66 protein-coding genes and 1 pseudogene (1 of these 67 cut by a window edge) are annotated in these 57,671 nt (G+C 29.6%); 60 read left to right on the top strand and 7 right to left on the bottom strand.

Features of this window, described 5'->3' with window-relative positions:
* Positions 1–251 precede the first annotated feature (251 nt).
* Positions 252–785 carry a dihydrofolate reductase family protein gene (locus BN2409_RS15265; RefSeq protein ID WP_053957463.1) on the bottom strand — a complete coding sequence of 178 codons (534 nt, stop codon included), beginning with the start codon at positions 783–785 and terminating at the stop codon, positions 252–254.
* 235 nt (positions 786–1,020) lie between these two features.
* Positions 1,021–1,317: a hypothetical protein gene (locus tag BN2409_RS15260; RefSeq protein ID WP_053957462.1), complete on the bottom strand. Its 297-nt coding sequence runs from the start codon at positions 1,315–1,317 to the stop codon at positions 1,021–1,023.
* A 272-nt stretch (positions 1,318–1,589) separates the two neighbouring features.
* Between BN2409_RS15260 and BN2409_RS15255 the strand changes: the two genes are divergently transcribed.
* From BN2409_RS15255 to BN2409_RS15225, 7 genes and pseudogenes are all read left to right on the top strand, one after another.
* The gene (locus tag BN2409_RS15255; protein WP_053957461.1) at positions 1,590–1,778 is read left to right on the top strand and encodes a hypothetical protein; all 189 of its coding nucleotides are present in this window, start codon (positions 1,590–1,592) and stop codon (positions 1,776–1,778) included.
* Positions 1,779–1,785: 7 nt separating this feature from the next.
* Positions 1,786–2,604 (top strand): nSTAND3 domain-containing NTPase, encoded by an 819-nt coding sequence (locus BN2409_RS15250; protein WP_199873063.1) that lies wholly within the window; start codon positions 1,786–1,788, stop codon positions 2,602–2,604.
* 60 nt (positions 2,605–2,664) lie between these two features.
* Positions 2,665–3,684: a hypothetical protein gene (locus tag BN2409_RS15245; protein ID WP_053957459.1), complete on the top strand. Its 1,020-nt coding sequence runs from the start codon at positions 2,665–2,667 to the stop codon at positions 3,682–3,684.
* 296 nt (positions 3,685–3,980) lie between these two features.
* On the top strand, positions 3,981–5,216 hold the full coding sequence (locus BN2409_RS15240) for a hypothetical protein (RefSeq protein WP_053957458.1): 1,236 nt from the start codon (positions 3,981–3,983) through the stop codon (positions 5,214–5,216).
* Positions 5,217–5,371: 155 nt separating this feature from the next.
* On the top strand, positions 5,372–6,541 hold the full coding sequence (locus BN2409_RS15235) for an ABC-three component system protein (RefSeq protein ID WP_207642572.1): 1,170 nt from the start codon (positions 5,372–5,374) through the stop codon (positions 6,539–6,541).
* A pseudogene (locus BN2409_RS17740) lies at positions 6,529–7,050 on the top strand (ABC-three component system middle component 2). The gene BN2409_RS15235 and the pseudogene BN2409_RS17740 overlap by 13 nt, the downstream one beginning before the upstream one ends.
* Positions 7,028–8,851, top strand: coding sequence for an ATP-binding protein (locus tag BN2409_RS15225; RefSeq protein WP_053957455.1), 1,824 nt, complete (start codon positions 7,028–7,030; stop codon positions 8,849–8,851). Before BN2409_RS17740 ends, BN2409_RS15225 begins: the two are co-directional and overlap by 23 nt.
* Before the next feature lie 257 nt (positions 8,852–9,108).
* Here the strand turns inward: BN2409_RS15225 and BN2409_RS15220 are convergent, their stop codons facing one another.
* The 4 genes from BN2409_RS15220 to BN2409_RS17005 form a co-directional block, all read right to left on the bottom strand.
* Entirely contained in the window at positions 9,109–9,810 is a 702-nt protein-coding gene (locus tag BN2409_RS15220; RefSeq protein WP_053957454.1) for a hypothetical protein, read from the bottom strand.
* A gap of 184 nt (positions 9,811–9,994) precedes the next feature.
* On the bottom strand, positions 9,995–10,909 hold the full coding sequence (locus BN2409_RS15215) for a hypothetical protein (protein ID WP_053957453.1): 915 nt from the start codon (positions 10,907–10,909) through the stop codon (positions 9,995–9,997).
* 186 nt (positions 10,910–11,095) lie between these two features.
* Positions 11,096–11,419: a hypothetical protein gene (locus BN2409_RS15210; RefSeq protein ID WP_242847975.1), complete on the bottom strand. Its 324-nt coding sequence runs from the start codon at positions 11,417–11,419 to the stop codon at positions 11,096–11,098.
* Positions 11,420–11,462: 43 nt separating this feature from the next.
* Positions 11,463–12,143, bottom strand: coding sequence for a helix-turn-helix domain-containing protein (locus BN2409_RS17005; RefSeq protein ID WP_199873061.1), 681 nt, complete (start codon positions 12,141–12,143; stop codon positions 11,463–11,465).
* 203 nt (positions 12,144–12,346) lie between these two features.
* Here BN2409_RS17005 and BN2409_RS15200 point away from each other — a divergent pair, with 203 nt between their 5' ends.
* The 3 genes from BN2409_RS15200 to BN2409_RS17860 all read left to right on the top strand — a co-directional run bounded on the left by BN2409_RS15200 (position 12,347) and on the right by BN2409_RS17860 (position 13,004).
* Positions 12,347–12,580: a helix-turn-helix transcriptional regulator gene (locus BN2409_RS15200; RefSeq protein WP_053957452.1), complete on the top strand. Its 234-nt coding sequence runs from the start codon at positions 12,347–12,349 to the stop codon at positions 12,578–12,580.
* Positions 12,581–12,625: 45 nt separating this feature from the next.
* Complete coding sequence (locus BN2409_RS17370) at positions 12,626–12,784, top strand: hypothetical protein (protein WP_199873060.1); 159 nt, start codon at positions 12,626–12,628, stop codon at positions 12,782–12,784.
* A gap of 67 nt (positions 12,785–12,851) precedes the next feature.
* Positions 12,852–13,004: a helix-turn-helix domain-containing protein gene (locus tag BN2409_RS17860; protein ID WP_199873097.1), complete on the top strand. Its 153-nt coding sequence runs from the start codon at positions 12,852–12,854 to the stop codon at positions 13,002–13,004.
* Positions 13,005–13,137: 133 nt separating this feature from the next.
* On the opposite strand, the gene BN2409_RS15195 is transcribed toward BN2409_RS17860, so the two are convergent.
* Complete coding sequence (locus BN2409_RS15195; RefSeq protein ID WP_053957451.1) at positions 13,138–13,716, bottom strand: hypothetical protein; 579 nt, start codon at positions 13,714–13,716, stop codon at positions 13,138–13,140.
* Between the two features lie 516 nt (positions 13,717–14,232).
* On the opposite strand from BN2409_RS15195, the gene BN2409_RS17690 reads away from it, so the two are divergent.
* The 50 genes from BN2409_RS17690 to frr all read left to right on the top strand — a co-directional run.
* Positions 14,233–14,355 carry a hypothetical protein gene (locus BN2409_RS17690; protein ID WP_278320232.1) on the top strand — a complete coding sequence of 41 codons (123 nt, stop codon included), beginning with the start codon at positions 14,233–14,235 and terminating at the stop codon, positions 14,353–14,355.
* 171 nt (positions 14,356–14,526) lie between these two features.
* Positions 14,527–15,351: a CsxC family protein gene (locus tag BN2409_RS15190; RefSeq protein ID WP_053957450.1), complete on the top strand. Its 825-nt coding sequence runs from the start codon at positions 14,527–14,529 to the stop codon at positions 15,349–15,351.
* A gap of 233 nt (positions 15,352–15,584) precedes the next feature.
* Positions 15,585–15,938, top strand: coding sequence for a YraN family protein (locus BN2409_RS15185; RefSeq protein ID WP_053957449.1), 354 nt, complete (start codon positions 15,585–15,587; stop codon positions 15,936–15,938).
* A 50-nt stretch (positions 15,939–15,988) separates the two neighbouring features.
* Positions 15,989–17,518 carry a YifB family Mg chelatase-like AAA ATPase gene (locus tag BN2409_RS15180; RefSeq protein ID WP_053957448.1) on the top strand — a complete coding sequence of 510 codons (1,530 nt, stop codon included), beginning with the start codon at positions 15,989–15,991 and terminating at the stop codon, positions 17,516–17,518.
* A gap of 3 nt (positions 17,519–17,521) precedes the next feature.
* On the top strand, positions 17,522–18,601 hold the full coding sequence (gene dprA, locus BN2409_RS15175; RefSeq protein ID WP_053957447.1) for a DNA-processing protein DprA: 1,080 nt from the start codon (positions 17,522–17,524) through the stop codon (positions 18,599–18,601).
* 76 nt (positions 18,602–18,677) lie between these two features.
* Positions 18,678–20,753 (top strand): type I DNA topoisomerase, encoded by a 2,076-nt coding sequence (gene topA / locus BN2409_RS15170; protein WP_053957446.1) that lies wholly within the window; start codon positions 18,678–18,680, stop codon positions 20,751–20,753.
* 432 nt (positions 20,754–21,185) lie between these two features.
* Positions 21,186–21,965, top strand: coding sequence for a GTP-sensing pleiotropic transcriptional regulator CodY (gene codY, locus BN2409_RS15165; protein WP_053957445.1), 780 nt, complete (start codon positions 21,186–21,188; stop codon positions 21,963–21,965).
* A 307-nt stretch (positions 21,966–22,272) separates the two neighbouring features.
* Entirely contained in the window at positions 22,273–22,686 is a 414-nt protein-coding gene (gene flgB, locus BN2409_RS15160) for a flagellar basal body rod protein FlgB (protein ID WP_053957444.1), read from the top strand.
* Positions 22,687–22,692: 6 nt separating this feature from the next.
* Positions 22,693–23,130, top strand: coding sequence for a flagellar basal body rod protein FlgC (gene flgC, locus BN2409_RS15155; protein WP_053957443.1), 438 nt, complete (start codon positions 22,693–22,695; stop codon positions 23,128–23,130).
* Positions 23,131–23,150: 20 nt separating this feature from the next.
* Positions 23,151–23,441, top strand: a complete 291-nt coding sequence (gene fliE, locus BN2409_RS15150; RefSeq protein ID WP_053957442.1) for a flagellar hook-basal body complex protein FliE — start codon at positions 23,151–23,153, stop codon at positions 23,439–23,441.
* Between the two features lie 34 nt (positions 23,442–23,475).
* Entirely contained in the window at positions 23,476–25,017 is a 1,542-nt protein-coding gene (gene fliF / locus BN2409_RS15145; RefSeq protein WP_053957441.1) for a flagellar basal-body MS-ring/collar protein FliF, read from the top strand.
* A gap of 11 nt (positions 25,018–25,028) precedes the next feature.
* Entirely contained in the window at positions 25,029–26,039 is a 1,011-nt protein-coding gene (fliG, locus tag BN2409_RS15140) for a flagellar motor switch protein FliG (RefSeq protein ID WP_053957440.1), read from the top strand.
* Complete coding sequence (locus BN2409_RS15135; protein WP_199873059.1) at positions 26,032–26,793, top strand: FliH/SctL family protein; 762 nt, start codon at positions 26,032–26,034, stop codon at positions 26,791–26,793. The genes fliG and BN2409_RS15135 overlap by 8 nt, the downstream gene beginning before the upstream one ends.
* Positions 26,794–26,801: 8 nt before the next feature.
* Positions 26,802–28,109, top strand: coding sequence for a flagellar protein export ATPase FliI (gene fliI, locus BN2409_RS15130; protein WP_053957774.1), 1,308 nt, complete (start codon positions 26,802–26,804; stop codon positions 28,107–28,109).
* A 12-nt stretch (positions 28,110–28,121) separates the two neighbouring features.
* Positions 28,122–28,565, top strand: a complete 444-nt coding sequence (gene fliJ / locus BN2409_RS15125; RefSeq protein ID WP_053957438.1) for a flagellar export protein FliJ — start codon at positions 28,122–28,124, stop codon at positions 28,563–28,565.
* A 9-nt stretch (positions 28,566–28,574) separates the two neighbouring features.
* The gene (locus BN2409_RS15120) at positions 28,575–29,825 is read left to right on the top strand and encodes a hypothetical protein (RefSeq protein WP_053957437.1); all 1,251 of its coding nucleotides are present in this window, start codon (positions 28,575–28,577) and stop codon (positions 29,823–29,825) included.
* Positions 29,826–29,852: 27 nt separating this feature from the next.
* Positions 29,853–31,226, top strand: coding sequence for a flagellar hook-length control protein FliK (locus BN2409_RS15115; RefSeq protein WP_053957436.1), 1,374 nt, complete (start codon positions 29,853–29,855; stop codon positions 31,224–31,226).
* A gap of 11 nt (positions 31,227–31,237) precedes the next feature.
* On the top strand, positions 31,238–31,696 hold the full coding sequence (locus tag BN2409_RS17580) for a flagellar hook capping FlgD N-terminal domain-containing protein (protein ID WP_053957435.1): 459 nt from the start codon (positions 31,238–31,240) through the stop codon (positions 31,694–31,696).
* 2 nt (positions 31,697–31,698) lie between these two features.
* Complete coding sequence (locus BN2409_RS15105; RefSeq protein WP_110943169.1) at positions 31,699–32,061, top strand: TIGR02530 family flagellar biosynthesis protein; 363 nt, start codon at positions 31,699–31,701, stop codon at positions 32,059–32,061.
* A gap of 74 nt (positions 32,062–32,135) precedes the next feature.
* The gene (locus tag BN2409_RS15100; RefSeq protein WP_053957434.1) at positions 32,136–33,665 is read left to right on the top strand and encodes a flagellar hook protein FlgE; all 1,530 of its coding nucleotides are present in this window, start codon (positions 32,136–32,138) and stop codon (positions 33,663–33,665) included.
* Positions 33,666–33,708: 43 nt separating this feature from the next.
* Positions 33,709–33,930, top strand: coding sequence for a flagellar FlbD family protein (locus BN2409_RS15095; protein WP_053957433.1), 222 nt, complete (start codon positions 33,709–33,711; stop codon positions 33,928–33,930).
* Between the two features lie 3 nt (positions 33,931–33,933).
* Positions 33,934–34,716 (top strand): motility protein A, encoded by a 783-nt coding sequence (locus BN2409_RS15090; RefSeq protein ID WP_053957432.1) that lies wholly within the window; start codon positions 33,934–33,936, stop codon positions 34,714–34,716.
* The gene (locus tag BN2409_RS15085) at positions 34,717–35,460 is read left to right on the top strand and encodes an OmpA/MotB family protein (RefSeq protein ID WP_053957431.1); all 744 of its coding nucleotides are present in this window, start codon (positions 34,717–34,719) and stop codon (positions 35,458–35,460) included.
* A 24-nt stretch (positions 35,461–35,484) separates the two neighbouring features.
* On the top strand, positions 35,485–35,907 hold the full coding sequence (locus tag BN2409_RS15080; RefSeq protein ID WP_053957430.1) for a flagellar basal body-associated FliL family protein: 423 nt from the start codon (positions 35,485–35,487) through the stop codon (positions 35,905–35,907).
* A 15-nt stretch (positions 35,908–35,922) separates the two neighbouring features.
* The gene (gene fliM / locus BN2409_RS15075) at positions 35,923–36,909 is read left to right on the top strand and encodes a flagellar motor switch protein FliM (protein ID WP_053957429.1); all 987 of its coding nucleotides are present in this window, start codon (positions 35,923–35,925) and stop codon (positions 36,907–36,909) included.
* A gap of 1 nt (position 36,910) precedes the next feature.
* Positions 36,911–38,068, top strand: a complete 1,158-nt coding sequence (gene fliY / locus BN2409_RS15070; protein ID WP_053957428.1) for a flagellar motor switch phosphatase FliY — start codon at positions 36,911–36,913, stop codon at positions 38,066–38,068.
* Between the two features lie 15 nt (positions 38,069–38,083).
* Positions 38,084–38,446 carry a response regulator gene (locus BN2409_RS15065; protein ID WP_053957427.1) on the top strand — a complete coding sequence of 121 codons (363 nt, stop codon included), beginning with the start codon at positions 38,084–38,086 and terminating at the stop codon, positions 38,444–38,446.
* Between the two features lie 18 nt (positions 38,447–38,464).
* On the top strand, positions 38,465–38,908 hold the full coding sequence (locus BN2409_RS15060; RefSeq protein ID WP_053957426.1) for a flagellar biosynthetic protein FliO: 444 nt from the start codon (positions 38,465–38,467) through the stop codon (positions 38,906–38,908).
* Between the two features lie 2 nt (positions 38,909–38,910).
* Positions 38,911–39,684, top strand: coding sequence for a flagellar type III secretion system pore protein FliP (fliP, locus tag BN2409_RS15055; protein WP_053957425.1), 774 nt, complete (start codon positions 38,911–38,913; stop codon positions 39,682–39,684).
* A gap of 38 nt (positions 39,685–39,722) precedes the next feature.
* Positions 39,723–39,965 (top strand): flagellar biosynthesis protein FliQ, encoded by a 243-nt coding sequence (fliQ, locus tag BN2409_RS15050; protein WP_479691180.1) that lies wholly within the window; start codon positions 39,723–39,725, stop codon positions 39,963–39,965.
* Positions 39,966–40,001: 36 nt separating this feature from the next.
* A complete protein-coding gene (gene fliR / locus BN2409_RS15045) occupies positions 40,002–40,766 on the top strand; it encodes a flagellar biosynthetic protein FliR (protein ID WP_207642571.1) in 765 nt (254 codons plus the stop codon).
* A 4-nt stretch (positions 40,767–40,770) separates the two neighbouring features.
* Positions 40,771–41,856 carry a flagellar biosynthesis protein FlhB gene (gene flhB / locus BN2409_RS15040; RefSeq protein ID WP_053957422.1) on the top strand — a complete coding sequence of 362 codons (1,086 nt, stop codon included), beginning with the start codon at positions 40,771–40,773 and terminating at the stop codon, positions 41,854–41,856.
* 15 nt (positions 41,857–41,871) lie between these two features.
* A complete protein-coding gene (gene flhA / locus BN2409_RS15035; protein WP_053957421.1) occupies positions 41,872–43,899 on the top strand; it encodes a flagellar biosynthesis protein FlhA in 2,028 nt (675 codons plus the stop codon).
* A 1-nt stretch (position 43,900) separates the two neighbouring features.
* Positions 43,901–45,031 carry a flagellar biosynthesis GTPase FlhF gene (gene flhF / locus BN2409_RS15030; protein ID WP_053957420.1) on the top strand — a complete coding sequence of 377 codons (1,131 nt, stop codon included), beginning with the start codon at positions 43,901–43,903 and terminating at the stop codon, positions 45,029–45,031.
* On the top strand, positions 45,024–45,935 hold the full coding sequence (locus BN2409_RS15025) for a MinD/ParA family protein (RefSeq protein WP_053957419.1): 912 nt from the start codon (positions 45,024–45,026) through the stop codon (positions 45,933–45,935). Before flhF ends, BN2409_RS15025 begins: the two co-directional genes overlap by 8 nt.
* Positions 45,936–45,955: 20 nt before the next feature.
* A complete protein-coding gene (locus BN2409_RS15020) occupies positions 45,956–46,618 on the top strand; it encodes a flagellar brake protein (protein ID WP_053957418.1) in 663 nt (220 codons plus the stop codon).
* Positions 46,619–47,671 (top strand): protein-glutamate methylesterase/protein-glutamine glutaminase, encoded by a 1,053-nt coding sequence (locus BN2409_RS15015; RefSeq protein ID WP_053957417.1) that lies wholly within the window; start codon positions 46,619–46,621, stop codon positions 47,669–47,671. It begins immediately after the preceding gene.
* A 3-nt stretch (positions 47,672–47,674) separates the two neighbouring features.
* A complete protein-coding gene (locus tag BN2409_RS15010; RefSeq protein WP_053957416.1) occupies positions 47,675–49,681 on the top strand; it encodes a chemotaxis protein CheA in 2,007 nt (668 codons plus the stop codon).
* 55 nt (positions 49,682–49,736) lie between these two features.
* On the top strand, positions 49,737–50,189 hold the full coding sequence (locus tag BN2409_RS15005; protein ID WP_053957415.1) for a chemotaxis protein CheW: 453 nt from the start codon (positions 49,737–49,739) through the stop codon (positions 50,187–50,189).
* A 30-nt stretch (positions 50,190–50,219) separates the two neighbouring features.
* Complete coding sequence (locus BN2409_RS15000; protein ID WP_053957414.1) at positions 50,220–50,837, top strand: chemotaxis protein CheC; 618 nt, start codon at positions 50,220–50,222, stop codon at positions 50,835–50,837.
* Complete coding sequence (locus tag BN2409_RS14995; protein WP_053957413.1) at positions 50,837–51,322, top strand: chemotaxis protein CheD; 486 nt, start codon at positions 50,837–50,839, stop codon at positions 51,320–51,322. The genes BN2409_RS15000 and BN2409_RS14995 overlap by 1 nt, the downstream gene beginning before the upstream one ends.
* A complete protein-coding gene (locus tag BN2409_RS14990; protein ID WP_053957412.1) occupies positions 51,319–51,666 on the top strand; it encodes a hypothetical protein in 348 nt (115 codons plus the stop codon). Before BN2409_RS14995 ends, BN2409_RS14990 begins: the two co-directional genes overlap by 4 nt.
* 13 nt (positions 51,667–51,679) lie before the next feature.
* Positions 51,680–52,414, top strand: a complete 735-nt coding sequence (locus BN2409_RS14985) for a FliA/WhiG family RNA polymerase sigma factor (RefSeq protein ID WP_053957411.1) — start codon at positions 51,680–51,682, stop codon at positions 52,412–52,414.
* Between the two features lie 23 nt (positions 52,415–52,437).
* On the top strand, positions 52,438–53,925 hold the full coding sequence (locus BN2409_RS14980) for a DUF342 domain-containing protein (RefSeq protein ID WP_053957410.1): 1,488 nt from the start codon (positions 52,438–52,440) through the stop codon (positions 53,923–53,925).
* A 4-nt stretch (positions 53,926–53,929) separates the two neighbouring features.
* Complete coding sequence (locus BN2409_RS14975) at positions 53,930–54,253, top strand: hypothetical protein (RefSeq protein WP_053957409.1); 324 nt, start codon at positions 53,930–53,932, stop codon at positions 54,251–54,253.
* Between the two features lie 17 nt (positions 54,254–54,270).
* A complete protein-coding gene (locus tag BN2409_RS14970) occupies positions 54,271–54,720 on the top strand; it encodes a DUF6115 domain-containing protein (RefSeq protein ID WP_053957408.1) in 450 nt (149 codons plus the stop codon).
* A gap of 413 nt (positions 54,721–55,133) precedes the next feature.
* Entirely contained in the window at positions 55,134–55,832 is a 699-nt protein-coding gene (gene rpsB / locus BN2409_RS14965; RefSeq protein WP_053957407.1) for a 30S ribosomal protein S2, read from the top strand.
* Positions 55,833–55,921: 89 nt separating this feature from the next.
* Positions 55,922–56,569, top strand: a complete 648-nt coding sequence (gene tsf, locus BN2409_RS14960) for a translation elongation factor Ts (protein ID WP_053957406.1) — start codon at positions 55,922–55,924, stop codon at positions 56,567–56,569.
* A 115-nt stretch (positions 56,570–56,684) separates the two neighbouring features.
* The gene (gene pyrH, locus BN2409_RS14955; RefSeq protein WP_053957405.1) at positions 56,685–57,395 is read left to right on the top strand and encodes a UMP kinase; all 711 of its coding nucleotides are present in this window, start codon (positions 56,685–56,687) and stop codon (positions 57,393–57,395) included.
* A 2-nt stretch (positions 57,396–57,397) separates the two neighbouring features.
* Positions 57,398–57,671 carry the beginning of a ribosome recycling factor gene (frr, locus tag BN2409_RS14950; RefSeq protein WP_053957404.1) on the top strand. It continues 284 nt past the right edge of the window, so only the first 274 of its 558 coding nucleotides appear in the window; its start codon is at positions 57,398–57,400; its stop codon lies off the right edge, out of view.

Here is a 57,671-nt window from a genome sequence, read left to right as displayed (position 1 = left end):
AAAGCTAAAATTATGTTATTTTAACTCTATAAATTGGAATTTATTTCTTCTTACATTTTTTATTGTTAGCCACAAAAACACATAAAAAAGTAGCACCTATTGCAATCCAAAGGGCAATATTCATATAAATTTCTCCTCTCAAATTACTATTTGTCTGTGCATTATCTAAATAATCTTTACTTCACAGTTTGCTATTACTGTGTAACATAAGAAAAGCAGATCAAAGCTATTAAACACTATGTTAGAAGAAATTATCTTCTAACATAGCTGAGTTCAACCATACCATCAACCATTTTTGTTTCAATAAGTCTAAGTTTAATTTCTGGATTTTCCTTTAAAAATAGGGGAAGTCCATCACCTAGGATAATTGGTACCATTGTTATAATGTACTTATCTATAAGGTCTTGCTTAATAAATTGGTCGATTAACTTTCCACCACCAACGAGCCAAATATCTTTACCTTGTTGTTTTTTTAAGTTTCTAACAAATCCAGTAATATCATTTGATATAAACTCTACTTTGTTATGTATTTCACTTTTTCTTGTGGTGGCCACGTAACATTTTTTTCCTTCATAAACCCAAATATTAGGGGATAGTACATTAATAATCTGTTCATATGTAGTTCTTCCCATTATAATGGTATCTATTGTACTATAAAAAGCATCGTATCCATTATCAGCATTAGGGTTCTCGCCATTACCACTTAGCCAATCAACTGCTCCGTTATTCCTTGCTATATATCCATCTAAACTTGTTGCGATATAAAGTATTATGCTTCTGCTCATTAGTTTATCTCCTTTATTTTTTATGCTAAAAAACTTTTTCCATTAATCATAGGATAAATTCTATGAGATAAATTTTACCCTATGCTATTCATTTTTATCTCAAATGATACGATTGCCTCATTTCCTTCTTTAGAAAGCCATTCCATGTTAATTATCCTTACGTTGGTTGAATCTTTAATTCTAATCACCGCCTAAAAGGTATTTAATCAACATAGTATCATTTCATAAAAAACTCTTATACATTTTCGTTAGTCCTATATGGTCTTGGTAAAGGTAATGAACATAGGTATGCTACTAATTCTAGATATTCTTCTTGTGTGATCTCAAAGGGTTCCCATTCACCAGCACGAGGATAATCTCCTTGTAAAAATATATTATTCAGTATATTAAGTGTAGGAATTACCTTGTCAAAATCAGAATTTAAAAGCATTCCAGTATCCATTATTAACTCAGCAATAGTACCTTCTTTAGACACAAATTTATTATGTGAGCTATATGCTTCAGGAAATAAATTATATTTTAGAATTCGCATTTGATTCCTCCTAGTATTCAATATTTACTATGATACATTACATTAGAAATCATTTTTTATATTATACAACATTTTCCATTCATCAATCAAAAATTTATAAAAATAGTAGAAGCACCATTCCGAATTAAATATTTCTTTTATTCGTCACAAAATGACAAACTTTACGACATAAATCGTTTAGAATGTATATGTATATTGTTGATTGATATAATTGAGATTCTAAAGTCAACAAAAATATTTTTTAAATTAATGAATATGGGAGAGTTTATATAATGAAAATTTTCAATTTTATTTCAGGTATGTGCTCAATTGTTAGTTTAGCTGCATCAATATTTGCAGTAAGTAAAGTAGTAAAAATAAATCAACAGATAAGTACAAAAGAGAATATAATTCAAAAAAATAAAATGCATGATCGTAATATAATTATTGGAGGTAATTTTGATGGAACACGACATAAGTAATAATAAAATGAGAGATGACAATATTTTGATTTCTGGAGGTATTAGTAGAATTAACAATAACTATATATTCAAATTTGGTAGTGAATCGATGAAACAGTACAGTGATTCATTTATTACTAATAAAATAGAGAAATTAAAAAAATATTTTACAGAAACATTACAATATGAGAGAGCTATAGCTGAATTACAACATTCAAATGCGGTGATGTTTATAGGATGTTCTGGGATAGGAAAAACAGATACATCAATTATGGTTGCTAACAATTTCATTGAAAATTATAAAGTTAAATTTATTAGGTGTCCTAATGAAAATGAACTTCAAAATATTTGTTATCTAATGGATCAAAAGACTGAAGAAAAAGAAGTTTGGATTTTTAATGACTTTTTAGGAGATACAAAATTGAATAATTCTAAATTTTATTTTGATAAGTTGGAGGAGTTGTTAAAAAATATTGAATTTTATTCAAATAAGAAGTTTATTTTTAATTCTAGAAAAACGATCTTTCAGGATGCCAAAGTGTATAGTGAGAAATTTAATAAATTGATACAATCCAATGTTACAATTTTTGATTTAGAAAAATGGACAAGGAATGAAGATAAAATAAATATATTAATTAAGTATTGTGACAAAAATAAAATACTTAATAAAATGAAAGAGTTATTGGAGCAAAAACTTTGGACTAATAAAATAATAGAAAATATTCTTGACCATTCAAATTTTAGCCCACTTATTATTAAGGAAGCTACTAAAGTATGTTCTAAAGTAAATATATCTGATTACGAAACAATATTTTTAAGATATTTAAACAATCCAAAAGATGTATGAGAGAAAGAGATAAAAGCACTAGATGAATCTTCTCGCCAGTATGTTAATATACTTTATTCATTGTCAAATAATTTTATTAAACAAGATATTGTGGATGAATGTTTCGAAAATTATATACAGCAATTAGATATACTTCCAGATGTCTCATTACCAGATATTCATAAACGTATTGAATCATTAATTAATATTGATGATAACAAAATAGAGTTTATTCATCCTTCTTTATTGGAGTATTTAGAAGATAAACTTTCTCTACGTGATAGAAAAGAAATTATTAAAACAGCTATTTACTTTGAGCAAATTGAAAAATTAGATATTAATAAAAAATATATTCGAGATTTAATATTACTGGAGAACAATTGTAAGCAGCCTCCCATTTTGAATTTTAAAGTATTACCTATTACATATGAGATGAGCAATAGCATGCCAATCCATTTTAGGAACAATATATCCATACAATACTTAAAATATTTATATGAATTCAAAATTGATGATCAAAGGCATGAACCAATAGTTATTAAGGCTATGAAGAATATTTTAGAAGATGAATCATTTGTTCTTTTTTACCCTGATAGTAAACATATTTTAAACATAATTAAATTAAACTATAATTTGAGAGAAATTTTGAATGATGACAAATATGTTAAACGTTTATTTCGATTTGCGGATAAAGAAAATATATGGAGTTTAATTGAGCTCACTATAAGAAAAGACGAAAAAGGATTTGATTTTAAAAGAATGGATATGTTTATTCAAAATCAAATTGAAGATGTATTAAAGGATATTGGAGAAAGTGTGTGGGCTTCTTGGATAGAAGATAATATTGAAGATTATCTGGACGATGCATTTCAAAATTATGGTATAGGTGATGAATACTATTATGATGAGATTGTTGATTATGTATTTCAAAGTATGTTTGATGACTTTGATTTTGAATGGTGTAAAGATGAAATTTTGAATATAATAAAAAAATATCATATATATAATATAGATGCAGAAGACATGGATTACTCGGATAGTAGTAATTACATATATGATATTATTGAAGATGCAGTGATTGATTTTGACAATGCTAGATAATATATATTATTCAACCCCCAAGGTGATTTTACAATCACCTTTTTTCATGCAAAAGTTTCTTTACTCGACACAATTTTACAAACTTTATGGTAAAAATCGTTTAAGATGTATGTGGCTGATATATTATTATAATTCAAAAGATAAAATTGAAAATAGTGAAGGATAATCAAGGGAAAGAGAATGATATTGAATGAAATTAAGGCGATACAGGAGTGTGTGACTTCGTAAATATACTTTAAAAGATGTATATTTAGAATTAAACAATTTTTTTATACAGAATTAAGGAGTGAGTTATTGTGGAATCAAAGATAATAAAGTATTTGATGATAGCGATTTTTACAGTGTTAAGCTTTAGAAGCATCTTGAGCTTAATTGTGTATGATAAAGATAAGAATTCTCGCGATAAGGTGAACAAGAGAAAGTTTAGTAAAGAAATTATATTTAGGAAAAAGATGCTAGATTCTATTAATTCGATTTATTACTTATGTTTTATAGATCCATTAATGTATTTAAGGAAACTAATTAAAGGATTTAAAAAGGTATTTTGTGATTTGATAAATATATTTGTGAGGAGTATATTGATTTTTGGTAAATGTAAAAGTTTGAAGGAATTAATATATTTAATAGTAACGTATCTTATAGGAATAGGCTTAGGGTATTTCATATTAAGTAAAAACTACCCTACAAACACATTACTGGATAAGTTGCTAGTTATTTGTTCAGCATTTTCGATATGGTTGCTGTTTACTATAATAGTTATAGGGGGGTTAAAGTTTTCATTACAGCAAAGAGAATTTGGATGTAGTATTGTGATGGGGGTAGTGTTGATTTTTACAATAGTTAGTATGGTATCTATTTCATTAATACCATTTGAAAATGTAAAAAATTATGGGATTAAGAATGATAAAGAACTATATATACTATTTGCTATCAGCATATATGTCATTATGTTTTTATTTGTATCATTGAAAACTATTCTAGATATGGGTTCGTTGAAAGGCACTATTACTATAGGAATACCATTATATATTCTAGTTTTATTTTTTTTAACAGTATCAATAGGTTTCTTTATTACAGCATATTATCCTGAATATTTTAATAGAGATGAAAAGATTGTAATAAGTAATGATGAAATTTGTACATATATGGCGAGCTATTCGTATAGAGGGGCAAAATATTTATTAGAGTATCCTAGTGCAGATCAGTTTAAATTACCTAATCAAATTGACTCACAATCTGCTGCTATACCTATTGGAATATATTTGATTTATTTCATTGGATTGTTTACTAATATTATTGTCGTTGCTTTTTTTGTATCCTATGCTGTTTCAATATATATATTAAAAAACACACAGAAGGATCAGCATAGTGAATTTTTAAAAAACCAAGATAGCTTAATTAATGAATATTTAAATTTTATAAAATCTAAATTACTAGAAATAAAGCCATTAGTATCTGAGGAAATTAAGAAGTTAAGAGGTCTAGGTAAAAGCAAGCAATGTATAGACCATGTAATGTCAAATGAAAAATAAGGAGACATGAAATTTATAGATGTCTCTTTTTTCATGCAAAAATTTCTTTACTCGACACAATTTTACAAACTTTGGAAAGGGAATTGTGTAGAATGTATATGGGTTTATATTTATAGGCATGTAATTTGGTGACTAATGTTTAAAAAGTAAAGAAGTTGAGTAATGATGGAAAAATGATAAGCTATAATCAGAAAATTACATTTAAAATAAAATTAGAGAGAATAGTAATATCTATACTTTTAAGGGGGAACTATATTGTGTTAAATTTTATACCTATAACGCTTCCTACTAATCTATCTTTAAAAGATTTATATTATGATCCCTCAATAACTCCGCAAGATAGAATTAAGATAATGGATCCTAGTAAATATGAGGAGATGACAGAAGTATGGTTATTTGATTGTAAAAAAGATATATATGAAAAAATATTAAAAAATGCTGGAGCCAATGATGGTGGCCGTGACATAGTGTGTTTCTATAATAATGAAACTTTAATGGATATTTATCAATGTAAACATTATGAATTACAGATAAGTTATTCTATTATTGCTAAAGAATTATTAAAAGTTTGTTATCATGTTTTTAAAGGTCATTATATATCACCTCAAAAATATTATATTGTAAGCCCAAAAGGATGTTCGAATATACTTAGAACCTCATTTCTTGAAGGAAATAATTATACAAAATTTAATAATGAATTGGTTAAAACAATGAATTCAAATAATTATAAGTTTAACAATGAATATATAAAAAAATTAAAAGGGTTTGAAAAATATATTAGCAATTTTGATTTTTCGATAGTTGAAGAAATAACTCCTCAGGAACTCATACATGAATTTTCTGTTTCAAAATACGCTCATTATTATCTGGGAGCATCATTTGTAAAATTTAATAGAGAAGATACTATAGTACCTAGTGTTATAGAAAATAGAGAAAATGTTTATATACAGGAATTATGTAAAGTTTACTCTGAACTAGATAATGTACAGTATGAGAGACCAAATGAAATTAATAATAAATATCTTGAACATTTTCAAATACAAAGAACTTATTTTTATAGTATTGAATCATACAGAAATATGATTCGGGATAATCTCCCTTCTTTCAAACCTATTTACGATATTGAAGAACTTATAAATAAGGGCATAAGTGATATAGTTACTGATCCGTTTAGGAATGGCTATAAAAAATTAAACGATTCTTTAGAAAGAAGTACAACAATGAATTTAGATGCGTATCCTTTAAGAACAATACTAACACCGCATGATAAAAAGGGAATGTGTCATAGATTAGTTAATGAAGGGAAAATAAAATGGATAAAATAATAAATTCAAAAATACAATTTCTTAATTCACCATTTGAATTATCATTAAGAATACTTTTTATAATGGTCAAAAATGAGGATAAAACTTTTGATGTTGCTAAACTTGCATATTATGATTATGTATCAACACGATTGCATGATTTCGATAAATGATATAAAAGTCTTCATAAAGAAAATCCATACAAAGGTGGAGAGATTTTAGCTAAAAAAGAAATAATAAAGAAGGCCATAAACATACTAATTAAAAAGGATTTGATAGAGGTTGCTTATACTGAAACGGGAATTGAATATAAAGCTAATCCGTATAGCAAGAATATTGTTAATTTATTTAATACTACTTATTCACAAAAACTAATTAAGAATATTGAATATGCTAATTGTTACTTGGGGAAAAAAAGTATACAAGAATTGGATTTGAGTTTTAAAAGTAGCATAAAATTAACTGCAAATGAATATCCAAATGAAGCACTATTAAGAGGTGGTTTAGATGAAATCAAGATTACAGATTAGAGAAATAGATTATGATGGTAAAACAAAGCACTCATCAATTACGCTTAAAGATGGTTTAAATGTAATTCATGGAGAATCAAATACTGGAAAATCATTAATTTTACTTTCCATCCAACATGTTTTTGGAAAAGATCATACAAGAAAATTAAATGGAATACCAGAGTTAATAGGTTATAGTACTATATCAATAACTATAGAAACCAAAAGCGGGGAGTATAGGATTACAAGAGATATAAGAGATAACTCTAAAGATATAATAGTTTGTTTTATTGATACTAATTCAGTAGAATACTGTAGGCCTAAAAATGCAACTAAGAAAAAAAGGACTATTTCTGAATTTTTACTATCAATACTGGATGGAACTGGTTTTCAATTAAGAAAAAATGCAAATGGTGATAAAATAAATTTGACTTATAATAAATTAATGTTAGTTTCAATTTTAGATGAAGCCAAGATAATTAGTGCAGAGTGGTCTCCATTTTTAAGTGGTGTTTTAACTACAGCAACTGAAGAAAGATCAGCCTTTAAGCTTTATCTTCAGAATGAAGATGATAGTAAATGTAATCCGGTCGAAAAAAAGGAAGTAATAAAGACGAGATTAAGTGGAAGTATAAACAGCTTGTTAGTATTAAAACAAGAATTGTTGAACGAAATTGATGAGCTCTCTGATGATATTAGTAGTGATCTAGATTATGACCCAAAACAGGAATTGAATGATTTGCAGGAGAGGATTTCAGTTTTAAATACAGAAATCCTTCGATTACGTGAGGAACAGTCATTAATTATAACTGAACAACGTAAGCTGAAAACAGAAAAGCTATTTTCACAAGAGATTATAAATAGATTTAACTTATATATAGAAAATCTATTTATTGACAGGGAACGCTTACAATTTATACAAGAAGGTAATTTCTATTTGGATCAGCTTGTTGATATAAAATGTCCTACATGTGGTTCTGAATTTGCTGAAAAATGCGACAGCACATCTTTTTTTGATGGCTATAAAAAAGAAGCTTATGAAGCTGAATTAACAAAAATTCATTTACAGATAAAAGATATTAAGCAATCAATTGGATATCATCAAAAAAAAATTGGACTACTTAGTGATTCTATTACTACTATGCAAAATAAATATAATGAAATACAGAACAACATTGAAATAATAATAGATAATGAATTAGATCCCGTTCACATAGAAATAGAAGCAATGGAAGAGAAACTATTGTTAAAGAATACTATTACTCAAAAGCAATTGTTACTAAAAAAAATAGCTACTCAAATGGCTGAATTGGATAGGCAATTAGTAGCTCCAGTTGAAAAATGCAATTATGATAGTTCTATAAAATTAAATTGTATAGATGAGTATATTAAATATTTGGATTCAAATTTGACAGCTTGGCTATATCCAGCTTATAATATTTGTGAATTCAATGAGAACACATTAGATATATCTCTTGACAATAAACTAAGAATATCTAATGGTAAGGGACATCGAGCAATACTAGCTGCAGCAATGGTAGTTTCACTTCTTGAATATTGTACCTTCAAAGATTTCTTACATAATGGATTTGTAGTTTTAGATTCTCCTTTGCTATCATTGAAAGAACGTTCTAAAGTTAAGAGTAACGAAATCATAGCAGATGTTATTGCAGATAATTTCTTTAAGGAATTAGCTTTAAAATCTGGAATACAAATTATAGTATTAGAGAATAAAGAGCCTCCTAAAATTGATAAGGGAAGTATCCATGTAATCGAATTTACAAATGGGCATAAAGAAGGAAGAGATGGACTGTTAGAGTAGAAGAAAATTCTAAGCTAATTACTATATAGGTTATTAGAGATTCAAGAAAAATTAGTTATTGTAAATAATACTGTTTTAATTATTTTATCCTATGCCAAATAGAGAAAAACCCCCTGAGATCAGAATACATCTAATCTCAGGGGTTTTTAAGTAATAGTGAGTATTTGAATTTTACTGAATAAAATATGGATAGATAGACAAAATTCACTTTTGTTTATACTTAAAAATTGATACGATTTTCAACTAGTAATTAATAATTATCCTACAAATAGGTCATTTAAAAATGGATAAGTATCTGTAAAGTTTTGAATGTGAAACATTGTTTTCATAGTTATGCTACTTGCATTTAGTAACTGCTTATTAAGTTCTGGCTTAAAATAACTAATTAGTATAGCTTCTGTGTCTGATAATATTTTCTTAGCTAAATCTAAGGGTGCTATATATTCCAAAGGTAAGTAGTTTTTTTCTTTATCTAAAAATACTAGTGTCCCAAAATATACTCTTTTTTTATATGAATCATAAATAGGGTTATGTAATTTTAATGCAGCTAAATGACCATTTGAAAATCTGCTATTTTTAGCATCAGTTTTACCAATATATACAATTCGTTCTTCTGCCTCATTGTAAATAGTTATAATGTAAATGTTGTAACTACATAAAGGAGGTTCTCCCAGCTTATGCAATATCAAGTGCTTTTCCTCATTATCTAATCTAATATCACTCACTTCTTCTAAATCAATATTTACAATTTCTAGTGCTTCTTCAATATATTTTCTTGTTTTATTCCAAGATGTTTCTAAATTTCCACTATCAAATTCATTCGCTTTATATAAATCTACATATTCATCGATTCCAATAAATGCACCTAATTCAAAATCCGGTTCATTATTTGAAATAAAATTTTGGGGTGTTATGCTCTCATTGCCTTTAATCCAAGGTTTTAACATTCTATTTTTCATATTTCTCTCCTAGTAAATTAAATTTGAATTTAAACTTTTTTAAAATCATTCAAAAAAGTCCTTTATTAAATGTATTTAATTCTATCTCAATACATATATTGGACATTTACATACTTTAAAATTAGGTTTCTTCTTTTAATTATTAGCTTAATTAGTATAGATACACCATGTCTAATTTATTTTTTCAATATAGCAATGAATCATAAACAAATCTATGAGCTTTAGTTCCAATTTCTAAATATTTATCAACATCGTATATAGGATTATCAACATTATAACCTCTGAATTCATCAAAAAAATGGTCTAATTCTATAGGAAATGGTTCTATCCAACAATGATATTTTCTTATTTCGTAGAATTCATTTTCATTTAGTGGATCTAAATAGAGTTTTCCATCATTGGGATTAACTGTACCATTTACTTTATAAAACATTTTAGAAAATGAATTACGCAAATTTCCGTTTATATCTAGTGATCCATTAACATTTTTAGATAAAAGACAAGAATGAAAACTTGAAATTTGATAGCATAGTATTAAATATTTTTCAAGGGTTTCAATTGGATTATGTTCTTTTAAAATAGGTTGAAACATTTCGTTTAGTGGCATACAATATGAATAAGATTCTCTCATAAATTTTAAATTCAAAAAATACTGTTTTATATCATAAGGAAAAATAGGATTATTTTTATTATTGAAGTTACTAATAAAACAATTTAATACTTTGGAATGATTTATATTTATTAAATTAGAAATATTTTGAGTAATATCATAGTAAAGAGTTGATAACATGGCATGAAATAATGAATAATAACATAGAAAATAAAATGAACCTAACATACCATTTTCTAATGCTTTTTTACTTTCAATATAAAATGTTGCTGAATGGTAGATTTCTTTCATTGCTTTACTATTTCGAATACTCCATTCCATGTGTATATTTGAATTTTTACTTCTAAATAAATTTGAATATTTTTCCATCCACTTGTCGTAATATTTTTTTCTATCTATATCAATCGATATTGATTTATTTAATTCATTAAATTTAAATCGTATACTATATTTATTATTATAAAAGTTCATAAGTTCTTCAAATTTCATTTTATCCTCCTATCATCAAGTATAGCTTTGAAATTAGTTTCATTCACAAATTAAATATTCATTTTTTCCATCTTTCCATTATAAACATTATTGGAATATAACTTATCAATATAATAACAATAAAAGAAAATATTTCCTTATAATCTTCTAAAAAATACTCAAATCAAATTTGAGTTCTTTTTATTTCTATCCTAATTTTAAATTATCTGCTTCAATTTCAAACTTTTCATTCTGCATATCCAGTCCAATGATATAAGTCATACGAGGTAAATCCTTAATAATATGCTTGATCTCATGAAGAAAAACCCTGCATTGGGTTTCATAATTAATATTTCCGTTTAAGATAATATGATAATTGCTTTTCTTACTTACATAAACAAAACCTTGAATGCTTGTACTAAGATTAAACGCAATGCTAGTTCTGATATTAAAAGCATTCATAACATCATGAAAAGGTATCTCTTTTGATTTTAAACCTTTCAAAATTGCAGATTCTAGAATATTCATCATTATGATTGCCCCCTTTGTGCCAAGTGCTATCATATCCTATTATCTACTCATTTTCTTCCTCATCTTCAATAGCCTTGATAATTCTCATTACTTGTTTAACGTCTTTATCAGAGAGGTTTTTAACTTGTTTAAAAAGAAGTTGTAGACTTTCTCTTTCTTTCATTTCTTTCCAAAAGTCTTGTAGTTCAGGAGCATCTTTAATAGCTTCATCAATTTGATCGGATGATGAGCTGATATCTGTACGACCATAAATCCAATCAATAGTTACATTAAATAGATTAGCATACATAGCAAGAATATCTGTATCAGGAATGCGTTTGTTTGATTCATATTGAGATATGGCTGCACTTGTTATATTAAAGTTTTTATTTGTAAATTTTTTAGCGAGTTCAGTTTGAGTTAATTTACTTCTTTCTCTTAAAAATTTCAATTTTTCTCCTAATGTCTTTAGTGATAATTCACTATTGATTCTGTTTATTCTTCCAGTTCTTTGGATTAATTCTTCTAGAGGAACATAACCAGCATGTAATAAAAATTCATCAGAATTTTCTCCAAGTGCTTTTGCAATATTTTTTACAACATCGCGAGATGGAATATATTCACCTTTTTCTATTCTACTAATATATGATGGATCAACATTTGTTCTTCTTGCTAATTCACGCATCGATACTTTAGGTTCTTTATTTTCTCTTATTTCTTTTAAAAAACTACCAAAATTAATCAACTTCACCACTCCATCTTATCAATTATATATTATTATAGTCTAATTTAAATGTTGCGTAAAGTGCAACATCTAAAATTATAAGTGAGTAATTATCAATAAAGGATATTTTTACAAAAAAACTATTGCATAATACTCAACAAGATGATACATTATATTTAATGAGTAATACTCAACAAAAAAACACTTGAAAGGATGGTGAAAGTATGATTTATAATAAAATCAAATTTTATAGAGAGCAGGCAGAATTATCTCAACAAGCATTAGGGAATCGTATAGGTAAAGATAAATCAACAATAAGTAGATATGAAAAAAATGAAATTCAGCCACCTGACTCAATTAAAGTACGAATAGCAAAAGAACTAAAAGCAGATGTCATGGATATTTTTTTTCAAAAGAATGTTGAGTTTAACTCAATAAAAAATAAAACAATAGCATAATTATATTTTACCCATCTAAATAAAAAGCATGAAAGGAGAGATAGTATGTCAAGAAGATTACCAATACCAGAAATTGTAGAGGTGAGAGTTGAGCCTAGTGAAGATGTGAAGGAGAGAGAAAAAGAATTTATTAGGCTTTTAGCCACAGCAATAAGGAGAAGCCATATGAAGAACAAGAAAGATGGAAAGAAGGATGACCACTAGGCTAAGGTCAACAAGAAAAGGAAGTGTATGAGTAAGAAGGGTTGTCCTAAATTAAAAGGATTTTGGAATACAAGTTCATTTTATATGGAAAGGGGGTGAATGTGAATGCAGAAAGAATGCAGGTTTTACACAAGAACATGCAGCCGAACTGATTAATGTAAGTATCAGATCAGTAGATGATTATGAAGCAGGAAAAACCATACCAAAAGATGATGTTTGAATATAGATATCCAAAATTGACTTTGAAGGTGATTAAATAAATATAAGAAAAGAATAGAAGTAAAAGAGGAGAGGATTATTTAGTCTAAGTAATGAAAAAAGTGCTTATCTAGAAGCACTCTTGTATAAACATGTTATGCTTGATCATATTTGGAATATCTTATAAATACATAAATAATCATGGCTAAGATACTTAAAAAAAGAAATTCTTGAACTATTGCAAATGAATAAAGCATAACTTCTCTTCTTAGTTTTAGATACATTGAAACTAAAGTTAAAGGTTTTAGGTGAAATAACATATTGGTTCCGAATAAAATTTTTGCAATACCTAATGTAATAAATGTATATTGTATCGGTTTGATAAGGCCAAATAAAGTATGATTTATATTCTTAAGACCGTAGCCATAATAAACAAAGCAAATTCCAGATAATATTTGAGGTAGTGGAACTAAAGAGAATAATTTTGTAGAGAAGAAAATGAAAACAGCTATAGGTTTAATGACAATAGTAATAAGCAGTGGTCTTGAATTTTTTTTAAAACTATCAAATCCTAATACATTAGTCAAAAAGTTAGAGAATGCACCTAGTGAAAAAAATGAAATTAGAGTTTGAATTATTAAATTTAATAAAGTGCTCGATTTTGTGAAAAATATCCAAATAACTCCTATAATTATAGCAATCCCACAAGTTAATAAATCATTATTTTTTTGCATAAGAACCTCCGTATGAAAATATTAATCAATAATTTATTGTAACAAAAAATGAAAAATCTGTAATATCTATTGAACTGAATATTAGCGATTCTCAAAAAAAGAACAAAAGAACATTATGGTGAGAGCTAGTTCTATAATTATAATAAAAAAATGCTTTGCTTTCATCATGATGTTTAAATCTTATCTAAGTACCAAATTCTGATATTGAGAAAAATAAAATAATAAATAGAATTTTAAATACTAAGCATAAAAATATTAGTATTATAGTAATTGTAAAAGCTTAAATAAAAGAGTTAATAATATTTGCAAATATCCACCTATGTCTCCGTTAAGTTCCATCATATCCCTCCTAAATTAATATAATTTCACTATATTATAACATAATTTGTATAAATTGGATAATAATTAGACATAAGGCTAGGGAAGATAGCAATCCTAGGAATAAAAAATATACTCACACCACATAAATACTAACTCCTAGATATACCTGGTGTCTAGGAACAAAGGGGGAATTCAATGACTTGTATAGATAATTACAAAGATTTATGTATTGAAATAGAAACACAACAATTTATTGTAGATGATATAGAAAATTTTATAAGGACAGGGGTATCTCGCAAATACTGCATGTACAGGTGAAAGGCACTCAGGAATGGGTGCCTTTCATGTGATGGACGAAAATAAAGATTTTATACGGATTAAATTTATAAATGTAAAATCACCTAATGGGACAATCTGCATAATATATACCAAGATACAGGACAAGGGATAACTTATATCAATTAGAATCTAATAAGGAGGTAAACAATAATGTCATGGAATAAATATAATCCAATACAAAATTTACAAAAAAATCAAGTACAAATAAGAGGTTGCACAGGAAATTGTGTAGAGGTATCTGGAGGAACTTCAGAAGAATGTGTGAATACACCTGTTGATATTAGTTCTCTAACAACAGGTTCTATTGCTAAAATACCTGTAGTACTTGCTGAATTAACTGTAAAGGTAAATGTGGATTCTTTTATTACCCTACCAGAGCCTGCATGGGAAATTAAAAATATTAAAAAGCGTGTAAAAGTAACTCAATGTTTACTTTTACAAAATACTAATATGCTTTTTATAAAAGGATTTGTAAGAAAAAACATTGAATATACTACAAGAAAATGTTCCAATGAAGAAGGATTTTGTGGAGATATCAAACATTGTACAGTAGATGTACCATTTAGTTGCACAACTCCAATTTCATTTAATGGAATTGAACCACTTCCACCAAAATGTAATAGAGCAGCAGAGTTTGAGTATTTTAGAGAAGAAGCTTTAAATAATGACGGATTTGGATCTAAAGATAAATTGTTATCAGGAGATCTTCGTGAATTTAATCAAATAAGTGAAGAACATTTTAATGAACTTCCTTTCTGTGAATTGATTAAGGCAAGAATTGTAGAGTTTGACGAAATTCTTAACTATACAGATTGTAGCAGAGGAAAAATGCCTTTTGAAGAAAGAGCATTTAGACAAATTGAAGAAAAGATGGTTTTATTTATTACCCTGAAGATACTTCAAAAAAGACAAGTTGCGATTGGTGCAGTAGAACCTATATCTGATTGTCCATGCCATTGTCCTTGCGACTGTTAAATAAAATTCTTATCTCTAAGCACTTATATGAGGTGCTTAGAGATTTTTTATTATAAAATTACCTTTTGATAGAGTTTTTAAAAGGATTTTTTAGATATAGAAAAAAATACAACGTGAAGATAATTAAATATTCAGAAAAAATGAATAGATAAAGGGTTTTTTACAAAAAATGTATAACACTATATGGTTTTAAATACATCAAAGGGGAGAATATATTAAGGAAGTAATTTTTTATGAATCCAAAAGAGTTAGGAAGATTAGGGGAGAATATTGCAGCAAAGCACCTAAAAAAATCAAAATATAAGATTATCACTATGAATTACAGATGTCATTTTGGAGAAATAGATATTATTGCTTATAAAAATGATACATATGTATTTGTGGAAGTAAAAACTAGGAAAAATTTATCCTATGGAAGACCTATAGAAGCCATCAATCAAAAGAAGAAAATACATCTATTGCATACAGGAGAGTATTACCTACAAACAAAGCATATTAAAGATTGTGATTTTCGTTTTGATGGAATAGAAATTATTATGAATGATTCTAAAAATCCTTTGATTCATCATATTGTGAATATAATCTGATGAATATGTAATACTTAACAGTATATTTAATGAATCGAGGAGGCTTAAAATTGTTATCAAGAGTTTACAGCTGTGTTTTAAATGGTTTGGATGGAGATATTACAGAAGTAGAGGTAGATATTTCTAATGGTCTTCCTGCTTTGAATATTGTAGGACTTCCAGATGTAGCTGTAAAGGAATCAAAAGAGAGAATTAGAGCAGCTATTAAAAATTCAGGCTTTGATTTTCCTCTAAAAAGGATCACCATAAACTTAGCTCCAGCCAATACAAAAAAAGAAGGAACACATTTTGATTTATCTATGGCTTTAGGAATTTTACAAGCATCTGAACAATTAGAGAATGCAGATATAGACAAATTTGCTTTTATTGGAGAATTATCTTTAAATGGAAAATTAAATAAAATAACAGGAGCTCTTCCTCTTGTGATTGGGATTAGAAATCAAGGTATTAAAAAAATCATTTTACCTATAGAAAATGCTGAAGAAGGAGCTATGATTGAAGATGTAGAGATTTATCCTTGTGATCATTTATCAAATGTAATTGAATATCTCAAGGGAGAAATGCCTATTGATCCTTATAAAGCCAATGTTCACATAACAAATGAATATAATCCAAAAGAAGATTTTGGTAATGTACGAGGCCAAGAACTAGTAAAAAGAGCTTTTGAGATTGCAGCAGCAGGAGGACACAATATTATGATGATAGGGCCTCCTGGATCAGGAAAGACTATGTTAGCAAGATGTTTTCCTAGTATTCTTCCTGAAATGACCTATGAAGAGTGTTTAGAGGTCACTAAAATTTATAGTGTGGCAGGGGAGCTTTCTAATCATTTATCTTTAATTCAGAAAAGACCTTTTAGATCACCTCATCATACCATTTCAAGTACAGCTTTAATAGGTGGAGGAAGAAAACCCAAACCTGGAGAAGTTTCACTATCTCATTATGGTGTTTTATTTTTAGACGAACTTCCTGAATTTGAAAGAAGAGTTTTGGAAATGTTACGCCAACCCATTGAAGATGAAGAGGTTACTATTGCAAGACTATATGGCAATTTTACATATCCATCTAAGTTTATTTTATTAGCTAGTATGAATCCATGCCCTTGTGGTTATTATGGAGATTCATCTCATGAATGTACTTGTACACCTACACAAATAAGAAGATATTTATCAAAAATTTCAGGACCGCTATTAGATCGAATAGATATGCACATAGAAGTTTCTCCTATTTCTTATGAAGAGCTATCAAAAGAAAGAGAAGGGAAAAATTCTACTCAAATGAGAACAAGTGTAGAACAAGCAAGACAAAACCAATTAGAAAGATATAAAAAAGATCATATTTTGTTTAATTCTCAATTAAATGGGAATCAAATGAAAAAGTATTGCAAACTAGGAGAGCAGGAGAAAAAATTAATGGAAAATGCATTCCATAAGTTAGGATTAAGTGCTAGAGCTTATACTCGTATTATTAAATTAAGTCGTACGATCGCAGATTTGGAGGGAAGTCAAAATATAAAAACAAACCATATTGCAGAGGCTATTCAATATAGAGGCTTAGATCGAAAGTTTTGGGGTGGGTAATATATGAATGAAAATGATTATTTAGTATGGTTACGCAGTATAAGTGGCGTAGGAAATCAAACTATAGAGTACTTAATCAAAAAATTTGGAAATGCTAAAAATATTTATAATGCTTCTATAGAGGATATAAAAAAGCTAAGTGGAATAAATAAAAGTGTGATTCATAACATAATAGAAAATAAAGATTTATGTATGATCTCTCGGTGGAGAGAAAAAATGGAAAAATATAAAATAGATATTATTACTAAAAAGGATAAAGAATATCCAAAAGATTTAAAATATATTTATAATGCTCCTTATTTACTTTTTAAAAGAGGAAATTTTTCCGATGAAGATACAAATGCGGTAGCCATAGTAGGATCTAGAAAAGCCTCACCTTATGGAAAATATGTAGCCTATCATCTTGCAAAAGAACTTGCTCAAAGGAAAATTACCGTAGTAAGTGGAATGGCTTATGGAATAGATACAATGGCTCACAAAGGGGCAATAGAGAATGGAGGTAGAACCATCTCTATATTAGGATGTGGTCTAAATATATGTTATCCTAAGACAAATCAAAAATTGATGCTAGAAATTGAAAAAAGTGGAGTACTATTATCTGAGTATGGAGTAGATGTAGAGCCATTACCACAACATTTTCCTGCTAGAAATAGAATTATTAGTGGGATTGCTAAGGGGCTTATTGTAGTAGAAGCAGGAATCAAAAGTGGGTCTTTAATTAGTGCAGAGCTTGCATTAGAACAAGGAAAAGAAGTATTTGCAGTGCCAGGAAATATTAATCATCCTTTAAGTGAAGGAACCAATAGACTTATTCAGCAAGGAGCAAAATTAGTAACAAATATAGAAGATGTATTAGAAGAACTAAATATTGGAAATGATCCTAATCCAATAAAAAATTTAATACATCTTAGTGATATTGAAAAAGAAATTTATTATGCTATTTACAAAAGTCAACCTATGCATTTAGAATTAATTTGTCAACAATTAAATTTAAGAATAGATGAAATCAATGGGATTCTTACAGTGCTAGAATTAAAAGATATGATCAAGCAGTTGCCAGGAAATTTATTTATGATAAAATGACTATTCGGATAATGTTTTGAAATTTGAAAAGGTTTTTGATATAATTACTATTGCTTTAACAAGTGGGGGTGAAGTTGTGGCAAAATCTTTAGTGATTGTAGAGTCTCCAGCAAAAGCCAAAACGATTGGGAAGTTTTTGGGAAAAAACTATAAAGTGGCTGCTTCGGTTGGCCATGTGAGAGATCTACCTAAAAGTAAAATGGGTATAGATATTGAAAATAGTTATGAGCCTCACTATATAACCATTAGGGGAAAAGGTCCTGTAATTAAGGATTTAAAAAAAGAGGTTAAAAAAGCCAAAAAAGTTTTATTGGCAACAGACCCTGATAGAGAGGGAGAAGCTATTTCATGGCATTTAGCTCATATACTAGATATTGATGAAGATGAAAAATGTAGAATTGAATTTAATGAAATTACCAAAAATGCCATTAAAAATGCGGTAAAAAATCCTAGAAAAATCAATAAAACCTTAGTAGATGCGCAACAAGCAAGACGTATTTTAGATCGATTGGTAGGATATAGCATCAGTCCACTTTTATGGAGAAAAATTAGAAAAGGTTTGAGTGCAGGAAGAGTACAATCTGTTGCGACAAAGATCATATGTGACAGAGAGAAAGAAATAGAAGATTTTGTACCTAAGGAATATTGGAGTATTATAGGTAATTTTATAAATGATGATAGTCGTGAAAGCTTTGAGGCAAAGTTTTATGGAACGACTGATGGAAAAATGGAACTAGGGAATGAAGAACAAGTACAAAAAGTAATCAAAGACCTTGAAGCAGGAACTTTTTTTGTATCTGAAGTAAAAAGAAAAGAAAAAAGAAGGAATCCATATCCTCCGTTTACTACTAGTAGCTTGCAACAAGAAGCAGCAAATAGATTAGGCTATACTACCAAAAAAACTATGATAGTAGCTCAGCAGCTCTATGAAGGAGTAGATGTAGAGGGAGAAGGTAGTGTAGGTTTAATTACTTATATTAGAACAGATTCTACAAGAATTTCTAATGAAGCACAGGAAGGATCTAAAAAATACATCCTAGAAAATTATGGGACAAAATATATTCCAGAGGAAGAAAAAAAGTATAAAACAAAAAAAGAAGCGCAAGATGCCCATGAAGCTATAAGACCAACAGATGTAGAAAGGCATCCTGAAAAAATTAAATCTTCTCTTAGCAAAGAACAATATAAATTGTATAAACTTATTTGGGAGAGATTTGTAGCAAGTCAAATGAAATATGCGCTTTATGAAACTTATGCAGTAGATATTTTAAATAATGGATATTTATTAAAAGCAAATGGATCAAAATTGGTATTTGATGGATTTTTAAAAGTATATACCTATGGAGCTATTTCAGATAATGAAATTCCAGAGGTTTCAAAAGACCAAGAACTAAAACTAGAGAAATTGGATCCTAAGCAACATTTTACGCAACCGCCAGCAAGATTTACAGAGGCTTCGTTAGTAAAAGAATTAGAAGATAAAAATATTGGAAGACCTAGTACATATGCTCCTATCATATCTACCATATTGAGTAGAGGATATGTAGAAAGAGAAAATAAAGCCTTAAAACCTACGGAATTAGGAGTGATTGTTACAGATTTATTAAGGTCATATTTCCCAGATATTTTAGATGAATATTTTACTGCAGAGCTAGAAGAACAATTAGATAAAATTGAGGAAGATCAAGTAGAGTGGGTGAAAGTGATTGATGAATTTTATCAACCTTTTGAGAAAACTCTAAAACATGCAGAAGAAGAAATCAAAAAAATAGAATTAATTGAAGAAGAAACAGATGAAATTTGTGAAGTCTGTGGTAAAAATATGGTAATTAAATATGGAAAGTATGGAAAATTCTTAGCTTGTTCTGCTTATCCAGAATGTGAACATACAAGACCTTTTGTAAAAAAAATAGGGGTACAATGTCCTAAATGTGGTGGAGATTTAGTAGAAAGAAGATCAAAAAAAGGAAGATTGTTTTTTGGATGTGGAAGTTTCCCAAATTGCAATTTTATGACATGGGGAAGACCTATTGATGAAAAGTGTCCAGAATGTGAATCTATTTTGATCAAAAAAATTAGAAAAAAAGATACATTGATTCAGTGTTCTAATAAAGAATGTAAATATAAAAGGACAGAGGAAACGAACGAATAAGTTGAAAAAAATGAATAATTTTAAAATTTGATATTGAATAAATTGCAAAAATGTGATACTATTGCTTGTGGTTTGTTCAGAGAATACTTAAAATTAAAAATAATGCTGTATAACCAATCTCGATTATGTAGATTTTAAATAGGATATGGGATTGGTAAGAGTAGAATTTCAAGAAGATTTTAAAAACAGAAATGATTAAAATGATTTTGTAAAAGACCTTTGGTACATAAAAAGTCTTCTTTTGGAAGATCTATAAATAAATTTTTGCAAATATATAACAGAAATTATGAATGGATCAACAGGGTTATTAAGCAAATAATTTTCTATGTATTATAAAAAATTATTTTTGTATAAAAGAGCAAACTAAAAATAAGAGTTTGATGAAGAGCTCATACACTATATTATAAGACAAATATTACAAGGAGGATTCAAATGAGTAATACACTATTAGAAAAAACAAGAAAACTAAACAAAATACTTCAACAGTCAGGAAATATACCTGTTTCCTTTTCCGAATTATGTAAAACTTTAAGTCAAGTACTAGATGCTAATGTTTATGTAATTAGTAAAAAAGGTAAAGTATTAGGAGTGAATTTAATAGATGATTCAGAAAATCCTATTATTACAGATTCAGATACAGGAAGACAAAAATTCCCAGATGAATACAATGAGGAATTTATGAAGATAACAGAAACTAGATACAATGTAACTGGAGATGAATTATTAGAAATCTTTAAATATGATGTAGAAAGCATTGATAAGCTTGCAACAGTTGTGCCTATTAATGGCAGTGGACAAAGGTTAGGTACTTTAATTTTATCAAGACATGATAAAATGTTTATAGATGAAGATTTGATCTTAGCAGAATATAGTGCTACAGTGGTAGGAATGGAAATCCTAAGAGCAAAAAGTGAAGAAATTGAAGAAGAGGCAAGAAAAAAAGCTGTAGTTCAAATGGCAATTGGTACTCTTTCTTATTCAGAACTTGAAGCTGTTGAGCATATTTTTGATGAATTAGAAGGTAGTGAGGGACTTTTAGTAGCTAGTAAAATTGCAGATAGAGTGGGCATTACAAGATCTGTTATTGTAAATGCTCTTAGAAAATTTGAAAGTGCAGGAGTCATTGAATCTAGATCATTAGGAATGAAAGGAACACATATTAAAATTTTAAATGACAAATTGATCGAAGAATTAGAAAAATTAAAAAGATAATCTATACCATAAAAGAACAACCAAAAGGTTGTTCTTTTGCTATATAGTAAAGAATATATTTACTCAATATGAAGTATTAAGTAATGAAAGTGATACATATATAGTGCCCATTTCCTATTTTAAGCAAATTTATAACAAATTATGTATAAATGTATTATAATAAGGGAAGAAAAGAAGAAGTTTGCAATAAAAAGAAGAAGGAAAAATGAAGGGAAAATGAAATTTATGTCGAAATATAATAATTGCATAAAATAAAAATCGGATAGGATAATTATGGAATATGTAATAAAATAATAGGGGGAAAATTATGGATATTTTTGATCAATCTTTTGGGAATATAAATATTTTAAAGAAGTCATTAGATGCATCATGGATGAGAGATGAAGCTATATCTAATAATATTGCAAATGTTAATACACCTAAATATAAAAGAAATATGGTTCAATTTGAATCTATTTTAAAAGAAAATTTATCTACTTCATCTATACAAGGAACAAGAACACATGAGAAACATTTTTCGATAGGAAAAGAGAATATAGATAATATAGAACCTATCTCCATAAAGGATTTAAATGGAAAGTATCGAAAAGATGGAAACAATGTAGATGCTGATGTAGAAATGGCAGAATTGGCTAAAAATACAATTCAATTTAATTTAGTTTCGCAAAGAATTAATTCTAATTTTAGAAAATTAAAAATGGTAATAAAAGACGGGAGGTAAATTTTTATGGGTATGTTTCATTCCATTAATATAAATGCGTCAGGATTGACAGCAGAAAGATTAAGAATGGATGTTATCTCTAAAAACATAGCAAATGCAAATACAACAAGAACAAGTAGTGGGACGCCATATCGTAGACAAGTCCCTGTGTTTAAGCAAGTAAACCCATCTTTTTCAGAAGTGCTAAGCCAAGTAAAGAATGGAGAGCCTGTAGGAGGTGGAGTAGAAGTAATTGGTATTAAGGAGGATAAAAGTCCCTTTAAAAAAGTTTACAATCCAGGACATCCAGATGCAGATGATGAAGGATATGTACAAATGCCTAATGTAGATATTGTTACTGAGATGGTAAATATGATTTCTGCTACAAGATCTTATGAGGCAAATGTAACGGCTATGAATGCTACAAAAAGTATGGCTATGAAGGCATTAGAAATTGGTAGATAGTGAAAATGGAGGATTTTAAAATGAATATAAATAGTATTATGAATATAGCTGCAAGAGATACTTCTTATGACTCGAAAAAAATAGGAGATTCGGAAAGTTTTTCAAGTTTTTTGAAGGATGCATTAAATAAAGCTAATGATTATCAAATAGAATCAGAAAAGATGGATACTCTTGCAGCTATGGGAGAAATTGATAATGTTCATGAAGTTATGATAGCAGCTGACAAATCTGAAATCGCTTTACAATTTACTATAGAAGTAAAAAATAAAGTTCTAGATGCCTATAAAGAAATTATGAGACTACAAATTTAAAAATGATTTTATCCATAAGGAGTGAGGTGGATTGATGGGCAATGGACTAGAACAAATAAAAGAACAATTAAATGACTTTTATAAACAGTTGAGTAAAGCGCAAAAGATTAAAATTGCTGTCAGTGGGTTATTAGTAGTTATAAGTATGGCATTATTATTTTATTTTACTTCAAAGCCTGAATATGTAGTTTTATTTAATGATATTACCCCAAAAGATCGAGGAGAAATCACACAAAAACTTGATGAAATGGCTATTCCTTGGAAAACAAATGATGCAGGAAGTAGTATTTTAGTGCAAAAGGAAGATAAAAATAAAGCACAAGCAAATTTAGCAGTAGCAGGTCTTCCAAAAGAAGATTTTTCATATGAACAAATGCTGGATAATACCAGTTTAACCATGACTAATGAGGAAAGAGCAAAAAGATTTTTAATTGCTCAAAAAAATGAATTATCAAGTGTTATACGTGAAATTGAAGGAGTAAAAAATGCAAAGGTTAATTTAACAGTACCAGAGGATACAAACTTTTTAATGCAAGATCAAAAGGCAAAGGCATCTGTTTTTGTAGAGCTAGAGCCAAAAGTACAGTTATCTAAAGATCAAGTTAATGGAATTATAATGATTGTTTCTAATGCGGTAAAAGATTTAGACCCAGAAAATGTAACGGTTGTAGATAATCGTGGACAAGTTTTAAATAAAGAATCCGAAGATGAAGCTTTTGATGCTTCTACTCAATTAAATCTTCAACATCAAGTACAAAGTAAAATGCAAAATAGCTTAACAGAATTTTTATCTACTATATATGGTCCAGAAAATGTGGCAGTTATGGTAAATGTAAAGCTTGATTTTGATAGTGAAGTAACTGATGTAAAAGAGTTTGCACCACCTGTTAAAGATGAAACAAATGGACTTGTTCGTAGTATGAATGATCTAAAGGAAGAAGTAGTCAATGGAACAGAAGGTGGAGTTCCAGGAACAGATACAAACTCAGAAGATATTGTACAATATGAAGAGACAGATAATAACAATTCAAAATATAAAAAATCAAATCAAGTTATTAATTATGAATTAAATGAAATGAATAAAAAGCTTGTAAAAGCCAAGGGGCAAGTCAAAGATATTACAGTTGCCATAGTTTTAAATAAAAAGGCTCTTCCTAACCAAGAATTAACAGATGAAGATCGTAAAAAAGTAGTCAATCTTGTATCTGCATCAACAGGCATAGACACAAAAGTTGTAGAAGTAATGACTAAGGATTTTGACAATACCCTAGAGGATGAATTTGCAAATATGGAACAAGAGCCTAAAGGATTAGAAGCAATTCCACTATGGGCTATGGCTTTACTAGGTGCATTGTTGATAGGGGCTTTAGGATATACAGTATATAGAGTGAGAAGAAGAAAACAAGAGATGGAAGAAGTATTAGAGACTCCTATTCCAACATTAGAGGAAGAGGCAAGCGAAATCGAAATAGAAGTTAGTGAGAAATCAGAGTATAAAAAACAAATCGACAAATTTATTGATAAAAATCCAGAAGCCACAGCACAACTGCTTAAAAATTGGATTAATGAAGATTAGAGGTGTAGGAGATGTCTAGAAAAACAGGATTGACAGGAAAAGAAAAAGCAGCTGTACTATTAATATCTTTAGGACCTGATAAGTCAGCAAAGATTTTTAAACATCTTCAAGAAGAGGAAATAGAAGAATTAACTTTAGAAATTGCAAATATGAGAAGAATCTCTTCTGAAGAAAAAGAAAAGGTCTTAGAAGAATTTTATCAAATTTGTTTGGCACAAGAATATATTTCTGAGGGCGGAATTAATTATGCAAAAGAGATCTTAGAAAAGGCATTGGGTTCAGAAAAGGCTTTTGATATTGTAAATAAGCTTACAGCTTCTTTACAGGTAAGACCTTTTGACTTTGTAAGAAAAGCAGATGCTAGTCAATTGTTAAACTTTATTCAAAATGAGCATCCACAAACAATTGCGCTTATTTTATCTTATTTAGGACCACAGCAAGCAGGACAAATTGTTTCAGCTCTTCCTCAAAACAAACAAGCAGAAGTTGCAAAACGTATTGCAACTATGGATAGAACTACACCTGAAATCATTAAAGAAGTAGAATCTGTTTTAGAAAACAAATTATCTTCCATGGTTACACAGGATTATACTTCTGCTGGAGGAATACAAGCAATTGTAGATTTATTAAATGCGGTAGATCGAGGAACAGAGAAATTTATTATGGAATCCCTTGAAATTGAAGACGTTGAGTTGGCAGAAGAAATTAAAAAGAGAATGTTTGTATTTGAAGATATTATTACATTAGATAGTACATCTATTCAAAGATTTATACGTGATGTAGACAATAATGAATTGGCAGTTGCATTAAAAGGTGCTACTGAGGAAGTACAAGAAATTATCTTTAATAATATGTCTAAACGTATGGCAGAGATGATCAAAGAAGATATGGAATTTATGGGACCAGTTCGATTAAAAGATGTAGAAGAAGCACAACAAAAAATTGTAAATGCTATTAGAAAGCTTGAAGAAGCTGGAGAAATTATAATATCTCGTGGAGGAGGAGATGAAATCATTGTCTAAAATTTTTAAATCCTCTTATGTAATCCTAGGCGAGAAAAAACAAATCGTATCAGAAAATGTTTCAAAGGACGAAGAACAAGAAAAAATCACTCTTGAAAATCCTTACGAAGATATTGATTATGAAAAAATACACGAACAAAAAATGAAAGAGATTGAACTACTTGTGCAAGAAAAAATAAATGAGTCTCAAAAACAGGCAGAACAGATTATTAAGGATGCACATGAGGATGCGAAAAAAATATATGAACAAGCAAAGGAAGATGGATACAAAAAAGGGTGTGAAGAAGGACACTCTAATGGGTATATAAAAGGCAAAGAAGAATCACAAAATTTTATCCGCGAAGCTTTGCAAATTAAAAATGAGATGCTAAAAACAAAAGAAAATTTAGTAAAAAATTTAGAAAAAGAAGTCATTGGTTTGGTGATTCAAACTGTAGAGAAACTACTGAATGATAAAATAGAAAGTTCTCATGAAACGATTATAGGACTTATTAAGTCAGGACTCAATAAATGTGCATATACAGAAACACTAACTTTAAGAGTGAGTCCTAATGATTATGAATATGTAAGTAGTGTGAAAGAGAAAATATTATGCTTGGTAGAAAATATTGATGATATTATCATTAAACAAGATGCTACTTTAACGAAAGGTAGCTGTATCATTGATACTATTTCAGGGAGTGTAGATGCCAGTATACAAACACAGTTTGAACAAGTAAAATCATTATTTTATGAATTGTTAGAGAGTGAGTGAAAAGATCTATGCTGAGTCTAAATAAGTACAGATACGCTGTGGAAACTGGCAATTTCATCAAATATAGTGGAAAGGTTTCACGTGTTGTAGGACTGACCATAGAATCATTAGGGCCTGCAGTAAAGTTAGGAGAATTATGTCATATTTATCCACTGAAACAAAATACTCCTATTCAAGCAGAAGTAGTAGGCTTTAAAGATGAAAAAGTTCTTTTAATGCCATTAAGTGAAATGGATGGAATAGGACCAGGAAGTAAAGTTTTAGCAACAGGGGATACATTGACAGTTAATGTAGGAGAGGATCTTTTAGGACGTATTTTAGATGGTTTAGGAAATCCAATAGATGATCAAGGAAGAATCAATAGCACAAAGAAATATCCAGTTAACAATCAACCTCCCAATCCGCTACAAAGAAGAAAGATAGAGAAGGTTTTATCATTAGGAGTCAGAGCAATAGATGGACTTTTAACTTGTGGAGAGGGGCAAAGAATAGGAATTTTTGCTGGTAGTGGAGTAGGAAAAAGTACTTTGATGGGGATGATCGCAAGAAATACACAGGCAGATGTAAATGTGATTGCACTTATTGGAGAAAGAGGAAGAGAAGTAAGAGAGTTTATTGAAAATGATCTACAAGAGGAAGGGCTAAAAAGATCTGTGTTAGTTATTGCAACATCAGATCAGCCTGCATTAGTAAGAATGAAAGGAGCTTTACTTGCTACTTCAATTGCTGAATATTTTAGAGATACAGGCAAAAATGTAATGCTTTTAATGGACTCTTTGACTCGTTTTTCAATGGCACAAAGAGAAGTGGGATTAGCGGTAGGAGAGCCTCCTGTAACAAAAGGATATACCCCTTCTGTATTTGCAGCACTACCTAAGCTTTTAGAAAGATCAGGGAATTCTGACAAAGGATCTATTACAGCTTTATATACTGTTTTAGTAGATGGAGATGATTTAACAGAACCAATCACAGATACAGCTAGAGGGATATTAGATGGACATATTGTATTGTCTAGAAAATTAGCCAATAAAAATCATTATCCAGCTATAGATCTTTTGGCAAGTGTAAGTAGGGTAATGCCTAATATTGTAGATAAAGAACATAGAAAACTTTCGGATGAATTTAAGAATACATTAGCTGTTTATAAAGAGGCAGAGGATTTAATTAATATAGGTGCATATGTAAAAGGGAGCAACTCTAAAATTGACCATGCTATAGAAATGATTGATCCACTTAATGATTATTTAAAGCAAGGAATTCATGAAAAAATAGATTATGAAGAAGCTCTTTTACAAATGAAAAATCTTCTAAAGTAAGGAGTGATTTGGTTGCAGGGTTTTAAATTTAAGTATGAAAATTTACTAGAAGTAAAGCAAAAATATGAGGATGCAAAAAAAGGGAAACTCAATCAAGCTCAGTCTAAACTTAAAAAAGAGAAAATGCACTTAACGAATTTAGAAAACTATCAAACAAATTGTCATATTCATATTGCTTCTAAAATGGAGGCAGGTGTAAATGTAGGACATTTGAAAAATTATCATACTTATTTAGTTAGTTTGAAAAAAAACATAGACACTCAAGTAGAGAAAATAGAAAAATGCAATCATGAAATCATAACATGTAGAAATGAATTAATACAAGCTTCTAAAGAAAAAAAGACATTTGAAAAATTAAAAGAAAAAGCAAAAGAAACCTTTCATGAAGAACAAAAAAAGGAAGAAGCAAATTTTGTAGATCAATTGGTTACTTTTAAAAATTTTAGTAACAATTAGGGGGACAAAATGGCAAAGGACAAAGAAATTGAACAAGAAGAATCAAAGAAAATGGGAATAGGAAAACTGATTGCCAAAATTATTCTCACTTTTATTATGGTTCCTATTGTCATTGGCATAATTGTATATTTTACAAATGATAATTTTAAATATACGGCAAATAAATATTTGACAAAGGCACCTTTTGTAGGTTCATATTTTGAGAGATTTCCGACAAAAGAGGAAAGACAAGAACAAAAAAGAGACGTGGCAAGATATTTTGTAAGTTTAGATGAAGAAAGTGCTTCTGATAAACTACTTATTATGCAAAAAGATGATAATCAGTTATATACAGAAATTGTAAAGATGATGACTCAAATGGATAGTAGAAAAACAGAAGCAGTCTTAGAAAGAATCAGACAAAATTCTATGAAAAAAGATATTTTAACAGCTACTTTAGATCAAATTGAAAAAGATAGAAAAGAAGAGATTAAGCAAAAGGCAAAATATTACGAAGGATTATCTACACTCAATATTGTACAAGACATACAAGATGATTTAATGAATGAATGGATTTCTTATAAAGAAATGGGTTTGGTTTTAGAACAAATAAATGAAAAGAAAGCAACAACTACATTAAGATTTTTAGATGAAGAAATGGCATATAGACTTATTTCTAACTATAGTTCTATAAAAAAACAAAAACAAGCAAAAGATCTTTTAAATCAAATGAAAGATAAAGAAAATGAACTAATGAATACTGCAAGTATTTATAATGAAGAAAAACCAGAAAAATTAGTAGAAGATATTGGGAATACTCAGAAATATGGAATAGAAGATTTAGCTATTATTTATAGAAATATGAATATGACTCAAGTAGCTAAAGTGTTATGTAAAGTAGAAGATAAAGAATTTAAACATGAGCTTTTTGAACAAATCAAGGTAGATGAAATTTTAGAGAATGGAACAGATACATTAACAGGGGATATTATAAAGGCTATTCAAATTTATACAGACTTTGATAATAAAATAGATAATTTGGTAAAAGTATACAATAAAATGGAACCACAAGAGATTGGTACTATGATTACAAAATTATTTAAAAGTAAGAATACGACTCAAAGATATACTTTTGAAAATAAAGAAGATATTGTAATTACTGACCAACAAATTGCAATAGAGGTATTAAAAAAACTAAAAGATAAGACCGTTGCTCAGGTACTTACTACAATAGATACAAATATAGCTTCTGAAATATCAAAAAAATTAAGTTTACCATAATATATTTATGAGAAAGGGGGTGAAAAGATGGAAAACGTGGTGATCCGTTCAAATATGATTCAAAGAAATATCGAGCCAAAATCTAAATTATCTGAGAAACCTAAAAAAAGTAAAGCTTTTGATGACATACTCACTAAGAAAGTTAGTCAAGAACAAAGTAAACAAGTTCCAAAAGATGATCAAAAGATCAAGGAAGATCCTCAAATTAAAGAAGAGACAAAGGTAGAATCTTCTTCTCAGAATGAAATTAAAGAAGAAAAAGTAAAGCCTTCTTCTAAAGATGAGATAAAAGAGGATATTAAGAAGAATGAAAAACAAGAGATACCAAAAGAAGTCATAGAAAATATGATGCAAGTAATGAATGATTTAGAAAATATGATGAATCAAAGCAACTTTACAGAATTAAATAAAGAAATACAAGAAATGTTTGTGGAGTTAAAAGGAGAAATACAAGAAATACTTACAAGTTTATCAAAAGATCCTTTATTGAATCTAGAGAATATAAAATCTCAGGAAGAAAAAATATTTTCTTTGCTAAGCGAAATGGAAAATACTTTAATTTCTTCTGATGAAAATATGGATGTTGTAAAGGATTTTAAAAATATTTTAGCTCAGATGAAAGAATGGATGGAAGCTGCTGAGAAAGCGGAACCTATTAAAAACACGAGGAATATGATTGAAGCAAACAATGAGGTAGTGAAAACAGAAAATCTACAAAAAAATGCATTTACTCAAACAGAAGAAAAAAGTGAAATATTTACAGAAAGAAAAGAAATAAAAAACGAAATACATAGTGAACAAAAGGAATCTATGCAAAACCAAAATCCAGACAAACAAAAAGGAGGATTTTTTGCAAATTTCCAGACAAAAGTTGTTGTAAATGAAAAAGTTATTCAAGATATTCCAACTCAATTTGTTATGCCAAATACAGAAAATATTGTAGAACAAATTAAAACACAAGCTTCTTTACAAAAGCCTCAATTTGATTCTGTTTTAAATCAAATTATAGAGAAAGCCAGTGTGATTGTAGATGAAAAAGGATCAGAGATGAATATCCAGCTAAAACCAGAGCATTTAGGAAAATTATCTATGAGCATATCTGTTGAAAGAGGAGTAGTGGTAGCTAATATTGTTGCAGAAAATCAAGCAGTTAAAGAAGTATTAGAATCTAATTTTAATGGATTAAAAGAAGCACTTCAACAAAAGGGTTTAGGAATTGAGCAATTTAATGTAAGTGTAGGACAAGATTCCAAACAAAATAGTCAGCAAGGACATATGAATTTTAAGAGAAAAAATACAAAAGCAATGGATCCATTTATTGAAAATGACGAATTAAAGATTCAAGAGATGCTAAGCTCTATAAATTCTACAGAAAAATCTCAAATCAATCAATTAGGATAGGAGGTGAGAAAATGAGTACTATAAGTTCTACTCAAAGTTCTACCAATGTTTATGATGATAAATTAGTATTTAAACCTATCAATCAAAAAAAAGAAGTAGAGGGAAGTAAAAATACAGATAAAGAAGCGCAGAACACTGCTAAAGATAGACTTGGAAAAGATGATTTCTTAAAATTGCTAGTCACACAACTTAGTCATCAAGATCCACTAAATCCAGTAGAGGATAAAGAATTTATTGCTCAAATGGCACAATTTAGTAGTTTGGAGCAACTTCAAAATTTAAATACGGTTACGGCAAAAAATTTATTAGGGACACAAATCATAGCGGATGAAATGATTAAATCTAATGAAACGATTATTAATAATAATAAGGAAATACTCAATCAGCTCGTAAATTTAAATAAAGCACTAGAAGCATATGGGATCAAGCCACCAGTAGAGACTCCATCAAAGGATAATGGAGGGAAATAAAGATGAATAAGATGATGATTCATCATATAAGACCTCAAATCAATCAAACAGTATCACGAAATAAGCCTATATCAAAAGGCTTTGATCAAGTATTGAATCAAGAAATTAATAAAGAGGTAAAATTTTCAAAGCATGCAGTAGAAAGGCTAGAATCTCGAAATATTAAAATACATCCAAATGAGATGACAAAAATTAATGAAGCGGTTTCAAAAGCCAATCAAAAGGGGATAAAAGAAGCACTAATTTTGATGGACAATAAAGCATTTGTTGCTAGTGTAAAGAATAAAACTATTATTACAGTTGCAACAAATGAACAATTAAAAGAAAATATTTTTACAAATATAGACGGGGCTGTAATCATATAGCTGGACCTGATAAAGGAGGCTATAGATCTCTAAATGATAGAGGAGATCAAATATAAAAGGGGAGGTTATGCAAAATGATGCGATCTATGTTCTCAGCCGTATCAGGTTTGAGTGCTCATCAATTCAAAATGGATGTAGTGGCAAACAATATTACAAATGTAAATACGGTAGCCTTTAAAGGGTCAAGGGTTACTTTCAAAGAAACTTATAATCAAACTATAAAAGGTGCAGGTGGAGCCCAAGATGGCCGTGGAGGAACAAATCCTATGCAGGTGGGTCTAGGGGTTGATGTAGGATCTGTAGATGTGATCCAAAGAATGGGGGCTCCTGAAAAGACAGACAACCCTACAGATATGATGATCAACGGAGATGGATATTTTATGGTATCAGGAGATGCAAATTTTTTAAATAGATACTATACAAGAGCAGGAAATTTTGTATTAGATGATTATGGGAATTTATGTACACAAGATGGATATAAAGTACTTGGATATATGGCAGATGATACAGGAAGGCTTAAGACTAGTATAGAAGGACTTAAAATAGATAGATCTGTTGTATATCCACCGCAAGCAACCAAACCATCTGTTCCACCTATTCCAGGAGAAGATATCGTAACTTTGAATGGGAATTTAAATTCAGGAACAGAAACATTTACTACTATAGTACCTGATCCAACAAATCCTCCTGATGTAATTGGGGATAATGGGCTTTATCAAATTGATGGACCAGCGTCAAAAGCAGCAGGAGTGCCTGTTTATAGACAAAATGATAAGCTTGCAGAAGCTTTAGGTCATGAAAGTACTATAGAAGTTTATGATGATTTTGGAAACCAGCATAATATAAAATTGATTTTTACTAAAATGCAAGTAAACCCAGGTGATTCGACTACTACTCCTCCAACAGACCCTACTAGTGAATGGCAAGTAGATGCTTTTTATATGGTTCCAGGCGGAGCTATGTTAGCTGATGGAGAATCTACAGGTTGGAAAATAGATGATACTAGTGGAACAATCACTGTAACACCTGGAACAGATCCAGGCGGTTTTGAAGCTAAGTCATTTAAGTTAACTTTTGATAAAGATGGAAATATGATATCAGATCCAGCTAATAAGGAAATGAATATTACTATAGGAACAGCATTAACACATGGAGCAGGAGCACTTACTTTTCCGATTAATCTGAATAAAATGACTCAAATTTCAGATACATCTAAAACTTCTATACAAAGAAAAGGATACAAACAAGGAGTTTTAGATGGATATTCTGTAGCACCAACTGGAGAAATTATAGGGAATTTTTCAAATGGTATGAGAAGAGTATTAGGAAGAGTTGCTATTGCAAACTTTAGAAACCCTGCAGGCCTTGAAAAGACTCAATCTAATATGTATCAAGAAACTAGAAACTCAGGAAATGCTTCAATAGGACTTCCAGGAAGTAATGGTTTTGCAAATATAAGTCCTGGAACTTTGGAAATGTCTAATGTAGATTTAGGAAGAGAATTTACTTATATGATTACGACTCAAAGAGGATTTCAAGCAAACTCTAAAGTAATTACCACCACAGATGAGATGCTTCAAGAACTTGTAAACTTAAAAAGATAATTTTTCCGGGCTTTTTAGCCCGGAAATTTAAAGGAAGATGCATATGATAGAAGTGACTAGATTAAGTGGAAAAAAATATGTATTAAACTCGGATTTAATAGAAACTATTGAGTCTACACCAGATACGGTGATTACTCTTACAACAGGTAAAAAAGTTGTAGTATTAGAAAATACTGATGAAATGATTCATAAAATCATAAAATATAAACAAAAAATTTTTTCACAAATAGACATAAAGTTTAATTCCTTAAGAAACGAGGTGTAGGCTTTGGATTTAGCTACGATATTAGGGATTGTTGCAGGAATGGGATTAGTAGTATGGGGAATTTTGTTAAGTGGAGAGCTTTCATCATTTGTGGATATGCCATCTATTGTTATTGTTATGGGAGGAACTGTTGCAGGTTGTTTGGTAGCCTATCCTCTCAATAAAGTAAAAGATGCTTTAGTAGTAGCTAAAAAGACATTTGCTACTAAAAATATGAATGCTTCAGAAGTAATTGGAAAGATTATTGACATTGCCAATATTGCAAGAAGAGAAGGACTACTTGCCTTAGAGGAAGCAGCAGATAAAATTGATGATGATTTCCTTAAAAAAGGAGTTATGCTTATCGTAGATGGAACAGATCCTGAATTGGTAAGAAATATATTAGAAACAGAACTAGCTTTTTTGGAAGAAAGACATGGAGATGGAAGAAGCATTTTTGATACATTAGGAAGTTTAGCGCCTGCCTTTGGTATGGTAGGAACACTGATAGGACTTATTAATATGTTAAAAACATTATCTGATCCTTCGTCAGTAGGACCGAGTATGGCAGTGGCACTGATTACTACTTTTTATGGTTCACTACTTGCCAATTTGTTTTTTATACCTATGGCAGCAAAATTAAAAATTAGAAGTAGAGAAGAAATTATGATAAAAGAAGTAATGGTAGAAGGTCTTTTATCTATCCAAGCTGGAGAAAATCCTAGAATCATAGAAATAAAATTAAAATCTTTTCTACCACCAAAAGAGAGAAAAGAGTCTGTTCAAAAAGAGGGAGTGGAGGGGTAGATGGCTAAAAAAAGAAAAGAAGAAGTTAAGGCAGGTGCTCCTGAATGGATGGCAACTTTTAGCGATATGATGACATTACTCCTTTGCTTTTTTGTTCTTTTATTTGCCTTCTCTAGCATCGATGCTCAAAAATTTCAAGCTGTTATGCAATCTATGCAAGGGTCTTTGGGAGTATTAAAGGGTGGAAAAACACTTGACAATACACCTTATGTAAATGAAGCTTTAGATGAAGATCAAGCTACAAAGCAGCTAGAAGAACTAGAAGATTTTAAAAAATTGAAAGAAGAATTAGATGAGTATATTGAACAAGAAGGAATGCAGGATCAAATGCTTGTGGATTTGAATGCAAAAGGACTGCTTCTGAGATTTAAGGACAATGTATTGTTTGATTCAGGGAAAGCGGAGATAAAGCCTGTTGCTATACAAACTTTATCTTTTCTATCTGATTTATTAAAGCAAGAAGAGTTTATAGATAAGCATATAACGGTAGAAGGCCATACAGATTCTGATCCAATTCTTTATTCAAAAAAGTTTCCTACCAATTGGGAACTATCAGTAACTAGGTCGTCTAATGTAGTAAGATATTTTATTGAAGGAGCAGGAATAGATCCAAATAGGCTCTCTGCATCAGGATATAGTGAGTATCATCCTGTTGCACCAAATGATACATTAGAAAACAAAGCAAAAAATAGAAGAGTAGATATTGTAATACTTCGTTCTAATTTTTCAAAATCATATTATTAAAATGCTCAGAAGGGGCGTAGGAAAATGACAACAAAAAAAATTATATTATTTAGTGTAATAGGTTTTGTTTTAACTGCTGTTGTAATGGGTGCTACATTTTATTTTGCTACTCATCAAAAAGGAGCACAACAAGCTCAAGTTCAACCCATGAAGACTTACACCTATTCTATAGGAGAGATGTATGCAAATGTGAAGGATAGCAGAAAAGTATTAAAAGTAAATATAGAGGTAGAAATGATCAATGAAAAGCTAAAAGAAACTTTAGATGAAAAGCGTCCTAAAATGACCAATGCTATACTTGAATTATTGAGAGATAAAACAGAAGAAGACTTATCTGGGGAAAAAGGACAAAAAGCTTTGAGACAAGAAGTTTTAAAGTCCATAAAACAAGTTGTACCCTCTGATGAAATTATGGATGTTTTTTTCGTAGAATTTATTGTCCAATAAAAGGGGGGATCGTAATTGTCAGATGTATTGTCACAAAGTGAAATAGATGCCCTAATACAAGCTTTAAGTAGTGGGGAAGTAGATGCCCAAGAAATTACAGCAGAAACACAAGAAGCAAAAGTAAAAAAATATGATTTTAGAAGACCTGATAAATTTGCAAAAGATCAATTGCGGACATTGCAAATTATTCATGAAAATTTTGCAAGATCATTAAACACTTTTTTGTCTGGATACTTAAGAAGCTTAGCACAAGTTGAAGTGTTAAGTGTAGAACAATTATCTAGCCATGAATTTATTAATTCTGTATCTAATCCTGCTGTTTTAGCAATCATTGATTTTGCACCATTAGAAGGCCAAATTATTTTAGATATTACAGCAGAAGTTGCCTTTGTCATCATTGATAGAATTTTAGGAGGCAATGGAAAACCAATGGAAGAAACGAGAAATTTTACAGAAATAGAAATTTCTTTGTTAAAAAAATTAGTAAAGCAAATTTTAAAGCTTTTTCAAGAACCTTGGGAAAATGTAGTAGAGTTAGAACCAAAACTTGAAAAAATTGAAACAAATTCTCAGTTTGCACAAATTGTTTCACCTAGTGAAACAATAGCTTTGGTTACTTTAAGCATCAAAATTGGAGAAGTAGAAGGAATGGTTAATTTATGCATTCCACACTTAGTAATTGAACCTATATTGCCAAAGTTAAATACAAGACTTTGGTTTACAAATACAAATAAGGAAAGAACCATAGAAGATGAAGAAATATTGGTTCATCGAATAGAAAAAACACAAGCATCTATTAGAGCTGTTCTAGGCAGCACCCATATCACTGTAAGTGAATTTTTAGATCTTCAAATAGGAGATGTCATTGAATTAGATACATTGATTCAAGAACCTGTAAAAATCTTGGTAGAGAATCAATTAAAGTATTATGGAAAACCAGGAAGCAAAAAGAAAAAAATGGCTATACAAATAGAAGATGTTGTAGAGAAGGGAGATGACTAGAATGGGAGATATGCTTTCACAAGAGGAAATAGATGCGTTGTTAAAAGGAACGTCTCCAGAGCCAGAAGCAGAAGAAATTTTACAAGAGGATCTATCTGAGGATGAAAAAGATGCACTAGGTGAAATTGGAAATATTAGTATGGGGACTTCAGCAACTACTTTGTTTACTTTATTAGGGCAGAAAGTTACCATTACAACACCAAAGGTTTCAGTGCTTACAATGGATGAATTAGCACAGCAGTATCCTCTTCCATTTGTTGTTGTAGAGGTTAGATATAAAGAAGGAATAGAAGGAACAAATCTTTTAGTACTACAAGAAGATGATGTAAAAATTATTACAGATTTAATGATGGGTGGAAGTGGAACAAATGTAACAGGAGATTTAACAGAACTTCATTTAAGTGCTATAGGAGAAGCTATGAATCAAATGGTAGGTTCAGCCTCCACTTCTTTATCAGAAATGTTTCATAGTAAAATAGATATTCATCCTCCTAAGGCATTGTCTGTAAATTTTTCATCAGGAGCACAACATTTTGAATCTATCAATCATAGTGATAGAATTGTAAAAGTTGCTTTTAGAATGGTAGTAGGAGATATTATTGATAGTGAAATCATGCAGATTATCCCTATTGATTTTGCGAGGGAATTGGTGCATAATTTATTAAGTGGGACTTCTACAAATTTTGAAAATTATGAGCAAAATAATACAAATTCTTCTTATGAGCAAAATTTATCTACTACATCTACACAACCACAATATAATATGCCAACACAAGAACAAGAGATAGGAGCTCATTACAATCAAGCACCTCAGCAAACCAATATGAATAGAAGGGAACCAGTTAATGTTCAACCTGCGCAGTTTCCATCTTTTGATGAAGGCTTTAGCAGTACAGAAAAAGAAAATATTAGTTTGATTAGAGATGTACCTTTAGAAATTACTGTAGAATTAGGAAGAACTTCTAGGAAAATTAGTGAAATTTTGTCTTTTGCACAAGGAACTGTGATAGAATTAGACAAGTTAGTAGGAGAACCTTTAGATATATTGGTAAATGGTCAATTTATGGCTAAAGGAGAAGTTGTGGTTATTGATGAAAACTATGGAGTCCGAATTACAGATATGGTACATCCTACAAAAAGAATAAACAAGCTTAAATAAAAAGGAGGAATAAAGATGTCAAAGGGAATTTTAGTAGTGGACGATGCTGCATTTATGCGAATGATGGTTAAAGATGTATTAATCAAGTATGGATTTGATGTGGTAGGAGAGGCGGAAAATGGTGCAAAAGCCATTGAAAAATATAAAGAATTAGATCCTGAGTTGGTGATTATGGATATTACTATGCCAGAAGTGGATGGGATACAAGCAGTGAAAGAAATCAAAAAAATTAATCCAGGAGCAAAGATTATTATGTGTTCTGCTATGGGCCAACAAGCCATGGTAATAGAAGCCATACAAGCAGGTGCTGGAGATTTTATTGTAAAACCTTTCCAAGCGGATAGAGTTGTAGAAGCTGTAAAAAAAGTACTAGGCTAAAGTAAAGAAGGAAGAAAGATGACTTTCTCAGATGTAAAGTATTTGCTAAGTATTTTATTGATTTTTTGTTTTATTATTGCAGGTGCATATTATGTAACAAGATTAATTGCTAAGAATGGTACTACCTTCTTGAAGGGTAGAAATATAAAAATTGTTGAAAAAATTTCTTTAGGAATAGATAAATCTATTTATATGCTTCATGTAGGGAATGTTTATTATTTAATTGCTGTTACAAAACAAAATATTCATGTATTAGATAAGATCAATGAAGATGATATTAGTATTACTTCAGATATACAAAAAAGTCAGTCCTTTGACTTGTTTTTGAACATGTATGAAAAAAATCATTCCCTTTATGAAGAAGATTATAATAAGAATGTGAAAAGTTTTATAGTAGAAAAATTAAAAGAGATAAAAAATAGAACTCAACATTCTAAAGACTATATAGATAAGGACGAATAAGAATGAAGAGAAAACACACAAAAAAAACATGGATATTTATTTTTTTCATTACAATTTTTATCATTTCTTCATTTCATATATCCTTTGCAGAGACTTCGATTCCTATTCCTAAAATAGGATTAAATGTAGATGAAGCAAAGAGTCCTCAAGAAGTGGCAAATAGTATACAAATTTTATTTATATTGACTATTTTAGCTTTAGCACCATCTATTTTAATGATGATGACTTGTTTTACAAGAATTATTATTGTATTGTCATTTATTAGAAAAGCTATTGCAACTCAAACTACACCACCAAACCAAGTATTGATTGGACTCGCAGTATTTCTTACTTTTTTTATTATGGCACCTATAGGTTCTGAGATTAATGAAAAAGCTATACAGCCTTATTTAAATCAACAAATTTCAGAAGAGGTTGCCATAGAGAATGCATTAAAGCCAGTACGAGGGTTTATGTTTAAGCAAACAAGAGAAAAAGATCTATCTCTTTTTATTGATATTTCAGGAAGTAAAAAACCTAAAAAGCTTGAAGATATTCCTACGAAAGCATTAATTCCAGCATTTATTATTAGTGAATTAAAAACTGGCTTTCAAATAGGATATGTATTATTTATTCCTTTTATTGTAATAGATATGGTAGTATCAAGTACACTTATGTCTATGGGGATGATGATGCTTCCTCCTGTTATGATTTCTATGCCATTTAAGATTTTATTATTTATATTGGTCGATGGATGGAATCTGATTATTAAGTCTTTAATTATGGGATTTAAGTAGAGGTGGATTAAATGAATGAAGGCCAAATTATCGATTTAATGCAAGAAGCTATGCTAAATGTTATATTGCTATCAGCTCCTATGCTTTTATTGGGGCTGATTGTTGGCTTAGCAGTAAGTGTTTTTCAAGCAACTACCCAAATACAAGAGCAAACTTTAGCATTTGTACCCAAAATATTATCAGTATTAGTTGCTATTGTAGTTTTTGGCCCTTGGATTTTAAATCGAATTGTCGATTATACAGAGAGCTTGTTTATAAATCTTAATCATTTTATAAAATAGATTGGATGAAGCATAGTGGAAATTATACAAAGTCTTTTGGATCAAATAGACATAGTTTTGTTGGTATTTGCAAGAGTGATAGGGATTTTTGTGGTAGCACCAGTATTTAGTCATAATAATATACCGCCTCATATTAAAATAGGATTTTCATTGATTATATCATTGGTTATTTTTCCATTTGTAAAAGTTCCACAAGATTTTATAATAGGAAGCTTTTATAGTTTGCTTTTTATAAGTTTTAAGGAATTAGTAACTGGTCTTATGATTGGATTTATTTGCTATTTATTTTTTAGTTCTATCTATTTAGTAGGAAGTATTATTGATATGCAAATAGGTTTTTCAATGGCAGAGGTAATGAATCCGCAAGATGATACCCAAGTGCCTTTGATGGGAAATCTATTCTATATTATGGCAATCCTAATTTTTCTTTCTATAAATGGACATCATACACTCATTTATGCTCTAAAATATAGTTTTACTAGTGTTCCTTTAAATAGTTTAGTGATTCATGAGAGTATGATTGAAAAAATAATAGAAATCATGAGAAGTACATTTGTCATAGCTTTTAAAATGAGTGCCCCGATTTTAGTTACAATTTTTATCTCTAATGTAGTATTAGGAGTGCTAGCTCGTACCATGCCTCAAATGAATGTTTTCATAGTGGGAATGCCTATGAAAATATTTATAGGACTGATTATGATTTTATTAATGCTCCCATTATATGTAGGGTTTTTTGAGAATATTTTTGCACATATGTTTGAAAGTCTTTATAGTTTTTTAAATTTAGTAATAAGAGGATGAATTCATGTATTTGTTTCCTATAGATTTACAACTTTTTAATGGAGAAAAAACAGAAGAAGCTACACCTAAAAGAAAAAAAGAAGCAAGAGAAGAAGGACAGATTTTACAAAGCAGAGAGATTAACTCCGCATTAATTTTATTATGTACATTCTTTGTGTTAAGTTTGATGGGAAATTTTATTTATCGCAATTTTATGATTTTTACAAAAAATATTTTTTTAGAGATGAAAGATATTGAAGGTTTATTCAATACAAATGGAATCCATAAACTTTTTTTAAATAGTGCTTTATTGACAGGTAAAATTGTAACCCCTGTTGTAGGAACAGCATTTATAATGGGTATTATTTGTAGTTATGTGCAAGTAGGATTTTTATTTACTACAAAACCATTACAACCCAAATTTAGCAGAATCAATCCGATTAATGGAATGAAAAAGTATTTTTCGTTAAAACCTATAGTAGAGTTTTTAAAATCTATGATTAAGTTATGTGCAGTAGGATATATTACTTTTAGTTATGTAATGAAGCAATCTAAAAACATGGTTGATTTGATGGATATGGATATTCTTCAAATTATAGGATATTTAGGAAAGGTTACTGTAGGAATTGGATTTCGAGCTGCTATTGTTTTGATGATTTTAGCTGTAGTAGATTATTATTATCAAAAATTTGAATATGAAAAAGAATTAAAAATGTCAAAACAAGAAATAAAAGAAGAATATAAACAAATAGAAGGAGATCCTCAAATAAAAGGAAAAATTAAAGAAAGACAAAGACAAATGGCAATGAATAGAATGATGCAAGATATTCCAAAAGCGGATGTAATTATTACAAATCCAACCCATTATGCAATTGCTATAAGATACGATAGTACTCTTGAAGAAGCGCCTATTGTACTTGCAAAAGGGAAAGATTTGATAGCACAAAAGATTAAACAAATTGCTTCTGAAAATGACATTATTATGGTTGAAAATAGAATGTTAGCTCGTACTCTTTATTCTACTGTGGAGATAGGAGATTTTATTCCTCCAGATCTTTATCAAGCAGTTGCAGAGGTTCTAGCTTATGTATATAAAGTAAAAAATATGTAATAGGAGGAATAAAAAATGAAATTTGGTGATATTGTTGTATCACTGGCTATTATAGCTGTTATTTTACTAATTATTATTCCTGTTCCACTTCCATTTTTAGATGTATTATTAAGTTTAAATATATCACTATCTTTGCTGATTCTTTTGATTTCTGTTTATAATAAAGAGCCTTTACAATTTGCTATTTTTCCATCTATGCTTCTGCTTACAACTTTATTTCGATTATCCTTAAATATTTCTACTACTAGATATATTCTTTCAAAAGGAAATGCAGGGAGTGTAATTGAAGCTTTTGGAGAATTTGTAATTGGTGGAGATGCTATTGTAGGGTTTATTATTTTCTTAATTATTATCATTATTCAATTCATGGTAATCACAAAGGGAGCAGAAAGAGTATCGGAGGTATCTGCAAGATTTACATTAGATGCAATGCCAGGAAAGCAAATGGCTATTGATGCAGATCTAAACTCTGGTTTAATTGATGAAATGCAGGCTCGTGAAAGAAGAACCAAGATACAAAGGGAAGCTGATTTTTATGGAGCTATGGATGGAGCCAGTAAGTTTGTAAAGGGAGATGCAGTTGCAGGAATCATTATTACCATCATCAATATTACAGCAGGATTTGTTTTAGGAATCATGGGAAAGGGATTAGGCTTTAGTGAGGCATTACAAAAATATACACTACTTACTGTTGGAGATGGATTGGTAAGTCAGATACCGGCACTTTTAATTTCAACAGCTACAGGTATTGTAGTAACAAGAGCGGCATCGGATTCTGACTTAGGAAATGATGTGCTAAAGCAATTATTTAGAGAACCTAAAATTATGTTTATCATATCAGGTGTATTATTCTTTTTAGGATTAACACCACTACCTACCATTCCATATTTTCTTTTAAGTGCAGTATTTTTATATTTAGGATTCGTTCTTAGAAAGTCTATTAAAGAAAATATAGAAGAAGAAGAAACGGTTACAACAGATGATCAGGTAGAAGAGATTAGAAAACCTGAAAATGTATTACCACTTCTTCAAGTAGATCCCATTGAACTTGAGTTTGGATATGGAATCATTCCTTTAGCCGATCCTCATCAAGGAGGAGATTTATTTGATAGATTGGTAATGATTAGAAGGCAATGCGCATTAGAATTAGGAATTGTTGTACCTATGATTCGCTTAAGAGATAATATTCAATTAGAATCCAATCAATATGTGATTAAAATAAAAGGTATAGAAGTAGCAAAAGGAGATATTGTATTTGATCATTATTTAGCTATGAATCCAGGTGGAGCTCAAGGAGATATTCAAGGAATTGATACAGTAGAGCCAGCCTTTGGATTGCCAGCAAAATGGATAGAAGAAGAAGAAAGAGAAAAAGCAGAAATATTTGGATATACTGTAGTAGATCCTTCTTCAGTAGTGTCCACTCATTTGACTGAAATTGTAAAAAGACATGCTCATGAACTATTAGGAAGACAAGAAGTAAAAGCTTTATTAGACAATTTAAAAGAGCATCATGGAGCATTGGTAGAAGAATTGGTGCCTAAAATTTTATCTATTGGAGAAGTACAAAAAGTATTATCTAATTTATTAAAAGAAGGTATTTCTATTCGAGATATGGTGAGTATATTAGAAACTTTAGCAGATTATGGAGCCATGACAAGAGATACAGATATGCTTACTGAATACGTAAGACAATCTTTGTTTAGAGCTATTACAAAGCAGTTTATACAAGGTAATAGTGCAAAAGTGATTACATTAGACAAAGAATTAGAACAAACAATTATGGAGTCTATTCAACAAACGGAGCATGGTTCATATTTAAATGTAGATCCAAATACAGCACAAAGTATTTTAAACAGTCTTGCAAAGCAAGTAGAAAAACTAATGTCTATTGGAGAGCAACCCATTATATTGACTTCACCTATTGTAAGGGTATACTTTAAAAGATTAACAGAACAGTTAGCGCCGGAATTAATTGTTTTATCTTATAATGAACTGGATTCAAAAGTTGAAGTACAGTCTGTTGGGGTGGTGAGTGTATAATATGAAAGTAAAAAGATATATAGCAAGTAATGCACAGGAAGCTATGTTAAAAGTAAAAACAGAATTAGGAGTCAATGCAGTTATATTGCATTCAAGAAAAATAAAAAGACCAGGAATTTCTGGTTTTTTTAAAAAACCGCTTATAGAAATGGTAGCTGCAATAGAGGACAATGATAAAAAGCCTATAGAATATAAGACTAGATTAAATGAGAAAAAAAATATCCAGCCAAAAGAAGAATCTAACAAAATGGAACAATTACAACAACAAGTAGGAAATATTCAAGACTTATTGAATAATTTTATAGAGAAGGTAGAACTAAATCCCCAAAGAGACACAGCTAAAAATCCTACCATGTTTGAAAAATATTATGATTTACTTTCACAAAAAAATATTGAAAAAAGCATTATAGAAAAAATACTTAATATTGCAAAAAAAAGAATTAGTTTTTCAGAAGATAATGAAGAGGCAATTTGTAAAACGATTAAAATGGTTATAAAAGAGTATTTAGGTGTAGCTGAGCCTATGAAAGAAGAAATGGGGCAAAAGATTATATTATTTGTAGGGCCTACAGGAGTTGGAAAAACAACGACTTTAGCAAAATTAGCTGCAAAACTTTCTATTGGACAAAATAAATCTATAGGATTTATTACATCAGATACCTATAGAATTGCTGCGGTAGAGCAATTAAGAACTTATGGTGAAATATTAGGAATTCCAGTTAAGGTTATTTATGAATCACAAGAAATAGAAGAAGCCATAAAAGGTTATTCAGATAAAGATATTATTTTAATAGATACAGCAGGGAGAAACCACAAAAGTAGTATACAACTTGAGGAAATAAAAGAGATGATTCAATATATTAAAGATCCAGAAATTTTTTTGGTAATGAGTGCAACCACTGGATATAAAGATATCATGAATATTGTCAATGCTTACGAATTTTTAGATGATTATCGATTGCTATTTACCAAATTAGATGAATCAGATGGGTTTGGAAATATATTAAATACTAAAATATTTACTGGAAAAAATCTCTCTTATGTTACTATTGGTCAAAGTGTTCCAGATGATATAGAAATTGCAGATCCTGAAAAAATTGCAAATGCAATTGTTGGTGAATCAAATGAATGATCAAGCTAAAAAATTAAGAGAGATGATTCATAATATTAAAGAGCAAAATAATCAAGATAGAATGGTTAAAATAGAAGATGAAAAAATGAATACTAGAGTCATTACCGTTACGAGTGGAAAAGGTGGAGTAGGCAAATCTAACTTTACGATTAATTTAGGCTTGGCTTTAACTAAATTAGGATATAAAGTGACTATTTTAGATGCAGACTTAGGCTTGGCAAATATTGATGTAATTTTAGGAGTCATTCCTAAATATACTTTGGCTCACATGATTCGATCAGAAAAAGAAATACATGAAATTGTAGTAAAGGGTCCAGGGGGTATTCAATTTATATCAGGAGGTTCTGGACTGAAAGAATTAGTAAATTTAAATGAAGAACAAATTAGTAATGTTATCGATAGCTTAAGACATCTTGGAAAAAATATGGATTTTATATTGATAGATACAGGCGCAGGAATTAATGATTCTGTCTTATCTTTTGTAGATGCTGCAAGTGAAGTGATTTTAGTGACTACTCCTGAGCCTACATCTATTACAGATGCTTATGCAATGCTGAAAAATCTTGTATTAAAAGATAAAGATAAAATTATTAGGGTATTAATTAATAGAGCAGAAAATCCTAAAGAAGGAATGGAAATTTTTAATAAGCTTAATATGGTTTCTCAAAAATTTTTAAATATACCATTAGAACGATTAGGCTATTTATATGATGATCCTTTAGTATCTAAATCTGTAAAGCTTCAAAAACCTTTTTTGCTAAGTTTTCCGAATAGTTTAATTAGTAAAAGTGTAGAATCTATAGCGTCTAAGTTGATTTATGAATCTAATGAAGAAGTTTCAGAGGTAGGAGGTTTAAAAAGATTTATATATAAATTCTTAGATAAATGTAAAAGACCAGTTTAGAAGTAAAGGTAGGGTGAAATATGAAAAACAAGATTTTACCAAAGCTTGGAACTAAGATTCAAATAGAATGGATAGATGTCCAAAAAACCAATGATATGAAATATTTGACTAGTAAAATTATGGATATGATAGATGAAGATACGATGATTATTGCAACACCTACTTACAAAAATATAACTGCACCTATTCCAGTGGATGCACAAATAAAAATTAGTTATTTCAAACAAAATTTAGGAATCTATGGATTTCGCGCAAAAATTATAGAAAGAAAAAATGATCAAGGGTGGTCTTACTTAAAAGTAAAAAGAATGGGCGCGGTTTTTCGCATACAAAGAAGAGATTTTTATAGATTAGCTGTTGTTTTGAGTGGCAAATTAACAATCAAGGAAAAAGGAAGAGGAGAAAAAATTGCTTTTCTTACCAAAGACATTAGCGGTGGTGGACTAAGAGCTATTATTAAAGAAGAAATAGAAAAAGGAAGTATAGTAGAAATTGATCTTTTGATTGATGAAAAACTTGTTTTTGCAAGGGGAGAGATACTGAGATGTATATCTTCAGACGAAACAAAAGGTGATTATGATATAGGAATTGCTTTTAAAGAGATTGATGAAAAAGATAGAGAACAAATCATCTCCTTTATTTTTGAAACTGAAAGAAAAATGAGACAAAGGGGGTTGGTTTAGATGAAAAAAATAAATGTTTTAGTAGTAGATGATTCCGCGTTTATGAGAAAAATCGTTTCAGATATTATCAATTTAGATCAAGACCTACATGTAGTAGCAACGGCTAGAAATGGAAAGGAAGCTTTAGGAAAGATTAAAGAATATTCTCCAGATATTGTAACCATGGATGTAGAAATGCCAATTTTAGATGGAATTTCTACATTAAAAGAAATTATGAAAGAGCATCCTTTACCTGTAGTAATGGTTAGCAGTATTACTATGGAAGGAGCTGAGGCTACTTTAAAAGCATTAGAATTAGGAGCTGTTGATTTTATTACGAAGCCTACGAATATATTTAAAATGAATACAGACGAAATGAAATCTTTATTGACAGAAAAAATTAAAATAGCAGCAAAAGCAAAAGTAACGACTAGCTTGCGTGACCATATTGTGAGAACAAAAAAGATAGATAAAGCTGTATTAAGTAGAGAAAACAAATATATAAAAAAGATTGTAGCTATTGGGACATCAACGGGTGGACCAAGAGCATTACAAGATGTGATTCCTTATTTGCCTAAGAACATTCCAGCAAGTATTCTAATTGTACAACATATGCCAGCAGGATTTACAAAATCCTTAGCAGATAGATTGAATAATTTGTCAGAAATTCATGTAAAAGAAGCTGAAAATGGAGATGTTTTACAGGCTGGATGTGCTTATATTGCACCAGGAGGATATCATTTAAGAGTTGTAAAAGATCAAGCAATTTTAAAGATCCATCTTTCTAAAGACGATCTTGTATCAGGGCATAGGCCATCTGTCAATGCTATGATGAACTCTTTAGCGGAGTTAAAGTTAAATAATTTAGTAGGAGTGATTATGACAGGTATGGGCGCTGATGGCGCTGAAGGAATGAAAAATATAAAGGAGCAAAATGGATATACCATTGCTCAAAATGAAGAAACCTGTGTAGTATACGGTATGCCAAAATCAGCTGTGAACCTAGGTTGTATTGATCAAATTGTATCATTGCAAGATATAGCTACGACCATAACTAAAATTGTGGGGGTGTAAAAAATGGATATGAACCAATATTTAGACATTTTCATCGAGGAGTCAAAAGAACATTTACAAAATATGAATCAAAGTTTACTAGAACTTGAGAACAATCATAAGGATATAGGATTAGTAAATGAAATTTTTAGAATTGCCCATACACTAAAAGGTATGTCAGCTACTATGGGATATACGAAAGTAGCCAATCTTACTCATGAAATGGAAAATGTATTACAGCTTTTGAGAAGTAATGAAATGGAATTGTCAGAAAAAATTGTAGATATATTATTTGAATGCTTAGATACATTAGAAGGCTATATTAATGAAGTGAGCAATTCAGGAACTGAAGGGGATATGGATTCAGATTATTTAGTAAAAAAGCTTCATGAAATTATTCATGGAGAAAGTGAAGAAGTAGTTGAAAAAGATAACCAAACTTCTTCTCAAGAAGCAGGAAATATTTCTATAGAAATAGAAGAATTTTCAAAGGGTGTTGCTCAAAAGGCTATACAAGAAGGGTATAATTGTTACAAAATGCAAATAGATTTAAATCCTAATTGTATGCTAAAGGCGGCTAGAGCTTTTATTATTTTTAATACTTTAGAACAAGACTGTGAAATTTTAAAATCTAATCCTCCTGTAGAAGATATTGAAGATGAAAAATTTGATTCAAGCTTTGAGTTGATTATTATATCTGCATTAGACCAAGATACTATACAGCAAAAGATTATTAGTATATCAGAAATAGAAAATGTGCTAATAGAAGAAGTACATATAAATTTTTCTACTGAAGATGTAGAGACAGAAAATAAAATAGAAGAACAACAAGAAATCAAAAAAGAAGAAAAAAGTGAAAATACAGCTACACATACAAAGAAACCAAAGGTAGGAAAAACGGTAAGAGTAGATATAGATAGACTGGATAATCTTATGAATCTTGTAAGTGAATTGATTATTACAAGATCAAGACTTGAGGAAATAGATGAGTCAGGGAAAAAGCAAAATATGAATGAAGCTATTGAGTATCTTGAAAGAATTACTACTAATCTTCATGATGCAGTGATGAAGGTAAGAATGGTGTCTATTGACAGAGTTTTTAATAGATTCCCAAGAATGGTAAGAGACCTTTCAAAAGAACTAGGAAAAGAAATTTCTCTTGTCATGTTAGGAGAAGATACAGAAGTAGATAGAACAGTTATTGATGAAATTGGAGACCCTCTGATTCATTTGATTAGAAACTCTATAGATCATGGAGTAGAAGATCCAGAAACTCGTAAAAAGCATGGAAAGTCAGAAATTGGAACAGTTAAATTGAATGCTTATCCAGATGGAAATAGCGTAGTAATTGAAGTGGAAGATGATGGTCAAGGGGTAAATGTTGAAAAAGTAAAGAAAAAAGCTATAGACAAAGGTATTGTTACAAAAGAGCAAGCAGAAATAATGGATGATAAAGAAGCTGTAAATTTATTATTTAAATCAGGATTTAGTACAGCAGATCAAATATCAGATATTTCTGGTAGAGGTGTAGGATTAGATGTTGTAAAGACAAAGATTGAATCTTTAGGAGGGGTAGTAGAAGTAAAAACTTCTAGTTCAGGAACGATATTTATTATTCGATTGCCTCTTACTTTGGCTATTATTCAAGCTTTACTTGTGATGATTGGAGAAGAAAAATATGCTATGCCACTAAACTCTATAAAAGAAATTATTACAATAGATTCAAGTAAAATAAGGAAAATACAAGATCAAGAAGTAGTATTATATAGAAATACAACATTGCCTATTTTAAGAATGAATCAAATATTAAATGTTGAGTCTAACCATTCTTATGAAGGAGATTTAACTGTGGTAGTTGCTAGAAAAGGAGATAAAACAGCAGGATTTGTAGTAGATCATTTAATTGGGCAACAAGAAATTGTAATCAAATCATTAGGAAAATTCTTGGCAGGTATCCACTGTATTGCAGGAGCTACTATCTTAGGAAATGGACAAGTTGCTTTGATTGTAGATACAAACTCTCTTTTTTAAATAAAATTCATATAAAAATTGTAGGTTTGAAAAAGTAAATAAAGGAGGGGAAAATATGAGTGAGAAATTAGTTGCAACAGAAAATCAATATGTATTATTTAAATTAAATGATGAATATTATGGGATAGATATTCTTAACGTCCAAACTATTGAAAAAGTTATGGATATTACCAGAGTTCCTTATGCACCTAACTTTGTAGAAGGCGTAATCAATTTAAGAGGGGAAGTTGTACCTGTTATTCATTTAAGAAAGAGATTTGGTCTACCTCATGGAGAAATAAGTGAAGAGTCTAGAATTATTATTGTAAACATAGATGAAATGATTATGGGATTGTTAGTAGATTCTTCTTCAGAAGTATTACATTTAGATATGGCAGATATTGATGATGTTCCAAATATGTCAGATAACTTAAAAAATGATTATGTGAAGGGAATTGGCAAAAATCAAGAAAGAATTATTATTTTATTAGATTTATCTAAAATATTAGAAAATGGAGAAGAAAGCTAATACAATCATTAGATTGAAGGTGGGATAAATATGGGAATTTCCATTGAAGAAATGAACAATATGCAATTAGATGTTTTAAAAGAAATTGGAAATATTGGTGCTGGGAATGCAGCAACAGCATTGGCAAAAATGGTAAATAGAAAAATAGATATGAATGTTCCCAAAGTAGAGGTATTAGAATTTAAAGAAGTGGCAGAACTTTTGGGAGGAGCAGAAATACCTGTATGTGGTATATATTTTGATGTAGATGGAGATCTCACAGGAAATATTATGTTTTTATTAACTATGAAATCCTCTAGAATATTAGCAAATATGCTTTTATATAAAGATGATGACTCTGAGATTTTAGATGCAATAGATCAGTCAGCCCTTCAAGAAATAGGAAATATACTTTCTGGTGCTTATATATCATCTCTAACAGCATTAACAGGACTTAATTTAAAAATTTCCATACCTTCTTTATCTTTAGATATGGCAGGAGCCATTTTAAGTGTACCTATTATTCAATATGGTCAAGTAGGAGATAAGGTATTATTAATTGAAACTGAATTTAATGAAGGAGATGACAATATAAAGGGATATTTCTTTTTAGTACCAGATGTCGATTCCTTTGAAATTCTATTAAAAAGTTTAGGAGTCTTAGAATAATGAAAGAGATGATTAAGGTAGGTATGGCTGATTTAAATGTTACAAAGGGAGATGCAGGTTTAACCACTTTAGGATTAGGATCATGCGTAGGAGTTACACTGTATGATCCTGTTACAAAAGTAGTAGGTTTAGCACATGTAATGTTACCCTCAAGTAAAACCATTAGAAACAATACAAATCCAGCAAAATTTGCAGATACGGCTATTGTACTTTTATTAGAGAAGGTTTTAAAATTAGGAGCAAATCAAAGAAGATTAGTAAGTAAATTGGCAGGAGGAGCACAGATGTTTGCTTTTGCCAATAAAAATGATATTATGAAAATAGGAGAAAGAAATACGTTGGCATCAAAAGAAATACTTAAACAATTAAATATACCTATTGTTGCAGAAGATACAGGAGGAAATTATGGTAGGACCATAGAAATATATGGAAATACAGGAATTTTACTTATAAAAACTATAGGTCAAGGAATGAAAGAAATATGAATAATCTTAAAAAGTTTAATTATATCCCGTATATAGCAACTTTAGTATGTTTGTTTATAAGTACTTTGATTGCAGGAATTCATCATATGAGTTTTGAAGTTTTTATAAAGCGGACTGGTATATTTTATATAATTATATTTATTAGTTTGAAATTTTTCATAAAGAATATGATGAAAAGTCTAGTAGACAAACCAGATGAAAATAAAATAGATTTAGTGATTCCACCAGAAGATTTGACTGAAGAGTTATTGAGTGAAGGAGATGATGAATTTATCCCCTTAAATTTAGAAAATAATGAAATAAAACATCTTCACAAAACAGATCATACTACCACCGAATCTTAAGGGGGTATAAAAAATGGAAGATCAACAATTATGGGAGACGTATATTCAAACTAGAGATAAAAAAGTGAAAGATGAATTAATCGTAAGATATATTGATTTGGTAAAAATTATTTCAGGAAGACTATATGTTCGATATGGAAATCATACAGATTTTGAAGACTTGGTAAGTTATGGAATATTTGGATTATTAGATGCTATTGACAAATATGATCCACAAAAAAATACTAAATTTGAAACTTATGCTCATATTCGAATTAGAGGAGCTATTATTGATCAATTAAGACTTTTAGATTGGGTTCCAAGATCTGTAAGACAAAAATATAAAAAAATTGAAGATGCATACAAATCTATTGAAAATAAATTGGGAAGAAGTGGGAATGAAGAAGAATTAGCATGTGAATTAAATATTACCACAGAAGAACTCAACAAGATGCTTTCTGAAGTACACTCGTTTTCAGTAGTATCACTAGAAGAAAAGATGAATAATCACTCTAATTTTACAATTGTAGATGAAGATATAGATTACGAGCCACAAAAACATTTTGAGCAGCAAGAGATGAAAAATATATTATTAGGAACTTTAGAAGAGTTACCTGAGAGAGAACAAAAAATTATTCAATTATATTATTATTCTGAACTGACATATAAAGAAATTTCTAATATTTTAGGAGTATCTGAATCAAGAATTTCACAATTGCATACAAAGGCAATTTTAAAATTAAAGGGGAAAATGCAAAAGCTTTTATAATGACAATGGGATGGTGATGTTTAGTGGGTAATGAGTCTACAATTGAAAAGGAGATGTTGAAGCAACTAGAAGAATATAATATAGACGTAGAAATCAAAGATGAAGCTATAGATGAAGAAGAGCTTATAGATGCAAAAGCAAATATTAGAATTTCAAAAGATGAAATGTATGCTTATCTTAGTATTGATCCTCCTAAAGGGGGAAGAATGATTACGAAAGAAGATGTAGATCATATTCTCAAAGAACAGAAAATTGTCTATGGTATTGATCATTCAATGATCAATTGTATGATTGAAGAAAACATTTTTATTACAGAAAAAGTTATTGCAACAGGAAGAGAAGTAACAGATGGGATTGATGGAAATATTGAATATTTCTTTGATATCCATACAAAGTTTAAACCTAAAATGGATGAAGATGGAAAAGTTGATTTTAAAGAACTTAATTTAATTCAGTGTGTACAAAAAGGAATGATTTTAGCCAAAAGAACTTTACCCACAGAAGGAGTAGATGGAATTACTATTACAGGGAAGATCATAAGAGCCAAAAATGGTAAAGAAATGCATTTTAAAAAAGGAAAAAATGTAATAGAAACTCAAGATGGATTAAGTTTAGCTGCAATAGAAGATGGGCAGGTAAAAATAGTTGATGATAAAATTACTGTACTTCAAGTATATGAAGTCACTGGAAATGTAGACAATTCTACGGGAAATATTTATTTTAATGGAAAAGTGGTTGTAAAGGGAAATGTTCGCACAGGATTTAAAATAGAATGCACAGATGATGTGGAAGTTTATGGAGTAGTAGAAGGGGCTACTATTATTACAGAAGGCAATATAATACTTCATAAAGGGATTCAAGGCTATAATTGTGGAAAGCTAATTAGTAAAAGAGATATTGTTGCTAAATATATGGAAAATTGTTATGTAAAAGCAGATGGTAATATTTCTGCTGAAGCTATAATGCATTGTCATCTAGAATCCAAAGAATCAGTAAGTGCTATTGGTAAAAAAGGATTGATTGTAGGAGGACAAATCAGAGCAAATTATGAAGTAAATGCTAAGACTATAGGATCATCTATGGCTACGACTACGAAAATAGATGTAGGGATAGACCCAGAAATAAAAGAAAAATATGAAAGTCTAAAACAGGAATTAGAACTTTTATATAAAAACAAAGAAAATGTAAGAAAAGCCATTGAGCTTTTGACTAGGATTTCTAAAAAGGCACCCCTCCCTCAAGAAAAGCAAAATTTATTAGCAAAGTCTATTCATACAGAAGGTTATTTAAATAAAAAAATAGAGACAGTAAATTATGATTTACTTCGATTACAAAATGTAGTGCAAGAGCTATCTACTGGAAAAGTAAATGTGTCATCTATTATACATCCAGGAGTAAAAATAACCATTGGAAATTCTCTATATTACATAAGAGATGATATTTATAGTGCTACAATTGTAAGAGAGGATGGAGAAATTAAAATAAATCCTTATATAGAGTCTAGGAGATGATGAAATGAGCATAAGGCCCATTGACTTTAGAGTAATGATTCCTAAAACTCAACAACAGTCCGAAGAAAATCAAACAAAGTTTAATCAATTAAAAACAGAACATGAACTTTTGGCACAGCAAGACAAAAAAAGTGTAGAGCATCAACTCAAAAAAGTAAATGAATCGGAAAGTAAAGATCAGCCACATATCAAAAATAATCAAGAGAAAAAGAAAGAAAAAAATAATAGTGATTTTAATCAAAAGAAAAAAAAGCAAGATAAAGAAGAGAAAAGAGAAAAAGATATCAAGGGCCAAAGAATTGGGCAAAATATTGATATTAAAATATAAAATCATGGGGAGAAAATATGATTGACTACATACTTTTTTTTATAGGAATAGGTATCATGATCGTTTCATTTATATGGATCAAAAAAAGTAAAAAAGAAGAAGAACAATTTTATAAAAATATAGAAAGTAAAGAAAATCAATTATTAAAAGATATACATTTAGCTCAAAATATAATGAACGAACTAGAAGGTATTCATGAAAATATTGTATTAGACTTAGAGAAAAAGACAAAAGATCTTTATGATATATTAAAGAATATAGATGAAAATATGGGAAATAAAACCTTAAAAATAGATGAAAGTAATAAATATGATAAAGAAAGCCAATCTCATATAGAGGAAAAGGATGCTACAGAAATTTTCATGCTAATAAAAAAAGGGTACACCCCTTCACAAATTGCCAAGAAGTTAAATAAAGGAATAGGAGAGGTACAGCTTATTTGTAATTTAAATAAAATAGAAGAATAGTACACAAGCTTATAGACAAAGTTATAAAAAACGTCACTGATTTTCAAATTTAGAAAATATATAGAAACGATCGAAAATAGCATTACAAACTCACTATGTTCAAACAGTGTAATGCTAATCATTTTCTTACTTATTCTATATTTTCACAAATTTTCAATAAATGTTCCTAGTGTTTATAACTTTGCTAAAATGCATCTTGTTAATATTTGAGTATATTTTATTATAAAAATGGAAAAAATAACTTTGTAATTTAATTGATCAAAAATATATTTTATTGTTGCAAAAGGAATATGCCTTGTGATATACTACTTAAGGTGACAAACACACACACTTTGGAATTTTCAAATTGGTGCCGTTAGGTCGTTTGAAAAGATGAACAAGGTGGAGGAAAAAAAACCAGGGAGGTGAAGAAAATGTCAGTTATTTCAATGAAACAATTATTGGAAGCAGGGGTACACTTTGGACATCAAACAAGAAGATGGAACCCTAAAATGGCTGAGTACATTTTCACAGAAAGAAACGGAATCTATATTATAGATTTACAAAAAACAGTTAAAAAAGTAGAAGAAGCTTATGAATTTATTAAAGAAGTAGCAACAAATAACAAAACTGTTTTATTTGTAGGTACAAAAAAACAAGCTCAAGAATCTATTGAGCAAGAAGCAAAAAGAAGTGGAATGTATTATGTAAATCAAAGATGGCTTGGAGGTATGCTTACAAACTTCAAGACAATTGAAAAAAGAATTAATCGCTTAAAAGAATTAATAAAAATGGAAGAAGAAGGAACTTTTGATGTTCTTCCTAAAAAAGAAGTTATTCAATTAAAAAATGAACAAGAAAAACTTGAAAAATTCTTAGGCGGAATTAAAGATATGGTGGATCTTCCAGGAGCACTTTTTGTAGTAGATCCAAGAAAAGAAAGAATCGCAGTAAGAGAAGCTCAAATATTAGGAATACCTGTTGTAGGTATTGTAGATACAAACTGTGACCCAGAAGAAGTAGATTATGTAATCCCTGCTAATGATGATGCTATTAGAGCAGTAAAATTAATTACAGCAAAAATGGCAGATGCAATCATAGAAGGAAAACAAGGGGAACAAATGGAAGAATAATTTTGAAGGGTAAGGGTTAAGAAGGAATAAGTTTCCTTGCTTCTCTTACCCATTCTAATATATTTTATGTACATAAGGAGGCATTTATTATGGCTGTAACGGCAGCAATGGTTAAAGAGTTAAGAGAAAAAACAAGTGCTGGAATGATGGATTGTAAAAAAGCTTTAATGGAAGCTAATGGAGATATGGAAAAAGCTGTTGAAGTTTTAAGAGAAAAAGGTTTAGCAAAAGTAGCTAAAAAATCAGGAAGAGTTGCAGCAGAAGGACTTGTAGAAGCTTATATCCATGGAGGTAGAATAGGCGTATTAGTTGAAGTAAATAGCGAAACAGATTTTGTTGCTAAAAACGATGAATTCAAAACTTTTGTAAAAGATGTAGCAATGCAAATTGCAGCTTCTAATCCACAATATATTAAAAGAGAAGAAGTTCCTCAAGAAGCTATAGAAAAAGAAAAAGAAATTTTAAGACATCAAGCATTAAATGAAGGAAAACCTGAAAAAATTGTAGATAAAATGGTTGAAGGAAGAATAGAAAAGTATTATAAAGAAGTATGTCTTCTAGAGCAACCTTTCATTAAAGATCCAGACGTGACAATTCAAGATCTATTAAATGAAAAAATCTCTAAAATAGGAGAAAATTTATCTATTAGAAGATTTGCTAGATTTGAAGTTGGAGAAGGAATAGAAAAGAAAGAAGAAAATTTTGCAGAAGAAGTAGCAAAACAAATGAATAATTAATCATTAAAAACTTAAAATAGAGAACACAGTTCGTGTTCTCTTTTTTAAGATAAAATCATAATGCAAAAGGTTTTTTATAGGAGATGTAGAATATTATAGACGGAGGTTGTATAAGGTGAGTCCTAAATATAAAAGAGTCATATTAAAATTAAGTGGAGAAGCTTTAGCTGGAGAAAAAGGTTTTGGATTAGATGAAAAGACTCTTGATGCAATTGCTACACAAGTTCAAGAAATTTCTGACTTAGGAGTAGAAGTAGCTATTGTAGTTGGAGGAGGAAACTTTTGGAGAGGCCGTACTGGAAAAGGAATGGATCGTACAACAGCTGATTATATGGGGATGTTAGCAACTGTAATCAATGCTTTAGCACTTCAGGATGCTCTTGAAGGTATTGGTGTTTCAACTAGAGTGCAAACGGCAATAGAGATGAGACAAATTGCAGAACCTTATATCAGAAGAAAAGCAGTAAGACATTTACAAAAAGCAAGAGTAGTTATTTTTGCTGCTGGAACAGGAAATCCTTATTTTTCTACAGATACTACGGCAGCATTACGTGCGGCAGAAATTGAAGCAGAAATCATCTTACTTGCAAAAAAAGTAGATGGCGTGTATGATTCAGATCCAAACATCAATTCAAGTGCGCAGAAATTTGATGAATTAAAATATATTGATGTGTTAAATAAAGGATTGGGCGTAATGGATTCTACTGCAACTTCTCTTTGTATGGATAATAAAATTCCTATTGTAGTGTTTGGTTTAAATAAACCTGAAAACATTAAAAAAGTTATTTTAGGTGAAAAAATAGGGACATTAGTAAAGGAGGAATAAATATGAGTTTAGGAGTACATAAAGAGTTAGAAGGAAAAATGAATAAAACCCTTCAAGTATTAAAAGAAGATTTAAATGCATTAAGAGCAGGAAGAGCAAATCCTTCATTGTTAGATAAAATAATGATCGATTATTATGGAACACCTACACCACTAAAGCAAGTAGCTAGTGTGTCAGCACCAGAACCTCGCCTTTTAGTAGTGCAACCATATGATAGAAGTGTAATGCAATTGATTGAAAAAGCCATTACTCAATCAGACTTAGGTATTAACCCTT

The sequence above is a fragment of the Inediibacterium massiliense genome (assembly GCF_001282725.1).
Lineage (GTDB): Bacteria > Bacillota > Clostridia > Peptostreptococcales > Thermotaleaceae > Anaerophilus > Anaerophilus massiliensis.
Note: the sequence above shows the minus strand (reverse complement) of the source record. Positions and strands in the feature narration are given on the sequence as shown.

Bases quoted from the DNA above. Each gene is read 5' to 3' on its own strand.
- BN2409_RS14990 (WP_053957412.1), top strand. From the start codon at position 51,319: ATGAATAATCTTAAAAAGTTTAATTATATCCCGTATATAGCAACTTTA.
- BN2409_RS15065 (WP_053957427.1), top strand. From the start codon at position 38,084: ATGTCAAAGGGAATTTTAGTAGTGGACGATGCTGCATTTATGCGAATG.
- BN2409_RS15080 (WP_053957430.1), top strand. From the start codon at position 35,485: ATGACAACAAAAAAAATTATATTATTTAGTGTAATAGGTTTTGTTTTA.
- BN2409_RS15225 (WP_053957455.1), top strand. From the start codon at position 7,028: ATGAAATCAAGATTACAGATTAGAGAAATAGATTATGATGGTAAAACA.
- fliY (WP_053957428.1), top strand. From the start codon at position 36,911: ATGGGAGATATGCTTTCACAAGAGGAAATAGATGCGTTGTTAAAAGGA.
- flhF (WP_053957420.1), top strand. From the start codon at position 43,901: ATGAAAGTAAAAAGATATATAGCAAGTAATGCACAGGAAGCTATGTTA.
- BN2409_RS15020 (WP_053957418.1), top strand. From the start codon at position 45,956: ATGAAAAACAAGATTTTACCAAAGCTTGGAACTAAGATTCAAATAGAA.
- flgC (WP_053957443.1), top strand. From the start codon at position 22,693: ATGGGTATGTTTCATTCCATTAATATAAATGCGTCAGGATTGACAGCA.
- BN2409_RS15060 (WP_053957426.1), top strand. From the start codon at position 38,465: ATGACTTTCTCAGATGTAAAGTATTTGCTAAGTATTTTATTGATTTTT.
- BN2409_RS15195 (WP_053957451.1), bottom strand. From the start codon at position 13,716: ATGCAAAAAAATAATGATTTATTAACTTGTGGGATTGCTATAATTATA.
- BN2409_RS15100 (WP_053957434.1), top strand. From the start codon at position 32,136: ATGATGCGATCTATGTTCTCAGCCGTATCAGGTTTGAGTGCTCATCAA.
- BN2409_RS15005 (WP_053957415.1), top strand. From the start codon at position 49,737: ATGAGTGAGAAATTAGTTGCAACAGAAAATCAATATGTATTATTTAAA.
- tsf (WP_053957406.1), top strand. From the start codon at position 55,922: ATGGCTGTAACGGCAGCAATGGTTAAAGAGTTAAGAGAAAAAACAAGT.
- BN2409_RS17370 (WP_199873060.1), top strand. From the start codon at position 12,626: ATGTCAAGAAGATTACCAATACCAGAAATTGTAGAGGTGAGAGTTGAG.
- BN2409_RS15250 (WP_199873063.1), top strand. From the start codon at position 1,786: ATGAGAGATGACAATATTTTGATTTCTGGAGGTATTAGTAGAATTAAC.
- BN2409_RS15010 (WP_053957416.1), top strand. From the start codon at position 47,675: ATGGATATGAACCAATATTTAGACATTTTCATCGAGGAGTCAAAAGAA.
- BN2409_RS17690 (WP_278320232.1), top strand. From the start codon at position 14,233: ATGACTTGTATAGATAATTACAAAGATTTATGTATTGAAATAGAAACA.
- BN2409_RS14970 (WP_053957408.1), top strand. From the start codon at position 54,271: ATGATTGACTACATACTTTTTTTTATAGGAATAGGTATCATGATCGTT.
- flhB (WP_053957422.1), top strand. From the start codon at position 40,771: ATGTATTTGTTTCCTATAGATTTACAACTTTTTAATGGAGAAAAAACA.
- BN2409_RS14975 (WP_053957409.1), top strand. From the start codon at position 53,930: ATGAGCATAAGGCCCATTGACTTTAGAGTAATGATTCCTAAAACTCAA.
- BN2409_RS14985 (WP_053957411.1), top strand. From the start codon at position 51,680: ATGGAAGATCAACAATTATGGGAGACGTATATTCAAACTAGAGATAAA.
- BN2409_RS15025 (WP_053957419.1), top strand. From the start codon at position 45,024: ATGAATGATCAAGCTAAAAAATTAAGAGAGATGATTCATAATATTAAA.
- BN2409_RS15095 (WP_053957433.1), top strand. From the start codon at position 33,709: ATGATAGAAGTGACTAGATTAAGTGGAAAAAAATATGTATTAAACTCG.
- BN2409_RS15105 (WP_110943169.1), top strand. From the start codon at position 31,699: ATGAATAAGATGATGATTCATCATATAAGACCTCAAATCAATCAAACA.
- BN2409_RS15215 (WP_053957453.1), bottom strand. From the start codon at position 10,909: ATGAAATTTGAAGAACTTATGAACTTTTATAATAATAAATATAGTATA.
- dprA (WP_053957447.1), top strand. From the start codon at position 17,522: ATGAATGAAAATGATTATTTAGTATGGTTACGCAGTATAAGTGGCGTA.
- flhA (WP_053957421.1), top strand. From the start codon at position 41,872: ATGAAATTTGGTGATATTGTTGTATCACTGGCTATTATAGCTGTTATT.
- BN2409_RS15190 (WP_053957450.1), top strand. From the start codon at position 14,527: ATGTCATGGAATAAATATAATCCAATACAAAATTTACAAAAAAATCAA.
- BN2409_RS15200 (WP_053957452.1), top strand. From the start codon at position 12,347: ATGATTTATAATAAAATCAAATTTTATAGAGAGCAGGCAGAATTATCT.
- BN2409_RS15120 (WP_053957437.1), top strand. From the start codon at position 28,575: ATGGCAAAGGACAAAGAAATTGAACAAGAAGAATCAAAGAAAATGGGA.
- fliQ (WP_479691180.1), top strand. From the start codon at position 39,723: ATGCAAGAAGCTATGCTAAATGTTATATTGCTATCAGCTCCTATGCTT.
- BN2409_RS15255 (WP_053957461.1), top strand. From the start codon at position 1,590: ATGAAAATTTTCAATTTTATTTCAGGTATGTGCTCAATTGTTAGTTTA.
- BN2409_RS15015 (WP_053957417.1), top strand. From the start codon at position 46,619: ATGAAAAAAATAAATGTTTTAGTAGTAGATGATTCCGCGTTTATGAGA.
- BN2409_RS15085 (WP_053957431.1), top strand. From the start codon at position 34,717: ATGGCTAAAAAAAGAAAAGAAGAAGTTAAGGCAGGTGCTCCTGAATGG.
- codY (WP_053957445.1), top strand. From the start codon at position 21,186: ATGAGTAATACACTATTAGAAAAAACAAGAAAACTAAACAAAATACTT.
- flgB (WP_053957444.1), top strand. From the start codon at position 22,273: ATGGATATTTTTGATCAATCTTTTGGGAATATAAATATTTTAAAGAAG.
- BN2409_RS15000 (WP_053957414.1), top strand. From the start codon at position 50,220: ATGGGAATTTCCATTGAAGAAATGAACAATATGCAATTAGATGTTTTA.
- fliP (WP_053957425.1), top strand. From the start codon at position 38,911: ATGAAGAGAAAACACACAAAAAAAACATGGATATTTATTTTTTTCATT.
- BN2409_RS15260 (WP_053957462.1), bottom strand. From the start codon at position 1,317: ATGCGAATTCTAAAATATAATTTATTTCCTGAAGCATATAGCTCACAT.
- BN2409_RS15220 (WP_053957454.1), bottom strand. From the start codon at position 9,810: ATGAAAAATAGAATGTTAAAACCTTGGATTAAAGGCAATGAGAGCATA.
- BN2409_RS17580 (WP_053957435.1), top strand. From the start codon at position 31,238: ATGAGTACTATAAGTTCTACTCAAAGTTCTACCAATGTTTATGATGAT.
- fliI (WP_053957774.1), top strand. From the start codon at position 26,802: ATGCTGAGTCTAAATAAGTACAGATACGCTGTGGAAACTGGCAATTTC.
- BN2409_RS14995 (WP_053957413.1), top strand. From the start codon at position 50,837: ATGAAAGAGATGATTAAGGTAGGTATGGCTGATTTAAATGTTACAAAG.
- fliF (WP_053957441.1), top strand. From the start codon at position 23,476: ATGGGCAATGGACTAGAACAAATAAAAGAACAATTAAATGACTTTTAT.
- BN2409_RS15265 (WP_053957463.1), bottom strand. From the start codon at position 785: ATGAGCAGAAGCATAATACTTTATATCGCAACAAGTTTAGATGGATAT.
- BN2409_RS15210 (WP_242847975.1), bottom strand. From the start codon at position 11,419: ATGATGAATATTCTAGAATCTGCAATTTTGAAAGGTTTAAAATCAAAA.
- fliG (WP_053957440.1), top strand. From the start codon at position 25,029: ATGTCTAGAAAAACAGGATTGACAGGAAAAGAAAAAGCAGCTGTACTA.
- rpsB (WP_053957407.1), top strand. From the start codon at position 55,134: ATGTCAGTTATTTCAATGAAACAATTATTGGAAGCAGGGGTACACTTT.
- BN2409_RS15115 (WP_053957436.1), top strand. From the start codon at position 29,853: ATGGAAAACGTGGTGATCCGTTCAAATATGATTCAAAGAAATATCGAG.
- fliE (WP_053957442.1), top strand. From the start codon at position 23,151: ATGAATATAAATAGTATTATGAATATAGCTGCAAGAGATACTTCTTAT.
- BN2409_RS15185 (WP_053957449.1), top strand. From the start codon at position 15,585: ATGAATCCAAAAGAGTTAGGAAGATTAGGGGAGAATATTGCAGCAAAG.